Here is a 57,671-nt window from a genome sequence, read left to right as displayed (position 1 = left end):
TATTCTGTTTCTTCAAGCGCGCATTGATAAACCCGTACTCGCGGTCACCATGTGCAGCCTGGTTCAGGTTCATGAAGTCCATATCAATCGTCGACCACGGAATACTTTCGTTATATTGGGTGGCAAGGTGAAGCAGAGGTTTCTGCAGCAGCTTCGTACCGCGAATCCACATTTTGGCCGGCGAGAAGGTATGCATCCAGGTGATCACACCGGCAACCTCATCACGATAGTTGACTTCCTTCATGATGCTTGTAATGGTATCTGCGCTGACGGCCAGATCCTGCAGTACCAGCGGATAAGGCAGTACACCACTCTTATTCAGGGCATCCGTCATTTGCTGTGCATGGGCCTTGACCTCTGCCAGTGCTTCTTCTCCGTACAGGTGCTGTGAACCTACAACAAACCAAAATTCTTTTGTTCCCGCTGCCATCACGATCATCCTCTTTTCTATAATAATGAATAGATTATTGAATCCTTCTCGGGTTATTTCTGTCCGTAATAGGCATTTGTCCCGTGCTTGCGCAAATAGTGCTTATCCAGAATACGCTGTGGCAGTTCTTCGGCAAAGTGATTCAATTCCCGTGCAAACAGGTTCATTTTACATACTTCCTCCAGCACGACACTGTTCATAACTGCAGTCTTGGCATCCTTTCCCCAGGTGAAGGGCGCATGACCATGGAGCAAAACGCCCGGTACAGCCATAATATCCAGCCCGCGCTGCTCGAACGTCTCGATGATGACGCGTCCGGTCTCAGCTTCGTAACCGCGGTCAATTTCCTCCTGGGTCAGGAAGCGGGCACACGGAACCGAGCCGAAAAAGGTATCTGCATGTGTCGTCCCCATGACCGGAACATCCAGTCCTGCCTGCGCCCACACCGTTGCCCAGGTGGAGTGCGTGTGCACGATGCCGCCAATTTCCGGATAATGCTTGTAGAGTACAGCGTGGGTTGCCGTATCTGAAGAAGGTCTGAACTCCCCCTCCACTACATTGCCTTCGAGATCCACTACAACCATATCTCCGGGCTTCATCGTGTCATAGTCGATCCCGCTCGGTTTGATCACGAATAGGCCACTCTCACGGTCCACAGCGCTTACATTTCCCCATGTATATTTCACCAGCCCGTGCTTGGGCAGGTCGAGATTCGCTTGATATACTTGTTCTTTCAGTTGTTCTAACACGTTAATTCCTCCAGTTCTCCACCAGATTCTCTACCGCAGCCTGCTCAATCGCCAGCCCCTTCTGATAACGCTCAATGAATAATTCAAAGCCCTTCACGTCAGCTTCATCAGGTACCATCTCCTGGGCTTCCACGTCTTTGAAGACTTTATGATCCAGGAAATCCTCCAGATGCTCGTCTGCATCCTTGTTCATCATGTAGGAGGCCAGAATAGCCATGCCCCATGCTCCGCCTTCGCCGGCGTTTGCCATAACCGAGACCGGAACATTCAGCGCAGCTGCGACCATCTTCTGTCCTACTACAGGAGTCTTGAACAAACCGCCGTGTGCCAGAATATGATCAATCGCGACCTGCTCGTTTCTGGTCAAAATATCCATGCCGAGCTTCAATGCGCCGAAGGCGGTAAACAGATGGGTACGCATGAAATTCGCCAGATTGAAACGGCTCTCAGGAGAGCGGACAAATAACGGCCGGCCTTTCTCCAATCCTGTAATATTCTCGCCCGAGAAGTAGCCGTAGCTCAGCAGCCCGCCACCATCGGGATCCGCCTGCAGAGCCTGGTTCAGCAGCACGCCGAATATTTGATTCTTATCCACCTGCTGGCCCATGGCCGCGTAGAACTCTTGGAATAATCCCAGCCAGGCATTCAGGTCGCTGGAGCAGTTGTTGGCATGAACCATACCGACCGGGCTGCCATCGGGTGTCGTTACGAGGTCGATCTCCGGATAAACCTTCGTAAGCTCCTTCTCCAATACAATCATGGCAAACACAGAAGTTCCGACAGAGATATTCCCCGTGCGTTTCCGCACGCTGTTCGTCGCCACCATCCCTGTTCCGGCATCCCCTTCCGGCGGGCACAATGGAATGCCTGGCTGCAAGTCTTCAGATGGATCCAGGATTTTGACTCCCGTCTCGGTTAATCTTCCCGCCTGCTCTCCGGCAGCGTAGACTTTGGGCAGGATATCCTGGAGCTTCCAACTGTAACCTTTAGCTGCAACCAGATCATCAAACTGCCGGACCATAGACGCATGATAATCATGGGTCGTCTCATCAATCGGGAACATCCCTGACGCATCACCAATACCAATGGCTTTATTGCCGGTCAATAACCAATGAATGAATCCCGATAAGGTCGTTACATAGTCAATGCGGGATACGTGCTTCTCCTCGTTGAGAATCGCCTGATACAGATGCGCAATGCTCCACCGCTCAGGGATATTGAACTGAAATTGCTCGGTTAACGCTCTGGCTGCAGCTCCGGTTGTCGCATTGCGCCATGTACGGAATGGAACCAGCAGTTCACCTGTATGATCAAAAGCCATATATCCGTGCATCATAGCGGAGAAGCCGATGGATCCTATCGTATGAAGAGGAATGCCGTACTTCTGCTCCACTTCCTGCTTCATACCGCTGTATGCTTCCTGAAGACCTGTGATGATATCAGCAAGGTTGTACGTCCAGTACCCGTCCTGCAGGAGATTCTCCCACTCGTAGCTTCCGGATGCGATCGTTTCACAGTGGCGATCAATCAGTACGGCTTTGATTCGTGTAGATCCGAGCTCAATTCCGAGTGAGGTTTCACCCTTGATAATCGCTTGTTTCATGTCTATTGAATTCATGGCCCTGTCGGTCCCCCTCTGTTAGCGGTTTACATCATATAAAATCAAATTAAAAGAATGCGCTTTCTTTAATAACAGCCTTAGTATATTTTTTGTACGTACATTTGTCAATATATTATATATTTATACTTACAAATAAGATGACAGTCATAGGTATGCTTCTAAGTTTATAATTATTACTAAGCTGTATGAATGCAGGAGTGAATTCTTTTCATTCATGAATGCCAATGCTAGAATATGTACATACAAATTTTAAGAATCCAATGAATGGGTACATGAACAACTTTGGAGAGAAAAGAAATGGATGGATACAATGAAACCCAAATACCAGATCATTATCGACGATATCAAGAGCCATATCCTTTCGGGGGCATACCAAGTGGGAGAGCAGATTCCTACTGAATACGCTCTGCAGGATCAATATAAGGTCAGCCGGCAGACGGTGCGCAAGGCCATTCTGGAATTGTCCAATGAAGGATACTTAAGAAGTGAGAAAGGCTCCGGCACCTATGTCAGCGGCCAATACCGGGCTAAGTCTGGCGGGACCTCCGGTAAAAAAACGATCGGCGTGATCACCACGTACATTTCGGACTATATTTTCCCCTCGATTATCCGGGGGATTGAGAGCCGGCTGAATGAGGATAATTACTCGCTGCTGCTGGCCAGCACGAATAACGATGTTCTGCAGGAGAAGAAAGCGCTGGAAATGATGCTCTCCTTCGGTGTGGACGGTTTGATCATTGAGCCGACCAAGAGCAATCTCTACAACCCCAATATCGCTTATTACCTGTCATTCAAGGAGCAGGATGTTCCCTTCACGATGATCAATGCTTATTATGAGGAGCTGGAGGTGCCCTTCTTCTGCCTGGATGATGTGCAGTCCAGCTACCTTGCAACCCGGGAGCTGATCTCCAAGGGACATACCCAGATCGGGATCATCTCCAAAATGGACGACTTACAGGGAAAATATCGTATGAAGGGGTATATCAAGGCACTTGGAGAGGCCAAGCTTCGTTTTCACCCGGAACAGGTGCTTTCCTTTGATACGGAGACCAAGCAGGACTTGTCCATGAATCTGAAGAAATTCCTGAATACACATAAAGATGCGATAAGTGCGCTGGTCTGTTATAACGACGAGGTCGGATTAGAGGTCGTAAATGTATGCAGACAACTTGGCATCTCGGTTCCGGACAAATTATCAATTATTGGACAGGACAACTCCTATATCGCCAAAAATGCCAATATCAAATTGACTACTTTAACCCACCCGCAGGAGCAAATGGGCCGGGATGCTGCCGACTGGATCATCAAGAAGCTGCAGGGTAAAAGAGACTTGCCGAACACGACCTACTATCAGCCGATGCTGATTGAAGGGGAGACGGTAAAGGAGATTGACTTGTTGTCTTCCTGATTATATTCATGCCAAAAAGACCTTTACCCTTCATATGGAAGGGGTAAAGGCCTTTTCTTATTTCTCCTCCGGCTTGTCGCCGAGCTTCACCTTCACGGTCTCTTTCTTGCCATCCCTATAAATAGTAACCTCCAGCTCCTCGCCGATCTGGGCTTTATCGTACAAATACTTGCGCAAATCAAGCGTAGTCCCGATCGGTTCGCCGTTAAAGGCGACGATGACATCGTTCAATTTAAGCCCTGCATCCTTCGCCGGTCCCTGTGATTCCAGTACAATGGCACCGTCCTTGACTTCATCCGGCAGCTTCAGCTCTTTGCGCTGGTCTTCATCAATGGGCGCATACGGATTGTTCAGATCGACGGTATATACCCCGATATAAGGGCGGGATATTTTACCGTTCTTCACCAGGTCATCAGCGGTCTTAAGCACCTGGTTAGCTGGAATGGCAAAACCTAATCCTTCCACGCCAGTATCTGCAATCTTCATGGTGTTAATGCCAATAACTTTACCGTCGAGGTCTACCAGTGCCCCTCCGCTGTTGCCTTCATTGATCGCTGCATCCGTCTGAATAACCTGCTGCTCCCAGTCATATACACCGTCCTGGTTAATCGAGACCGGGATAATCCGGTTCGTGTAGCTCACAATCCCCGATGTCAGCGTATCCCCAAGACCGAGCGGGTTGCCGATCGCAATGACGGTCTCACCCAGACGCAGCTTGCTGGAATCACCAATCTCAGCGATTGTATCAATTCCTTTATCATCGATCGACAGCACCGCAATATCCGTAACCCGGTCCTTGCCGACAAGCTTTGCTTTGCGGTTCTCTCCGTTGACGTCCATTACTTCCAGATCGTCCGCACCGTCAATGACATGATTGTTCGTCATGATGTAGGCTTTACCGCCTTCTTTGCGGAAAATGACACCAGAACCGAGTGCAGAATCATCATTCTCCGGCTTGCCGTCCCCGTCATCCTTGTAATTCACAATGCTGACCACAGCCGGACGGACCTTCGCAGCGGCCTGCACAATCCGCTCATAAGGGTCTCCGGTTGTCTGCCGAAGGGGATTTATTGATGCGCCTGCGAGGGGTGCCGATGAGGGCATGCCCGTCAGCAGACTGAACAGCAGTACAGCTACCACTGCGCTGACAATGCCGCTGATCAGCCCTACCTGCAGAGCCGACACCCGGCGTCTTGCAGGCTGCCATGAACTCCTTCTGACCCGTTTGACCTGTATTGGTTTGTTGGTTGTCCGTTTGGATACCTTGGTCGAATAAAAATCATCATCAAACAAGCCCATCTTGATCCTCTCCCCCCGTTGTCACGCACCAAGACCTGACCGTCATTGTTTCCGCTGCAAGTACAGCATCTCCTGCCATCAAGTGATCGGGCTTCCGCCTTAATTGCCCTTGTTTACGTATCAACTGCCATCTTTTTATATAACGCCCGCTGTATGGCTTCAAATTCCGTTCAGTCTGCTTCTTCTAGACGCCTCCGGCAGGAAAAAGTTCCCGGTATTTATTAATCACCACAAAAGGGGCATGTTTAAGCGTAAAATTTTCCTAAATGCGAATTTAAAGCCAGAAGTATAGTTCCCTAGTACAGGATACACGTATGTACGAAGCACGCCTACCGCCAATAAAAGGAATATCTCCGGGTTCTCGTGACTATACTATAGACAAGTCTGTTTTCGGAGCCTGGATGATCCTTGAATCCCCCATCCTGCCTGGGCTGGCGGGGTGCAGTGCGTACTCTTGTATTGTAGCATAGGCGGCTTGTCTGCTGCAGAATTATTCCTGCTGATTGTCCGGGCTGTTGGGGAGTCAGCCGTCCAGCACTCATATTTTCTATTTTCTAATAAGGAGGCATCATCATGCAGCGAAATGCTATGGAAGAGGTCGCCATGGTGGCCAAGCTTGCAGATCTCAAGGAAGAACACTACCGGGTTACACTGGCCTTGAGCACCATGATCGAACTGCTGGTAGACAAAGGTATTCTCACCCGTGAGGAAGTCGAACGCAAAGCTGCTGAGCTTGACGTCTTTATGAGTCACTCACCTTATCCCACGGTGTAGGTCTGTCATAATACGTCTCGCATAGACGGAATTCAGTATCTTTGTAGAAACAGCCTCGGTCTTCCATCGCACTGCGTACGGACATTTTGGCCAGCTCCATCATGTTGTGGTCGAGGCTGAGATGCGCCAGGTACGTGCGCTTGGTTGTTCCATTCAGCAGTTCACTCAGTGCGGCCCCTGCCGCTTCATTGGACAAGTGTCCAATATCGCTTAGAATCCGCCGTTTGATATTCCACGGATAACGCCCCATCCGCAGCATCTCCACATCATGATTTGATTCCAGTACCATGACATCGGCATCCTTGATCGCCTCTCGCACTTTATCGCTCATATAGCCGAGGTCTGTCGCTACGCTCAGCTTTTCCTTGCCGTCGATGAAGTTGTAGGCCACAGGCTCTGCCGCATCATGGGAGATCCCGAACGACTCCACACGCAGCGAACCAAATTCTCTGACTTCACCAGTCTGCATAATGATGCGCTTTTCCTCGGCGATCTGACCGATAGACTTCGTTCCGAGCGCTGCCCATGTCTTTTCATTCGCATAGACGGGCAGGTTGTATTTGCGTGCCATTGCACCAAGACCTTTAATATGATCCGAATGCTCATGGGTAATGAGAATGCCATCCAGGTCCTCCCCGGTCAGCTCCCGCTCCTTCAGCAGCTCATCCAGCCTTTTGGCACTGAGACCTGCGTCGATCATCAAGGTGGTGTCTTCGTTTCTGACGACGGTCGCATTGCCTGTCGAACCGCTCGACAGCACGGTAAAAGATATTCCCATTTCGGTCTACTCCTTCGGTTGTTCTTTGGCAGGGCTGACAACATCTCCGTTGCTGCCCAATACATAATAGACTTGTCCGCTTTCCAGCACGAACCGCCATGCCGGGGCCGCCACCTGGGTATCCGAGTTAAATTCCTGCCCGTAATACCCCAGCTGAATATCTTTGACGACAGAGTCCTCCGGCAGTACATTATCGATTAATCGCCCCAGAGCCTTGGCAGCAGGCAGTACCTTCTCTTCTTCCTTGGAAGGCTGCAGCTCTACCTCAGGCTCCTGATAGGCGGTAATTTTCTGATTACTGTAGTACAGCTTCAAATTTACATTAAACAGCGGCCATTTCTTCTCCACCAGCGGATGCAGGTAGAAGGCATTCTCCTGCACACTCACCGCAGATAGATCATCCCCGCTCAGCGGGTCATACTGATAGCTGTTAATATCAGAAATATAACCGCGCAATGCCTGAGTCAGCTCCTCCTTCGCGAAGACCAGCCGGCTGTCCACCGGCTTCTCCAGCTCCGTCCGCGGACTGCGGGCATTCTGCTCGTACTTATACGACAGCTTGGGCAGCGAGAGTGATCCATTCGGAATCGGTGCCAGCACCTGGATCTGCTTCTCGTCCATCACCCGCTGTGTGTTCTCCGTCAAGGAGGTGAAATCCAGGCTGGAGCCAGCCGTTTCCTTCACATCTGCCCACAGCTGATAGCCGAGCACCATGTTGAGCAGCAGAAAAGCATAGATCAATACAGTTTTGGCACGGCCCCAATCCATGAATTATCCCTCCTTTGATGGCTCCCGCTTCTAACGGGCACTACTTTTCCTCCGGTCCAATCGTCACCACACCGCCATTCCCCAGCTGTACCCGCCAGACCGGCGTCAGCTGCAGGCCGTCATCCTTCAATTCAGCATGGTAGTACGGGGCAATGCCTGTGATCTCCTGCTTACCAGCGGCTATATGCAGCCGGTTCACCAGCTTGGCTCCACCCGGCAGTTCCACCGCACTCTTCGTCCCGCTGCCTTCTTTTTTATACAGAAGCGAACGTTCATACAAGGATACTGTCTCCTGCTGTACCTGCATCCGCATCGTGCCATAGCGGAACGTCGCTGTATCCAGAATAGGGTATGCGTTATAATACTGCTGGAATAACACATCGGTCATATGACCAATGCCATCCTGCAGCATCAGGCGGTAGGATCCGTCCCAGCCGCCATGCTGGTTAACAAAATCAACGGCTGCCAGCACATCCTCTGCCGGCGTGCTGTTGCCGGACGTTGGCACAGCCGGATCCGCATAGCTCATCCAGCGCTGCTCCTGCCGAATCTGCAGACTGTGTTTGCTGTCGGTATAGATTTCTGACCCGTCTTTCTCCTGAATGTTGCGTGTAATGCTTGGATCGAAGAACAGGCTGCGCTGCATCTGCTCTGTGGAGAAGACGCCGATAGGAATAAGCGTCTGCACCATACTCATATTCTCCTTGGGCAGATACACCTTCCCATCTGCCGTCGTATACGGTGTCCAGTTCTGCCCGAAATCCACATGCTGCTGTACGTCCTGTGCCGTCAAGTCGGCTTTCGAAGCCTCATATACAACGTCACCGCGTGCACTGAAGAAGAGGGCATGTACCTTTTTCCCATTGTCATCAATATAGATCCAGATCCGGTTAATGCTCTCCCCCTCGAATACCGGGTCAGACGACAGCTTCATGACCCGCTGCAGCAGCGGGACAGGAATCCCCCCGGGGAAGGACAGCTCAAAACCCGCATTCTTCATGCGGATCACGTTCCAATCTGCCGACTGGACGGTACGGCGCTGGAAGTTCTCAAAGCTGCGCCCTTCCAGCCGCGAATAGATCAGATTATAGAATGTCGTCCGGGGATAGAACACCGTGTGCCTGTCCTCGCCGAGGTGAACCACCATCTGGTCCGGGAAGATGAACTGCTCTACAGCCTGCTCCTGACCCATATTCTCCGTCTTCACGTAGTTGGTCTCTGACGTAATTACCGAGTCGCTTCCGGGCAGTTGATAGATCAGGTAATAGCTCTGAACCAGACTGAAGACGATCAGCAATGCCAGCGCCAGCGATTTCAGCTTCTCCTTCACGATCCATCGCCTCCTTCACTCCGGAGCGGAAGGGTAAAGGTCACTCTTGTTCCCTGGCCCAGCTCGGATTGCAGTTCAATATGCCCGCCATGTGCCTTGATAATTTCCTGGGCAATCGAGAGCCCCAGGCCGGTACCGCCCATGTTACGGGAACGGGCCTTATCGACCCGGTAGAATCGTTCGAAGATGCGATCGAGGTCCTTCTTCGGAATTCCGATCCCGTCGTCCTGAACGGATATGGACAACGTGTGCTCATCCTGCAAACGTGCTTCAATATCAATCTTTCCGCCTTCGGGTGTATATTTCAGCGCGTTGGATACGAGGTTGTCCAGCACCTGATCAATCTGGTCGCGGTCAATCGATATATGACTGATGCCATGCTCTACGAACACTTTGCGCCTGATCTTCTTCTGCTTCATCTGGAACGAGAAGCGGTCGGCCACTTCCTCCAACATCTCCATAACGTCACTGCTTCGGATACGCAGCCGGGCTTCCTTGGAATCAAGCCGTGACAGATGCAGCAGATCTGTTACGAGGCGAATCATGCGCTCTGTCTCATTCTGAATGACATCCACGAAGCGGTGAGCCAGCTGCGGCTCCTCCAGCGCTCCATCATTCAGTGCTTCGGTATAGCTCTTGATCGTTGTCAGCGGTGTACGCAGCTCATGCGATACATTCGCCACGAATTCCCGCCGCGACGCTTCCAGCTCCTCCTGCTCCGTCACATCCTGCAGTACGGCGATACTCCCCGCGATGCCGAACTCACGGCGGTGAATCGGGGTGAAGGTGACCCGGATCACGACCGGTTCTTCACTGCCTCCCGGCGGGTCAATCTGCAGAATCGTAGAAGCCGCCGATCCGCTGACGAGCTCATCCATTTCGGCCGGATCCATACCAAGCAGTCCGGAGATATGGCGCCCGCTCATCTGGGCCTCATGGACTCCCAACATGGCACTTGCACGCCGGTTGCCGAGGATCACCCGTCCGCTCTCGTCGGTCGCAATGACGCCGTCACTCATATTGATAAGGATAGAAGCCAGCTTCTCCTTCTCCTCCTCATTCTGGGATAAGGCATCACGCAGACGGCTTGTCATATAGTTGAAGGCTTTGCTCAACTGGCCGATCTCGTCACTGCCGAGCACCGGCATATTCTGATTGAAGTTTCCTTCCGCTACTGCCGTTGCTCTCCGTGTCAGCTCCTTGATAGGCTGGGTAATGGTATGCGCCAGTATGACACCCAGAATCGCAGTCAGCGCAAGCGCAATAAAGATACCCGATATAAAAATATTATTAATACGCTTCATTGTGTCGTACAGCTCTGCCATGGAAGCCGCAATGTAGACGGCGCCGACCACCTTACCCCCGCTGACCACCGGCTTGGCCACGACCTTTTTGCGAATATTATCCTCATCAATCATGTATTCCTCGTTGTCCCGGATCCCCTGCAGTGCCCGGCTGACAACGGTTTGTGTATTCTTCCGTCCGACATAATCGGCATGGGAGCTCAGAGAGGTCAGCAGCACCTTGCCGCTGGCATCCATCACCTGAATTTCCGCTCCGTTAATATTGAACAGATTGCTCACACGCTCCCGCAGGGAAGCCACACTATCCTCTTCGGACTGGCCTTCCCCGCTGCCGCCCAGATCACGTTCCGCCAGAACGGACAGCAGCTCCGCACGGGCCTGGAGATCCTGCGTGAAGTTATCGGTCAGGGAATTCTTCATCGCACTGACAAAATAAACTCCGATCAGCTGCATCGCCACCAGAATGAGCAGCACATAAATAATAATCAGCTTCGCCTGGATCGTGCGAAAAAAAGAAGACCACTTCATCCTCAAGCCCCGCTTTTGGCGCTGTGAATCAGGTAACCCAGACCCCGCCTTGTCATAATCGTCTCCGGTTTGCTCGGGTTCTCTTCAATCTTCTCCCGCAGGCGCCGGATCGTCACATCGACGGTTCGCACATCGCCATAATATTCGAAGCCCCAAACAGCCTGCAGCAGGTGTTCACGTGTCATGACCCTGCCTGCATTTTTGGCCATATAATAGAGCAGTTCATATTCACGGTGAGTCAGGTCAAGTGCTTCACCATTCTTATAAACCTGATACATATCGGTATCAAAAAACAGCTCACCGGCCCGCAGGCCCGGACGCTCCTCCTGTGCCTGGATCGGTGTCATCACCGGGCCGCGCTGACGGCGCATCTGGGCCTTCACCCGTGCCAGCAGCTCCCGTGTACTGAACGGCTTTGTTACATAATCGTCCGCTCCCAGCTCAAGCCCCAGCACCTTATCAATCTCGCCGTCCTTGGCCGTCAGCATGATGATAGGTGTCTGTATCCCCTGCGCACGCACTTCACGGCACACATCCATCCCGTCCTTGCCCGGCAGCATCAGATCCAGCAGAATTAGATCCGGCTGCTCCGCAGATACCAGCTCGACAGCCGTATTGCCGTCAAAAGCACAGATGACGCGATATCCTTCCTTCTCCAGGTTAAACTTCAATATATCCGCGATGGGCTGCTCGTCATCCACCACTAGAATTGTCCCCTGCATGTCGTTCTCACCTCATCGCCTTAACGTCTCTTTAATCTATTCTATAGTGATAACTCCATTTTACCATACGGATAGCCAGCCCACATCTGCCGCACCTCCTGTTTGCATCTATTGGAACAGATATCCAGTAAGCTGTAATGCCTAGTTAGCGGCCGCCAAAAAAAGCATGACCGCCCTGAGGCGGCCACGCTTTTATCATACTTCGTCGTCTGCTGCCTCCACCGGATGGCAGGAAGCCTTTAGCGCAGATAAGTCAGCGGGTTCTGAGTCTGATTGTTTTTATGAATCTCAAAATGCAAATGTGTACCGGTGGAACGCCCCGTTGAACCCATAACGCCAATCTGCTGTCCCTTTTGCACTACCTGACCGGTATGTACACCGATACTCTTCAGATGACCGTACAGCGTCTCATATCCGTTATGGTGATTAATAATGATGACATTGCCGTAGCCGCTCTGCTGTCCGGCAAAAGTAACTGTTCCTTCATCTGCCGCCTTGACGCTGCTGCTGCCTACCATATCAACACCCTTGTGCATTTTGCCCCAGCGCTCGCCATAGCTGCTGCTCATCACTGCGCCGGACACCGGCCAGGCAAAATCTCCTGAACCTTCTCCGCTGATCTTCGTGCCCTTCAGCACAACTTCAGGCAGCGAAGGTTTGAGCACGCTCTGCCCGAGCCACTCTTCCTGTACAACCTGATCGTTCTCCTTCGTGATCCGGTAGTTCATCTGCTTCAGTCCATTCTGGCCCGGACGTACCACCTTCATCTTACCTGCCTTCAGCTGGTCGCTCTTGCGCACGACGACCTGAGGCGCGATGGTCAGCTGCTCGGATGCCTTCTGTACAGTCTTGACGGTAATTGGAGGTTTCGGTACGGTCAGCTTGAGCTGATCGCCAATCTGCAAATATTTTTCCTTCACGGACGGATTATTCTTCTGGATTTCGGACTGCGGAATGCCATACTGCTTGGAGATGGAGGAAAACGTGTCACCCTCCTGCACAGTATAGACAATCGGAGCCTCCTGGCCTGTGGTCAGAGCCTTAACCGCTTCATCGGCAGTCATCACCTTGTTAGGGTCTGCTTTGATGGCCTCATAGTTAATCGGCTCTTTGATGTCCACAGATTGCATCGTTGTTACCGGATTTTTGGAGGTGGCTGCAGTGGGTACGGCTGCCACAGGCTGTACAGGCAGCTGCCTGGCCTTCTCCTTCGGCGCAAACCGATCCTTCACCTGGTTCAGTACCGCTTCTGCTGTCACTTGATCTTTTACAACCGCAACGACCTTGCCGTCAACCTTGACTTCAATTCCCTTGGCGTAGGCGGTAAGCATATTGCCCAGCTTGTCTAACGTAGCTTCACTATCCACTTCAGCTTTATAGGCACGGCCCTGCTCGGTCGAGATGCCATTCGTATTCAGCACCATCGTCACTTCAGGATATTTATCATCATATTGTTGGCGTTTCTCTTCAAAGAGCTCCTTCAGCTCATCTTCGGACTGAATCGTGCCGACGGCTTGATTCTTCATATAAACGGTATAATACGATACCATGTTGGCGTTCACATATTGGCGTCCGCCAGAGACCAGGCCTCCAATAAGGACTGCTGATCCTGCCGTTATGGCAGCCCATCGCTGCCAGGCTGATCTCCGGTTCTGCTCTCCGGTCTGTTGTGACGCCTGCTGATGCCGGCGTTTGTATCCTGCAAACTTCATGATTCTCTCCTTTTCAGCCCATGTACTCATGCCCAAAAGGTGTCAATTTTTTAACCTTTTCAAACACTTGTTAACTGTAACACAGGCTGAATTGGAAATTCAAATCCATATCCCACGAAACCGCTTGGTAATTTTTATTCCTTGAGCATCTGCATCAGCTTGGCATATTCCTCTTTGCTCAAATACCGGGCCAGCACCTGCTGGATATCCTGCAGTTCCTTTTCGGTCAGACCGCCTTCCATCGCTGCAGATATCTTCTGCATCTCTTCCTGCGGCAGCTTGGCCATAAGCAGTGCCAGAATCTGCTGCTTGTCTGTCCCGGGCAGATTATCCTTACGCTCCGTCATCTCGCCCGGAGTCATAACCAGTGCTTCATGGGGATTGACCGTTGATCCGCTTGCTCCATTCTCGCTGCTATCCTCACTGCCTTCCTCAAGGGCCGTTCCCATAACAGGCGCTGCATCCTCCATCTTAGCGGACTTCTCCGTCTGCTGAGATGGAGGATTTGCCTTGCTCTCCTCTTTTCCTGCGCTCGGCAGACTCTCCTTGGCTGAGCTGGAGCTGCCAGTTGTTCGTCCTCCGGTGACCATACTCCATAAGGTCGGTTGATCCTTCAGCTGAATATTGAAGCTCGACAGCAAAGAATGCACATAGGTATTCACGATCCAAGCAGTTGCTGCCAAGGTCAATCCGCTAATCAGCAGAACGGTTGCCATTTTCTTCATGGTCCAGATGGCCCATTTCATCGTATCTCCTCCTACAGTTCATTTCTCATTTACTCCATTCATGATGGCCTATGAACCAGTATTGACGCGGATGGAGAACAACTTACCTCCGGAATCTTTTTTCTATATAAAACAGATACAAAAAACCCACCTCCATGGAGATGGGTTCTTCTCTATTCAACTTATGCTTCGTAAATCGGCAGTACCTGATTCGTCTGCTCCCGGTTGCGTCCTACCGAGAAGATAGCAATCGGGATCCCTGTCAGCTCAGAGACACGGTTCACATAATTGCGCGTATTCTCAGGCAGCTCATCCAGCGTCTTCACGCCCGTGATATCCTCACTCCAGCCTGGCATTTCTTCGTAGACGGCTTCACATTCAGCCAGCATTTTCAGGCTTGCCGGGTAGTGGGTAATAACCTCACCGCGGAATTTGTAGCCGGTGCAGATTTTTACCGTTTCCAGACCTGTCAGAACGTCCAGCGAGTTCAGGGACAGGCCGGTAATGCCGCTGACACGACGAGCGTGACGCACGACAACACTGTCGAACCAGCCGACACGGCGTGCACGGCCGGTTACCGTGCCATACTCATGACCGGCTTCACGGATGTAGTCACCTGTCTCATTGTTCAGTTCCGTCGGGAACGGACCGTCGCCGACACGAGTCGTATAAGCCTTCGCTACACCGATGACTTCCTTGATCTTCGATGGACCTACGCCGGAACCGATGCATACACCGCCTGCTGACGGGTTGGACGAAGTTACGAACGGATAGGTGCCCTGGTCAATGTCGAGCATTACGCCCTGTGCACCTTCGAACAGGACTTTATCGTTACGGTCAATCGCATCATTCAGGACGACCGATGTGTCCGTCACATATTTGCGGATGAATTCAGCATAACCCAGATACTGCTGCAGAATTTCCTCCACATCCAGCGGCTCCGCGCCATACACCTGCTCAATGATCTGGTTCTTCTCTTTCACCAGATGACGGAGACGAAGCTCGAACTCTTCAGCATCCATCAGATCGGAGATACGGATACCGTTGCGTGCGGCTTTGTCCATATAAGCCGGGCCGATCCCTTTGCGGGTTGTGCCGATTTTGTTCGGTCCCTTGCGGTCTTCCTCCAAAGCATCCAGCACCATATGATAGGGCATAATGACATGAGCGCGGTCACTGATGAAAAGATTGTTCGTCGTGAAACCATTATCATGAATGTAATTGATTTCTTCAATAAGTGCGGCCGGATTAATAACCATCCCGTTGCCGATCACGCATGCTTTATCTTCGTAAAACACTCCGGATGGGATCAAGCTCAGCTTGTACTTCTTGTCATCAATGAGAATCGTATGCCCGGCGTTATTGCCACCTTGGTAACGGGCCACCACATCGGCGCTCTCCGCAAGAAAATCCGTGATTTTACCTTTGCCTTCGTCTCCCCATTGCGTTCCGACAACGACTACTGTTGACATGTACATTCCCCCGTGGGTGTCTAACCCCTGAAATTTTTTGTTAAAAGTCAGCACAAATCAGCCTAAAATAACCTTCTGCCATGATGCAGTCCGGTTATCGCAGGTTGGCTATCCTTATATGCGTTTGCTGTTAGGTTGGTCAAAAGCTGACATGACATGTACGTCACTGGACCCATTCACTGCATGAAAGCAGCATTAACAGTGTAACAGTCCCTTCAGCCAAAGTCAAATGAAATACGAACATTGGGTGTTGGTAATACCTGATCGTTCGGATATGTAAAAATACAAATTATAAAACCCACGGACAAGACCACAAAGATCAGCATATGCCTTTTCAATGTGATTTATCCATGGGCTATCCAGCGCCCGGGCACTCACCTGGAGCCTGCGTACGGCTGATCAGCCGGCAAAAGCATCCGAATGGGCCCGTTCGTAATTAGCAAATTTATTAAAGCTTTTGAGGAAAACGAGTTCGACTGTACCTACCGGACCGTTACGCTGCTTGGCGATAATGATCTCGATAATGTTCTTCTTCTCGGTCTCCTGGTTATAGTAGTCATCGCGATACAAGAACGCGACGATGTCGGCATCCTGCTCGATGGAACCGGATTCCCGCAGGTCACTCATCATTGGCCGCTTGTCCTGGCGCTGTTCCACGCCCCGGCTCAGCTGCGACAATGCAATGACGGGCACTTCCAGTTCCCTTGCAATCTGCTTGAGTGTCCGGGAAATCTCGGATACTTCCTGCTGGCGGTTATCACCCTTGCCGCGCCCGTGAATGAGCTGCAGGTAGTCAATCACGATCATGCCTAGCCCTCTTTCTTTCTTCAGCCGGCGGCATTTGGCACGGATATCCGCTACCGTCACGCCCGGCGTATCATCAATGTAGATCTCGGCTTCCGCCAGGGCTGCAATGCCCATCGTCAGCTTGGACCAATCGTCATCGCCCTTGAAATCGCCCGTACGCATGACATTCGCGTCCAGGTTGGCCTCAGCACAGATCATCCGCTGTACCAGCTGTGCAGCAGACATCTCGAGACTGAATATAGCTACGGTCTCTTTGGCGCGAATGGCTACATTCTGAGCGACATTCAGCGCAAAGGCTGTCTTCCCTACCGACGGACGGGCCGCCAGTATAATCAGGTCATTCCGCTGGAATCCGGCTGTCATTTTATCCAGATCCACGAATCCGGAAGGAATGCCTGTGGTGTTGCCCCGGTTCTGATGCAGAACCTCCATCCGGTCGAATACTTCCATCAGCACATCACGGATCGCAATAAATCCGCTGCCGGAACGCCGGTTGGATATTTCCAGAATGCGCCGTTCAGCTTCACTCAACATGCCGGATACGTCCTCGCCGCCGGTGTAGCCTTCGCTTACAATCTGGGTTGCTGTGCGGATCAACCGCCGCAGCATCGCCTTTTCTTCAATAATTTGAGCGTAGTAATCAATGTTCGCCGCTGTGGGTACACCATGTGCCAGCTTTGCCAAATAACTGACGCCGCCAATCTCCTCCAGCTGCCCTTTATCCTGCAGCCGGGAAGTCAGCGTAATGAGGTCGATCGGCTGGTTGCCTTCACCCAGCTCGATCATGGCCTCATAGATCAGTTGGTGCGGCTTGTCATAGAAATCGTCGGGTTGCACCCGTTCCATCGCTGTAATCAGCGCCTCGGCCTGCAGCAGGACCGCGCCTAGGACTGCCTGTTCAGCTTCCAGGTTCTGCGGTGGAATCCGGTCGAAAAATTCGCCGCCCATTTTACTCCTCCGTCACCTGCACCTTCAACGTCGACTTCACTTCAGGATGAAGCTTCACCGTCACTTGAGTGACGCCCAAGGTACGGATAGGCTCGTCCAGCTCGATTTTACGCTTGTCGATCTTCACACCGGCTGCTGCCAGCGCTTCTGCGATCTGCTTGCTGGTAATAGCGCCGAACAGGCGGCCGCCTTCACCGGCTTTGGCCTTGAGCTGCACCGTCATTTCCTCCAGCTTTTTACCGAGAGCCTGCGCTTCTTCCTTCTCCTGCTGCTTGCGCTTCTCTTCAGCTGCATTTTGATTCTCCAGAATCTTTACATTACCGTCTGTAGCCAGGCGCGCCATCCCGCGCGGCAGCAAGAAGTTATTTGCGTAACCTTCAGAAACTTCCTTCACTTGCCCTTTTTTGCCTTGACCTTTAACATCTTTTAGAAAAATGACTTTCATTCGAATAACCCCTCTTCCCCTTCAATTTCGGCCAGCACTTCAGCCAGTCTTCGTTCGGCTTCCTCCAGCGGGCAGTCCAGCTGTACCGCCGCATTGGTCAAATGGCCTCCGCCTCCCAGACGTTCCATTACAACCTGTACATTCATATGTCCAAGCGACCGGGCACTGATACCGATCAGTCCGTCCGGACGCTCACTGATGACGAAGGAAGCCCGTACATCCGTCATATTCAGCAGCGTATCTGCCACCTGGGCAATCAGCAGCTGCGAAATCTTCTGCCCCGGCTCCGTGACAGCCACAGCAATATGTCCATATACCATTTTAGCATGCTTGATAATTTCCGCCTTAGCAATATATTCATTCAGATCTTCTTTCAGGAGGCGCTGGATCATCACGGTATCCGCTCCGCTCCGTCGCAGGAAGCCGGCAGCCTCAAATGTCCGGGAACCTGTATGGTTTGCAAAATGCTTGGTATCCACGGTAATTCCAGACAGCAGCGCCGTGGCCTCCAGCGGCGTTAGAGCCGCTTTGTCATGAATATATTGCAGCAGCTCGGTGACAAGCTCACATGCTGAAGAGGCGTAAGGTTCCAGATAGATCAATACCGCATCATTGATGAATTCCTCGCCCCGGCGGTGGTGATCCACCACGACCACCCGGCCGGCCTGTTGAACCAGCTTCGGCTCTACCGTCATGGAAGCCTTGTGGGTATCTACGACCACGAGCAGACTGTGCTCCGACATCATTTGCAGCGACTGCTCGGGTGTAATGAACGCCTGGGACAGCCGTTCTTCCCTACGCACCTGCTCCATCAAACGTTCAATCGATGGGTTGGATCCATTTAATACGATATGTGCCTCTACATTGTACAACGATGCAGCCTTCCATACCCCGATGGCTGCACCAATAGCATCCATGTCCGGATTGGTATGGCCCATAATAATGACACGGTCGCTCTCCTGCATCAGATCGCGCAGTGCATGGGCAATGACTCTCGCTCTGACGCGGGTCCGTTTCTCCATCGCGTTCGATTTGCCGCCGTAAAAGGACAGACGCTGGCCCGCCTTCACCGCAGCCTGGTCACCGCCGCGTCCGAGCGCCATATCCAGACTGGACTGGGCCAGTTCGCCCAGCTCACTGATACTGTCTGCGCCATAAGCCAAACCAATGCTCAGTGTGAGTGGAACCTTTAGATCGGCCGTCATCTCGCGAACTTCGTCAAGAATGACAAACCGGCTCTGCTCCAGCTCCTTCATCGCTTTATGATTAAGCATCATCAGGTAGCGTTCCGAGGACAATCTTCGCAGGTACACACTGTAGTTCTTGGCCCAGGAGGTAATCTCACTGCTGACCCGGGCAATAAGCGCGGTTCGCTGCTGATCATCCATGCCCTGGGAGGCCTCATCCAGGTTATCGAGCATGACAATACCCAGCGCCAGCTGTTCATCCTCGTACTGCTGCTGCAGTACGACAAGGTCTGTCACCTCGTACATATAGATGAGGCGCTCGTCCGGAATCACAATCAGCCGGTAGTAACCCTGGTCAAGCTTCAGCTCCACCGTAGTCTGGCGGTTGGCCTGCTCGTTTTTTTCACTTTTATCCTTCTTTGCCTGTATGGCAGACTGAAGCTGCGGGAACAGCTCATTCAACGAATCGCCCACCACAGACCGATCGTCAAAAATACTCGTTAAATACCGATTATGCCACTCGACCATCTTGTCTTCACTGTACAGGATAATGCCGAAAGGCAGCATATTAATGGCTTCGCCTTCCACTCTTTTAATACGAAAGGACAACCCACTGATGTACTCCTCAAGCTCCCGCCGGAAGCGGACTTCACTCTTAACCATCGATAAGCCAAGCGCAGCAGCCAGCACCAGACAGATCAAACCCAGCTCCCAGTTGTACAGGAAGACAATGAGCACCATAATCAGCAGCAGCGCAAACGCCCATACGGTATGATAGCCGTGCCAGCGTTTCAGCAGAAATTTAGGCATGACTCTTCACCCTATCTCTTTGATCTCGTAATGGCTTCACGCAGTGGGAATGCCAGGTCGATAATCCCCACAATACGCAATGGATTCTGGAAAATGATGACGACCGCAACCAGCAAAACCGTTAAAGCAGGGTGCCATTTGCGTTCATGTACCAGGAAGAAGCAGAAGCCGATCGCCTGAATCAGGAAACACAGCTGTACCAGATGCATCAGATTAAGCCCGATCACGCCCAGAGTGGAACTGCTGTTGTTGTGTGTAATCAGTTCAAGGATCCATGCCAGCAGGTAGTACCCGATCAGCGAACGCGGCAGGCGCCACAGCCGGGCTGGCGGCAGCTTAGGTGCAGCATGACCCAGGCTCTCCAGATTCGGACGAACAATAATGTGTGTGATAAAAGACATGATCAGCGAAGTCAGAATCAACGTGAACGGGATCAGCTGTACAATGTCATTAGCTACCAGCTCGGTATCTGCATCACTCCAGTTGATTCCGCTTGTCAGGGCACCCGTACGTTCAGCTTCCTGGAGCGGCGTGACGACCAGGCTGACCAAATCACGAATTTCCTGGGACAGATCAAATTGAAAAAACAGGGATCCGATGATCAGCAGCAGCAGGAATTCCGCGAGCAGCGTAATCATTCCCGCCATAATGGTACGGAAGGCCGAGGCCTTTCGTTTGTAGAAATGACCCATCACGATGGAAGGAATTATAAAACTAATCATTCTTATTAAATTTAATGGATCAAGGATCAGCGCAATTAATGCCACCGGTACAATATGCCATATGAACTGCCGCAGCGGCAGAGCTGCATACAATACCGCCCCAGGCACAATGAGCAGAAATAAAGTTATAACGGACAAGGGTGTCCCCAATGACAGCAGAAGGATTAAAAATATAATGCTCCATACCGCTGTAGACCAGCGAAATTTCAATATGTTCACCTCTTACGCATATGTTCTTCTAGCGCGGATATATCCTGGTACCAGTCTTCAAGCTGGTGTCCCTCCTGCCGGTGTTTCCTCAGCTTATCGAGCAGCTGCTCATCCAGATCACGGTAAGGAATACCTAACCTGCGGCCCAGAATATAGCTGCTCATAATAAGGCTGGCCAGACTGTCGCCGATTCTTGATGTACTTCCTTCCCATAAGGCTTTGAACAACCGGGATACCTGATCGAGCACTTCCGTTTTGAGCCATTCAATCACTTTTGCGCGCTTCGCTACATCGAGTTCTTTAGGCATAATCGGATGAGTCACACTCCCTGAAAAAGCTTTATTCTCCATTATAGCACAGAGGCCGACTTTAACGAAGTGACCCTCCGGATTGCAACAATTTTCAACAGGACCAAATAAAAAGCGTACCACACTATAGTTTACAGGGCGGCACGCCTTCATCCGATCTTCCATATACAACAGAACCTAAATAACCGGAATCCTCCTGTCCTGAATCAAGACTGCAGGGATTCCCGGGACACAAACTGCTCACAGTATTCTATGATCTGACTGCGGCGTACCAGACCGATAAAATGCTCCATATCATCGACAACCGGTACAAAGTTCTGCACTTTAGCCAGGTTGATCAGATCTTCCATATTCGATTCAATCAGTACCGGTTTAATATCCAGGCGCAGCGGCACATCCTTCAGGTAAAATTTTGAAGCGTTTTCAAATGTAATCTTTCCATTAGAATTTTTCATATGCCACAACAGATCCCCTTCGGTGACTGTGCCGACATATTTTCCTTTAGCGTCCAGAACCGGTATGGCGGTAAAACGGTGATATTCCATACGCTCCAGCGTCTGACGGAGTGTGGAATCAGAAGTTACAAAGGCCACTTCCAGTTTAGGCAGCAAAAAAAATGCAATATTCATCAAACGATCCTCCCTGCCTTTAGGTACTCATTCATGTTTCACAAGGAACAAAATCAGCAGCCGGTTTGGGCCGCCTGCTGATGTATATGCTTCATGCGGCTGTTTCATCAGCCCACGGCCTGAACAACTTTATTGAATCTTCTGGCGGTCCGGAATTTTCAGCTCGGCAACCTGCGTGTCCGGGTCCATCCAGTTCTCGATCAGCTCTTTGGCATAGTTGAGATCCTTTTCATTAGCTTTATCATAATACAGGCCATCCTTCTTGCTGCGATAGCCCTCGCCCATCACAGTAAAACTGGAAATCTGCGGACTTGTCTGCATCATAACCTGTTTGGCCAGATCCAGAATGAAGCTTGGCTGCATATCCGTTTTGAAGTTTTGGCCCATAATATCGAGAAGATCTGGAATCTTCGTAATCCCATTCAGCGACAAAACTTCATCAGCCACCGCATTCATAAAAATCTGCTGCCTTTTAGTGCGGTTAAAGTCACTGTCCTCGCGGTAGCGAACATAATACAAAGCATCCTGGCCGTCATAGATCGGCTTGCCGCCTTTGATCGTAAACTGAATATGAATCGGATTATCCGCTACAATATCCTTCTCGATCGGCAGCTTCACACCGCCAAGAGCATCCACTGCATCCTTGATGGCCTCGAAGTTAATTGTTGCATAATTATTCACTTTACCGCCAAGAAACTTCTCAACGGTATCAATGGACATATCCACCCCGCCAAAGGCGTAAGCATGCGCCAGCTTGTCATGATCATCTACACCGTCTTTATCCTGATCTCTGCCTACAATCTGAACATAAGTATCACGGGGAACGGATACCAGCAGCACACGGGACTCCTTGGGACGAACAACCGCATAGATAACCGTGTCCGAACGTCCGCGTGTTTTGTCTTCCGGTCTCTCATCTGTACCTAACAGCAGCACTGAGAAAGGTTTATCCTGATAGACAATCGGCTCGGCCTGAGCCTTCTGCTCTCCCCCTCGAGGCTGATAGGAATCCTGCAGTTTGTTCTCAAGCGATTTGGAGAGGAACATGTCAAAAGCCGCGACCGCAAGCTGTTTGCGAAAGATATATCCTCCGGCTGCCAGCAGTACCAGAACGGCAAGTGTGATATAAAGGCCTTTTTTGGATCTCTTCTTCTTTCGTTTGCTGCTTCTTTTTTCCATAGTTAGTTGTCCTTCTCCACGATCATAATATGCCATAGTATATGCCAGGACCACACCTTTAAAGAAGAGAAGGCCCTTAATGTATTAAACCCTTGCTTTTATCCTGACGCGCTTGCGCCTAAGTACGAATTCACGCAAGATACAATCTAGCTTTTTCATAAAAACTTCATTCTTATTGTAATATATTATGAGGTTAAAGGGAAATGACAAATTCGAATAGATTTCCGTAAAAATACATCTCTGGACATCAAAACAGGCTGACCCCGAACACCTCATCCACTGAAATGTTGAACCCAGCCTGTGCTGCTATATATATGCCGAAGCCGGTTGATTTATGCTCCGCTGGTCTTTGTTTCCGGTTCAATATCAAACCACTTCATGAACCGTTCCTTCAGACTTGGTGTATGGGCAAAACCGTAATCAAACAGCTTGCGTGTCTCATTGAAACGTTCATCTCTCGTGCTCGCACCCATAACAACCGCCACCAGACGGGTACCATCCCGTTCGGCTGTTCCGGTAAAGCAGTATCCCGATTCAAAGCTGTAGCCTGTCTTAAGACCGTCCGTACCGGCATAAGAGTAAGGTCCTCCGAGCGTAGGAAGCATCAGATTACCATTGCTTAAGTATAAGCCTCTGCTGCTGAGTTCCAGCTGCGGCTGACTGGACATCTTCAATACTTCCGGGTAGTTGGAGATTAGATAAGAAGCCAGCCGGGCTGTATCTGCTGCAGACAGGCGGGTTACTCCCTGGATTTCGGCAGGACGGTAGGGTCCCAGTTCCCCCGGGCTCAGGCCTGAAGCGTTGGCAAAGTAACTTCCGTCCACCAGCTTCAGCTCTGCTGCTTTTTCATTCATCCTGCGCACAAATTTGGCTTCTGTCCCGGCTGAGTGCTCAGCCAGTGCCACGGCTGCATCATTAGCTGAATAGACCGCCACACTTTCGAACAAGTCCCTCACGCTCAGCACGTCGCCCTCATGCAGGGACAGATTCATACCGCCCACGGAGCTGGCATATCTGCTTATCGTTACCGGATCCCCCCACGTCGTACGCGATTCACGGACATCTTCCAGAATCAGCAGCTCCGTCATCAGCTTGGCCATACTAGAGGTTGGCATTAGGGACTGTCCGTTTATATTGACCATTACCTTGCCTGTATTCATATCCAGCAGCACAGCTGAAGAGGCATGCAGATTCGGCTTACTTGCCCATACCTGCGGTTTATAAATGCTGAATATCAGTATAATCAGAACTGCACCGGCAGCAGCTTTTATCCATTTTTTCGTCATCGTCCATACCCCCATATTATATAGACGCAGGAAGTGACCATTTTGTCTGCAATTTTTTAAAATTTTGTCATCTTTTTTTTACCAGCTCCATTTTGAAGCAGATACATACCCAAGAAAATGCAAAAAGCCTGTACCCCTCATTCGGGATACAGGCTTCTTCTATACGTTAGACGGTCTCGATTTTGGCATGGTTATGCGCATCTTCCAGATGAACCTCATCCTGCAGTCCAATTGGGAAATGGCAGGCCACCTGACGGCCTGGCAGCACTTCCTCAAGCAGCGGCTCCTGAGATCTGCATTTATCCTGAGCCATTGGACAGCGGGTATGGAACCTGCAGCCTGACGGCGGGTTGGCCGGGGAAGGTACATCCCCTTGCAGTACGATCCGTTTGCGCTTCGTGCCCGGATTCGGTTTAGGAATAGAAGATAGCAGAGCAGCTGTATAAGGATGCAGTGGTTTTGCATAAAGCTCCTCAGTTTCAGCCACCTCGACCAGCTTGCCTAAATACATAACCCCTACACGGTCCGAGATATGCCGTACGACATTCAGACCATGTGCGATGAAGAGGAAGGTCAGGCCCATTTCCTTCTGCAGCTTCATCAACAGATTGATTACCTGGGATTGAACGGATACGTCCAGTGCAGATACCGCCTCATCAGCTACGATAAATTGAGGGTTCAGAGCTATTGCCCGGGCAATACCAATCCGTTGACGCTGACCGCCGGAGAATTCATGCGGATAGCGATTCCGGCGGCTGGCATCAAGGCCTACAAGCTCCATAAGCTCAACAACCCGCTTATCGATGTCTTTGGCGCTCATATTACGATGAACCTTGAGAGGTTCTCCGATAATATCTTTGACCAGAAAGCGAGGATTCAGAGAACCGAACGGATCCTGGAAAATGATCTGCATTTCCTCACGCATTTTGCGAAGCTCGTTATTGCTCATTTTGTGAATATCTTTGCCCTCGAACTTGACCTCACCCTCTGTTGCGCCCTGAAGGCGCAGGATGACACGGCCCAAGGTGGACTTGCCGCAGCCGGACTCGCCAACAAGACCTAGCGTTTCCCCTTTTCGAATCGTCAGAGAGACGTCATCAACCGCTTTTACATGTCCTACAACCTTATTTAAAAGACCTTTTTTGATCGGAAAATACTTCTTCAGGTGCTCAACCTCAATCAGATTCTCTGGATCTTGATTTGCCTTCACCGTGCTCATACGTTCTTCACCCCGTTCTCTCCAGTGTGAGCTTCACGAATGTTCTTCTCATGCAGCCAGCAGACGGCATGATGATCGCTGCCCACGCTGAAGTTAGGCGGCTCCTGCTGACGGCAGATATCCATGGCGTGCGGACAGCGCGGATTAAAGCGGCATCCGCCAGGCAGCTGGCCCAGACCCGGAATGCTTCCCTTGATCGTATACAGCTCCTCACCGCGTGAGCCTTCAAACCCGGGGATGGACTGCAGCAGGCCTACGGTATAAGGATGGCTCGGATTGGCAAAAATCTCCTCTACCGTTCCTTCCTCCACAATCGCACCTGCGTACATAACGGCGACACGATCGGCCATCTCGGCTGCAACGCCCATATCATGTGTGATCAAAAGGATCGACATGCCGATATCCTCCTGCAGCTCGCGCAGCAGATCAAGAATCTGTGCCTGAACCGTTACGTCCAAAGCCGTCGTTGGCTCGTCCGCAATCAGCAGCTCCGGATTACAGGCCAGCGCAATGGCAATAACGACACGCTGACACATACCGCCGGACAGCTCATGGGGATACTGCTTGGCCCGGATTTCCGGTGCCGGGATACCGACCTTGCGCAGCAGTTCTACTGCTGCATTCCATGCTTCTTCATTGCTTTTGTTCTGATGCAGGCGCAGACTCTCCGCAATCTGTTCACCCACCGAGAACACCGGATTCAGGGCAGACATCGGGTCCTGGAAGATCATCGCGATCTGATTCCCGCGAATGCTGCGCATCTGCTCCTGACTTTTCTTCGTCAGGTCTTCACCTTTAAAGTTAACGTTCCCTTCAAGCAGCAGGCCGCCGGCATAATCGATCAGCCGCATAATCGCCAGGGAGGTTACGCTTTTACCACTGCCGGACTCGCCGACGAGACATAGGGTCTGCCCCTTGTTCAAAGTAATCGAAATCCGGTCTGTCGCTTTCACAATCCCTTTTTCCGATATAAAGCCGGTTGTCAGATCTCTTACTTCGAGTAATTTTTCCGCCATTTGTCCAACCTCCTCGGAGTAATCATCTTTTTCTGTCTAGGATCCAGTGCATCACGAATGCCGTCACCGATAAAGTTAACAGCCAGTACGACGATCAGGATACAAAGACCAGGATATACAGCTTGCATTGGATCCGTAAGCATGAACTCCTGCGAGTTGCTCAGCATCAAGCCCCAGCTTGTAGCTGGTGCCTGAACGCCCAGGCCAAGGTAGGACAGCGCAGACTCACTCAGAATCGCACCACCGACCATCAGTGTTGCGTTAACAATGATAGGGAAGCTGGCATTACGGAGCAAATGTCTGAAAATAATGCCCCAACTCGACACACCAATCGCTTTAGCAGCTTCGACATACTGCATCTCCCGCAGCTGCAGGAATGTTCCGCGGACGAGACGGGCCACACCCATCCAGCTCGTAAAGGCCAAAATCATAATCATATAACTGATCTTGGAGCCGAAGATGGCCAGGATCAGGATGTTCAGGAACAGCAGAGGCACAGAATTGATAACGTCAACCAGACGCATGAAGATGGTATCGATCCAGCCCCCGAAATAACCGGAGATCGCTCCTACAAGAGAACCGATAACGACAGAAACAAAGGCTACAGCAAAACCTACTCCAAGGGAGATCTGGCTGCTGTAGAGCAGGCGGGACAAAATGTCACGTCCAAGCTCATCGGTACCCAGCAGGTGCCCTTCTGAGCCTACAGCCAAATTGGCAAACATCAAGTCAATTTTGGCAGGGTCATAAGGTGCTATCATCCGTGCGAATAAAGCCAAGAATACAAAAATGAGCAGTACAACTAGACCAACCATGGCGAACGGATTATGCGAGAATTTCTTCCACACCACCGCCCATGGTCCCGGCGGCTTTTTGCCTGGCTCCAATGGAGCAGCCTGTCCGGTTGGCTGTGGGGAAATCTGCGGGTGATCCGGCAGACGTTCCGCAGAGTTATCCGGCGTGTTCTTTTGTAGATTGATATTACTCATGCAGATCTCCCCCCTTTTCCGCCCAGTTGGACACGAGGATCGACAACTGCGTACAGAATATCAGCAATCAGGTTGCCAATAACAACCACGACTGCAGTAATAATTGTAATCGCCATCAGCACGGAATATTCCCGCGCATTAGCCATCTCAACGAACAGACGGCCCATACCCGGCCAGTTAAATACCGTCTCCGTCAAGGTAGCACCGCCGACCAGGATCGGCAGATCCAAGCCCAGAATGGTAATGATCGGAATTAGGGCGTTACGCAGCGCATGACGGAATACCACTTTACGTTCCGGTACCCCTTTTGCACGTGCAGTCCGAATGTAATCCTGCTCTAGTACCTCGAGCATGCTGGCACGTGAATATTTTACGTAAGAAGCCAGGAAACCCAGCGTCAATACACTGATTGGAAGGATCATATGCATGAACAGGTCGCCGATATTGCCTTCGTTCCCCATAGCGTACATATCCGAGAGCGGCAGCCAATCCAGCTTGAGGGAGAAGTACTCCTGCAGCAGAATACCAAACCAGAAGGTAGGCATGGCAAAACCGATATAAGAAATAAAGGATGATGTCTGGTCAGAAAAGCCATATTCACGTGTACTGTTGTAGATCCCCCAAGGAATCGCAATAATCATTGAGAAAATCCAGGCCACACTCATCAAGATCAGGGTATTGCCGACCGTCGGCCATAGCACCTGACCTACCGGAAGATGGTTCTTAAATGTGAAACCGAGGTCTCCTTTCAGCAGCCCCCCTACCCAGTTGAGATATTGGACAGGCAGCGGCTTGTCAAGACCCAGGTTATGTGCCTGCATATCCAGTGCTTCCTGGGAAAGACCCGGCGATAGCATCATTTTCGTTGGACCACCCGGTGCAGCATGAATCAGTCCGAAAGTCACCAGCGTGATCAAGAAAATAACCAGCAGGGACTGAAGTACCCGGCGGATAAGATATTCTGTCATTCCTGTTCCTCCTACATGTATTCAGGTGTTTTCATGAAATTCGTATCCAGTAACAAAAAAAGGAAGGGAGAAAAGTTTTCCCCTTCCCCTTCGTGTCCATTGACTGTTTATCCTTTTTAAGTTACTTCGTTGTCCACCAGTTGATAATGTGGAAGAAATATCCGTAAGCCAGGGATGGTTCAGGTTTGTCTGCATCCGTGAACTTCACTTTAGGACCTACACCTTGTGGTGTACCGTATTGATACAGGAATACATATGGCAGGTTTGTAGAGATTTGTTTTGCTACTTGGTTGTAAATTTCTTTACGTTTGTCTTGGTCAACGGTGGAATAACCTTCTACCCACAATTTATCAAGCGTCGGGTTGTTGTAGAAACCTTGGTTCTGGCCAGCTGGCGGGTAGTACTTCGAAGAGAAGATGCTTTCGCCGTCTGGATCAGGTGTATTCAGGGACCATGCCAGCAGAATCGCTTGATATTTACCTGGGTTCAGGTTCTGGTCAACCCATGCAGAGAAATCAATCGCTCTTGTTTTCACTTCGATACCGATGTCTTTCAGGTTGGACTGGATAATGGAAGATACTTGCTCACGACGGCTGTTGCCGGAGTTGTATTGCAGTTCGAACGAGAATTTGTGTCCGTCCTTCTCAACGATACCATCACCATCAGAGTCAGCCCATCCGTCTTCTTTCAGCAGTTCTTTTGCTTTTTCTACGTTAAAATCATAGCTTGTAGCGTTCTCGCCCGGGTCAGCCCAAGTTCCTGGCAGGAATGGAGCATTCAGTGGAGCGCCGGTGCCTTTCAGAACGTTGTTTACGATACCTTCACGGTTAATTGCGTAAGCAATCGCTTGTCTTGTTTTCTCACCTTCGAACAGCGAGTAGTTACCAGGGAAGTTTTCTTTCTTGAAGTTAAAACCAAGGTACTCGTATTGTGGACCTGGTTTTTGGCTCACGGTGATACCGTCTTTCTTCTTAACAGCCTCAACCTGTGTAACAGGGATCGCTTGAACAGAGTCTACGTCCCCTTTAAGGAGAGCTTGAACCTCTGTGTTCTGGTCTGCATAAATTTTGTAGACCACTTTTGCGATATGTGGCTTGGTAGCACCCCAGTAGCTGCTGTCAGCTTCAAAGGTCAGGTACTGCTTTTGTTTCCACTCTGTCCATTTCCAAGGACCGTTAGTTACGGTTTTGGCAGGATCTGTACCGTATGCATTCGCCTGCAGATCTTTAGGAGCAATGTCCTTCAGAACGTGAGCCGGAACAACGGACGAAGCCAGCGTGTATTGGAATGGCGCGTATACTTGACTAAGTGTGATTTTCACAGTGTGATCATCCACTTTTGCTACGTCTTTTACTTTGTCATAGCTGCTGATACCAGGCGCGCCTGTTTCAGGATTTTTGATTGTGTTAATGGTATAGACAACGTCATCTGCAGTGACAGGCTGACCGTCGCTCCATTTAGGAGTATCTTTCAACTTGATCGTGTAGGTTTTGCCGTCTTCCGAAATTTGTGGAAGCTCAGCTGCCAGAGACCATGGCTCAACAGCTACATTACCTTCACGGTCCAGATCGTACAGGTTTGCATACAAGAAGTAAGATGCATCACCGGAAGCCGTATCCGATACGAACAAAGGGTTTACCGTAACGATATCGGAAGAGCTGCTGAACGTGAACGTTCCGCCGTCAACCGGTTGATCAGTTGCAGTTGCTGTTTCTTTTGGTTCGGAGGTCGTTGATCCCCCTGCACTGCTGTTGTTGTTGGAATTAGAGCTGCTGCATCCTGCAAACAATGCTCCAACCAAAGTTAGTGCCACAAGCATGGTGCCCCACTTTTTCCCTTTTGCCATGAATGTTCCTCCCTAGTCTGTTGTAAAGTGACTTTCTCTGAGTGACTGGCGTCCTGACATGTTGACCTTGGTTCGCGATAATCAAGAGGAGTTATCAGTGAGCAATCCCTGACTGTTACAAAGCAAGTTGTTATTAGCAACTTTTTTGTTATGTCCATCCTGGTACAGCGTCATAGTGATAATCCGTTAAAGCATTACCGTTGTAATAAACCATTGGTCAATTTAAAAGTCTGCTTCCCCTTTTGTAAATGAATGACCGCCTTCTCTCTCACCTTGTACTGCTAAATTAATGTAAATCTTACATGTTAATATATCTTACGTCAATAGTTTTTTTAAATTAAAATGGTTGACGTAAAATCCTAAAAAATTCAATTATTTAGCGCATTTCAATAGCATCACCCAATGAAACGCACAAATAATACGTCATATAATATGACATTAAGTCGTTTTGTATCAAAGCCAAATATTCTTATTACATTTATTTGTCAAAATGACAACTGGAATGTTAAAAACATATTACAATGGCTACATAATTATGTAAATACAAATTTTCCAATTAGCTCTATAGTTATTTCCTATAAGTGGTTATAGCTATTTAGTTAGCTATGCCGAACAACAAAAAAAGGACAGCCCTAAGGCTGTCCTTTTCTTCTGCTCATCTTACTCAGTTGTGTAAGGAAGCAGTGCTACTTGACGGGAGCGTTTGATCGCTGTAGTCAGCATGCGTTGGTATTTCGCGCTTGTTCCAGTTACACGACGTGGCAAGATTTTACCGCGTTCGCTGATGAACTTTCTAAGCAAGTCAGTATCTTTATAGTCAATGTGAGTGATTTTGTTCACAGTGAAGAAACATACTTTACGACGTTTGTTACGTCCGCCGCGGCGAGCCGGTCTTTTGTTATCGTCTCCGCCTTCTCTTTGTTTGAAACCCATTCATTATCAGTCCTTTCCAAATTAAAATGGCAAATCGTCATCCGAAATATCGATCGGTTTTCCGTCATCGGAAAAAGGATCCTGATTGTTGTTATTCCGCTGGAAATTGTTATTTCCGCGTCCGCCGCCTCCGTAGGAAGGCTCCTCACGCGTACTGCTACCGCTGCCGCTGTTCCCTCCGTTATTATCACGGTTGGATTCCAGGAAACGAACATTATCAGCAATAACTTCAGTCACGTATACACGTTTACCTTCGTTATTCTCATAGTTCCGTACTTGGATACGGCCTTCAACAGCCGTCAGACGGCCCTTGCGCAGGTAGTTGGCACAGGTTTCCGCCAGCTGTCGCCAGGTCACAACCGGAATAAAATCCGCTTCGCGTTCCCCGCCCTGAGCTGTAAACGGACGATCTACTGCCAATGTAAATTGCGTTACAGCAACCCCTGAAGGTGTATATCGCAACTCCGGATCTTTAGTAAGCCGGCCGATCAGAATTACACGGTTCAACAATTGAATCCCCTCCTTTGAACGTAGTGGTTACAGCTTCACATCATGTGATTAAGCAACGTCATTCGTAATGAGATAACGAATTACTTCGTCGGAAATTTTCATGATACGCTCAAGCTCAGTAACAACTGCAGGCTCTGCAGTAAAGTTAACCAGAACATAGAAGCCATCACGGAATTTCTTGATCTCATATGCAAGACGGCGCTTACCCATCACGTCGTGATTTGTAATCTCACCACCGCCGTTGGAGATGATGCCTTGGAATTTTTCGACAGCAGCCTGAACAGCTTCCTGCTCGATGTCTGGACGAATAATGTACATCACTTCATACTTACGCATATTTACACCTCCTTATGGACTTAAGGCCCTCAATCTTGGTTGAGAGCAAGGAACGAGCCTAAAACTCGCACCAAATAAATATAACAAATTTCCTACATCAATGCAAGTTAATTTCAAGCTATATTTTAATGATTGTCATATTCTTCTTATTCCTGTCCTCCCTCGTACTGCCAGCATGTCCGAGGCTCATAAAGCGCAAGCTATTTGAGCATTCATTTTTCATCAGCAGAAGGAGGACAACAGTATGGGTGAAAAAACAGAATTCGAACCAGGCGATAAGGCACCAAATAATGGCGTATATATGGAGGTGGGCGAAGCCAGTTTCCATACGGAAATTCAAAATCCTCAGCAGGTGACCCTGAAAAGGGGCGATACGTTTCCGGAGACGACCAACGATGACCGCAAGTGGAAAAAGAAAACTAAGGCGCGTGTACACTAACCCTTTTTCCAGACCATTCTTCAGTTTAGTTCAATCACATGTATAAGAAACAGGATTCAAGGCCATAGTATTATCAGGCGGTGCAAGGAGAGAGGTGTGGTTCCGTTGGATGACGCAGCCGTTACATCAATCAGGATGATCAGCACCGGACATTAGAAGCGCAGGATGTGAAGAAGGCTTGTCCTTCCGAACTTGTATTGCTTGCAGTACACCGAGTTTCACAATGTGTTGGAGATGTGGTTCCTAAACATTGCACCGCCGACCAGAAGGAGGGCCGAGAGGCCCTTCTTTTTTATGCTGTAATCATGTTGGATATGTAAGAAATAAGCAACAAAAAAGCCTTCTGCATCTCTTCGGATACAAAAGGCTTGTTCATATATAAGATAAGTGGCGGAAAGAGTGGGATTCGAACCCACGCACGCCTTGCGACGCCTAACTGATTTCGAGTCAGCCCCCTTGGACCTCTTGGGTACCTTTCCGCAGCAAGACCTATTATACCATACAAGCAACCATAAGACAAGATGTCTTTTGCTGCTCATTAATAATCAGGGATTTTCGTCGTTGGTATTGGCATGGCGAAGCACTTTCTTCATGTTTTTCTCGAATTTGGCTCTTGGAATCAGCACACTATGCTGGCAGCCGACACACTTGATCCTAATATCCATGCCCATGCGAATAATCTCCATTTCATTACTGCCGCAAGGATGCGGCTTCTTCATCTGGACGATATCCCCCAGTTCAAAGGTTTTACGCTCCATTTTCTTAGTTCCCTCCGTCCTGTTCTTCGCGAGCCGCAGCATATTCTGCAGCCGCCTGCTTGGCCGCTTCATCCTGCTCCAGCGCCTTCTTCACCTCGGTCTGAATGTTACGCTCCACTTCAGCACGTGTATTCGGCAAGCACTCTACAACAATACGAACTACAAATTCAGCTGTTGTCATGGACTGTACGCCAAGCACCTCCGGATCTTCCTGTACATAATTATTCTGGACTTTCAGATCTGCCAATGCATGCTTCACAAGCTGTACAGCTTCATCCACATTGCGTTCGGCCTTCAAGGGAACATCCACGACAGCCAATGAGTTCGACATGGAGAAATTAGTCACCTGTGCAATCGTGCCATTCGGCAGAATGTGGACTTCCCCTTTCCAGCTCACCAGCCGGGTTGTTCGCAGGCCGATCAGTTGTACCGTTCCTTTGTAGGTCCCGGTCTGAATCACATCACCAACTGCAAACTGATCCTCAAAAATGATAAAGAACCCTGTAATAATATCCTTGACCAGACTTTGCGCGCCAAAACCGATAGCCAGCCCGATCACGCCCGCCCCTGCAATCAATGGCCCCAGCTGAATACCCAATTGGGACAGCACCAGCAGAATGAGAATGAAATTACAGACTACGGTGGTAACATTCTTTAGCAATTCAGCAATTGTGTTCATGCGCCGTGTATTCCCGCCTAGCCGGTGATGGACTTTATTTTCCAGTGAACGGTCAATAACCTTATAGACAATTTTGATGAAAATACGGGTTATAATCAGTACCACAGCAATCTTGATACAGATAAATAGAAAGTTCATCCACATCTCGCCATTCGTTAACCAGTCCCACATCTTGTCGGTAAATTTCTTAGCTTCATTAAATGTTTGTTTGGCTGAATCCCCGGCATCACTTGTCAAATATCCCCTGAACATAATCCTCCCCCTTGTCTATTCTAAGTTGTCACGATATACCTTTCGTTCATTACCACTTCGTGTGATTTCCAATCAAACCTGTTTAATTCAACGAAGTTTCTATTTCTATTAACCCGGAAGCCAAAATCTCAACATATAGATTCCCGCTCTGCCTGCGTATAAAAAGGGGCTGTCTTCCATATACTAGTTACTACTATCCCCTGCCTGAAAGGAAGATTCGATATGACTCATTCATCTCACTCTTCACCCTTGGAAGATCCGCCAAGTCTTAAAATACCATATACCGATCCGGGTATCCATTCGGCCATCATTCATCGTCTGCTGTTCCACCTTCATCAGGCCCGCAGTCTGCGGCATGTTGTTATCGTATGTATTGGCACTGACCGCTCAACAGGTGACTGTCTGGGACCACTCGTAGGAACGGCTCTGGCTAAGTATAACAGCCCGCTTTTCCATTTATACGGCACGCTCGATCAGCCTGTCCATGCCATGAATCTGCAGGACACACTGAATGAGATCCATGCCAAGTATCAGGACCCCTATGTCATTGGTATTGATGCTTGTCTGGGCCAGTCTGCAAGTGTAGGCTGTATTCAAGTTGCCGGTGGGCCTTTAAAGCCTGGAGCAGGTGTACATAAAGAACTACCGACGGTCGGTGATATCCATTTGACTGGAATCGTGAACGTCGGCGGTTTTATGGAATATTTTGTTCTACAGAACACACGTTTAAGTCTGGTTATGAGGTTATCGGATATTATTGCCAACAGCCTGTATTCTGCCATTAAGGAATGGCACTATCGTTCTATTTTGCCTGCAGCGCAAGAGTGATAGCTTCCTTCTCTTCATCTGACAGTGAATAGGGTGAACTGCCTGCTTCGAGCGGCTTGGCATACACATAGGAGCCGTCCCGATTGTAAATCCCGGTCAGGACAATTCCATCCTGTCCTTCATTCAGAATGGCAAGCGAGAAACTGAGTTCACCGCCCCTTTCGCCAAATGCATTGAATCGCTTGATACCGACCTTGCCTTTCGTATCCGAAAGCTTCTGGTTAACTGTCCTAAGCAGGGTCTGCTGTATACCTTGTTCATCTTCAATCTGGTCCAGCTGCATCTTCAGGTCAATCAATAACGTTTCCAAATTATCTACTCCACTACCTGCCATCATGACTTCGTACTTTCGCCGCATTTTTCGCAGCACTGATCCCTGGACCATCACGATCACCAGCAGTACAGCAACCAGCAATGCCAGTATACCTACTATAGCTGCCAGCTGCTCCGAGATCAGTTCATTCATTTCAGCCATAACCTGAATCTACTCCTCTTTCCGATAAATAGCGTATCCATGATGTTATTTTTAAATGCGTTCGCTTTCCATCAGCTTGCGTGACAACCTCTTTTCCTGTTCCAGCACGCATGGGTTACCTGATATCCTATTCCAGCGTTAAGCATTTATAGCTCGTCTAACTCTCTACGTAGTATTCAATTAATTCAGAGGAATGGATTCGCCAGCTAACTATTGAAGCAGCTCCAGGAGTCGTTCCAGATCCTGCTGACTGTAGTAATTCAGCTCGATCTTCCCCTTATCTTTATTATGTTTGATTTTCACTGTTGTTTTAAATCGTTCGCGCAGTGATTCTTCCATATGATCAATATAAGGATCACGCTTTTTAACTTTAGCTTTAGCCTTGTTCTCGCCTGTTCCGCGGTCCAGACTTTGAACCGCCTCCTCCAGCTCACGCACACTCCACTGCTGCTGAATGCACTGCTTGGCCAGCTGTTTCACTACATCTGCATCCTTCACACCAACAATAGCTCGGGCATGTCCCATTGAGAGTGTTCCACGTGAAACATGGTCCTTCACTTCATCAGGCAGCGACAGCAATCGGAGAAAGTTCGCGATATGAGAACGTGACTTTCCGACCTTCATCGACAGCTCTTCCTGGGTAAGTGAAAATTGCTCCATCAGGCCCTGATAAGCTACAGCCACTTCCATTGCATTCAAATTCTCACGCTGCAAATTCTCAATAAGTGCAATCTCGGACACCTGTTGATCTGTAAAGTTACGTACAACAGCAGGTATAGTTGTTTTGCCACAATATTGAGAAGCACGGAATCGGCGTTCACCTGCAATAATCTCATAACCTCGCAGGACACTGCGGACAATAATCGGCTGAATTACCCCATGCTGACGAATCGATTCAGCAAGCTCTCGAATGGATTCTTCATCGAACGTCTTGCGCGGTTGATACGGATTGGCACGCAGTTGTGCTAGAGGAACCTCTACAACCTTGTCATCATCCTGAATGGTTAGCGACGGAATCAGCGCATCAAGTCCTTTGCCGAGCCGCTTACTCATAAGAGATCACTTCCTTTGCCAAATCAATATAAACTTCTGCTCCCCGTGAACGCGGATCATACGTAATGATCGACTGCCCATGGGAAGGAGCCTCGCTTAGACGCACATTTCTTGGAATAATGGTCCGGTACACTTTACTCTGGAAGTACTTTTTCACCTCTTCGATGACCTGAATCCCAAGATTGGTCCGGGCATCGAACATCGTTAGAAGTACGCCTTCAATCTGAAGATGGGTATTTAAATGCTTCTGGACTAGCCGGACTGTATTGAGCAGCTGGCTTAATCCTTCCAAAGCGTAATACTCACATTGAATCGGGATGATGACGGAGTCCGAAGCGGTCAAGGAGTTCAACGTCAGAATGCCCAGAGACGGCGGACAATCGATCAAAATATAATCATATTTATGTTTCACCAGCTGCAGGGATTTTTTTAATCGCAGCTCTCTCGATATGGTAGGTACCAGCTCGATTTCTGCCCCTGCGAGCTGAATCGTTGCCGGTATGATGTCCAGTCCCTGTACCTGTGTACTTACGATTGCTTCATTTGGATCAACCTCGTTAATGAGCACATCATAGATACAGTTGGCTACATCTCCTTTACTGACACCTACACCACTGGTCGTATTCCCCTGGGGATCGATATCCACCAGCAGTACTTTCTTGCCGAGAGAGGCAAGCCCAGCGCCCAGATTGACGGAAGTCGTCGTTTTACCTACACCGCCTTTTTGATTCGCTACGGCAATAATTTTTGACACTTCGTTCACCTCATAATTAGTAGGAAGTCTCTTCTCGTAGGCCAGCTATTGCAGCATGGTTGAATCCTTAACCATAAGCTAACTCTGATTCTCAAGATTCAACATCAACATCAGCGGAGTCAAAATAACGAAAAAGCGGCAAGCTGCCGCCTTCCCGGAGTAAATCCTCATTTACGTTTAGGGATATGAATCACGATCTCATAATGATCTTCATGGTCAGCTTCCTTGGTTTTGATCTCCATACCAGAGCCGGTTACCATGTCAATCGATTGGCGGATTGTATTTAAGGCGAGACGTACATCTTTCGTGAAGGAAACCCGTTTTGTTTTTTTGATTTTGGCAGCTTCTTTATAAAAGGCAACCCGAGCTTCAGTTTGTTTGACATTGAGCTCTTTCGTTATGATTTCGTTCATGATCTTCAGCTGCAGCTCTTCGGAATCGAGCGATAACAGTGCGCGGGCATGCCGTTCAGACAGCTTGCGTTCCATCAAGGCAGATTTGATACTGTCAGGAAGCTGAAGCAGCCGGATTTTATTCGCGATGGTTGACTGACTTTTACCCAGTCGCTGAGCAAGACTCTCCTGCGTGAGCTGGTGCAAGTCAATCAGCTTTTGGTAAGCAACTGCTTCTTCAATAGATGTCAGACCTTCGCGCTGCAGATTCTCAATTAGAGCAATAGATGCAGCCTGGGAATCGTTAAAATCGCGGACAATGGCTGGAATCGTCTCCATGCCCAGCTTCTTAACCGCTCTCCATCGCCGCTCGCCGGCGATAATCTCATACTGGTTATTTCGATATCTTACAACGATGGGTTGAATAACCCCGTGGGTGCGGATCGTCTGGCACAACTCATCAATTTTGTCATCATCAAAGATAGTGCGGGGTTGATAGGGACTGCTTACAATCTCATTAATCGGAATTTGCTTGACTTCATCCCCGTTACTGCGCTCCGTTAGACCAAACAACTTTGAAAATTGTTCTTTCATTCCGTAGAATACCACCTAATTTCATAATAGCACCATAACATACAGTGCCTCATCGATAACACTCTGATATACAGGACAACCGTAGATTCGCAGCCCACTTCGATATCAAACGCTGTGTAATCTCTTTTATTCTCTTATTCTATTCTATCACTTTTTCTCTAATAATCCTATTGTAACCAGCACAAGAAAAGCTATATTCATGACCTGCAAAACCCAGCTCTCTCCACAGCCTGGAAGCATTATGTATTCGATTGAGCGGTCAGTATTTCCTGCCAAGGACAGCCACTGCTGAATAAAAAAAGGAGGATGTTTCACGTGAAACATCCTCCTCCAAACATCAACTTTTGACCAATGGCAGCTTCAATGGCGTCCCCGGCTTGCGCGGGTACTTTTTGGGGGTCGCCGCAGTTTTATCGATCAGAATAATATGCCGTGCCGATTCTTCAACAGGCAGCTGGAAGGCTTCTACCTTCCTCACCTTACCTTTAAGTTCCCGTAAACTAAATGCAGCTTCCTTCAGTTCCTCACCTGGGTCAATACCTTTCATAGCAGCGAAAATACCGCCTTCCTTTACAAAGGGAAGACAAAATTCATTCAGCACTGCCATTCGGGCAACCGCCCTGGCTGTTACGAGATCATAGCTGTCCCGGTGATCGGGCTGACGTCCAATTTCCTCGGCCCTGCCATGAATTAAGGATACTTCCTCCAAGCCAAGCGTATCTACGACATGCTGCAGGAAATGAATCCGTTTATTCAGGGAATCTACGATGGTCAGCTTGATATGCGGGAAGCAAATCTTCAAAGGAATTCCGGGAAATCCAGCTCCTGAGCCGATATCAGCCAGCCTGTCAATTTTGCTCATATCCTGGTAGAAGGCAAGAGATACCGAGTCATAAAAATGCTTGGTATATACCTGATCTCTTTCGGTAATCCCGGTAAGATTCATCTTCTCATTCCATGACACCAGCTCGCGAAAATATAATTCAAACTGATTCAGTTGAACCTCGTCCAGTTCAATATGGTGCTGCTGAAGCCGCTGAACGAATGCTGTTTGAATATCGTCCATATTACCCCCTTGCCGCCGTTACCCGGTTGTAATGCTCCAGGTAAACCAGCAGGATGGAAATGTCTGCAGGGGTAACACCTGAAATCCGGGAAGCCTGGCCGATAGAGATGGGACGGATCGCCGTCAGCTTTTGTTTCGCTTCTATCGCCAGTCCCTGAATTTCCTCATATATGATATCTTCAGGAAGCTTTTTCTTCTCCATTTTCTGCAATCGTTCTACATGGAGGAGCTGTTTCTCGATATAGCCGGCATATTTAATCTGTATTTCAACCTGCTCCTTCATATCTTCTGTCAGCTCAACGGGTGCCGGTGCAATACTTTCAACCTGGGCATAAGTAATCTCGGGACGACGCAGCATATTCAGCAGATTGCTTCCATCCTGGATCGGAGCGGACCCTGCTGCTTCAAGCATGGCATTCACTTCCGAAGGTTTTACTTTATAGGCACCTAGACGCTCAATCTCCTGCTCGACTTTGGCCTTTTTATCCAGGAATTTGTTGTAACGGTCATCTGAAATCAGACCAATCTCATGACCGATCGGAGTCAGACGCAGGTCTGCATTGTCGTGACGCAGGAGCAGGCGGTATTCCGCACGCGAAGTCAGCAGACGATAAGGTTCCAGTGTTCCTTTAGTTACCAGATCATCAATCAGGACGCCGATATAACCCTGGGATCGATCCAGCACAACCGGCTCTTTACCCTGTGCCTTGCGTGCAGCATTGATACCGGCCATAATTCCCTGCCCGGCAGCTTCTTCATATCCGGAGGTTCCGTTAATCTGACCCGCTGTGAACAGACCCGGCAGACGTTTGGTTTCAAGGGATGGCCATAATTGCGTTGGCACCATGGCATCGTATTCGATCGCATAGCCGTTGCGCATCATCTCGACATTCTCCATACCTGGGATGGAACGAAGAACAGCAAGCTGAACGTCTTCCGGAAGACTTGTCGACAGCCCCTGAACGTAATACTCTGCCGTATTCTTCCCTTCTGGCTCCAGGAAAATCTGATGCTTCGGTTTGTCACTGAAGCGTACAATTTTATCCTCAATCGATGGGCAGTAACGCGGTCCGGTTCCTTCAATGATTCCCGAAAACATCGGTGCACGGTGCAGATTGTCATTGATAATCTGGTGCGTTACTTCGGACGTATAGGTCAGCCAGCAAGGCAGCTGTTCATTGTCCGAGGATTCCGTCTCATAAGAGAAAAACTTCGGCTGCTCATCTCCAGGTTGAATTTCGGTCTTGGAGAAATTAATCGTATCCTTGTGAACACGCGGCGGTGTACCCGTCTTGAAGCGAACGAGCTCAAAACCAAGCTCACGCAGATTCTCCGATAATTTAATGGAAGGCTGCTGATTGTTCGGGCCGCTCTCATACATGAGCTCGCCCATAATAATTTTACCGCGCAGGTACGTGCCCGTTGTGATAACGACAGACTTGGCACGGTATTCGGTTCCAGTCTTCGTAATCACGCCTACACATTTACCGTCTTCGACGATCAGCTCTTCCACCATTCCCTGACGCATCGTCAGGTTAGGTTCCTTCTCCATGGTTTCCTTCATCGTCTGCTGATAAGAGAACTTATCCGCCTGTGCACGCAAAGCGTGAACGGCCGGTCCTTTGCCCGTGTTCAGCATACGCATTTGAATAAAGGTTTTATCAATGTTGCGTCCCATCTCACCGCCAAGCGCATCAATCTCACGGACGACATGTCCTTTGGCTGGTCCGCCAATAGACGGGTTGCAGGGCATGAACGCCACCATATCCAGGTTAATTGTAATCATCAACGTGCTGCACCCCATACGGGCTGCTGCCAGTGCAGATTCGACTCCGGCATGCCCTGCACCCACGACGATGACATCAAAGCTGCCGCCATTGTATCCCATTCTTAACTACCTCCTGTTGTTATCCATAATTCATTTATATCAACGATCGTAAAATCAAACTCGGTTGTGCTCTTATTTGCCAAGGCAAAATTGTGAGAAGATCTGGTCAATCAGGGCGTCATGTGCCGTATCTCCTACGATCTCACCCAGTTGCTCCCATGCGAGGCGTACATCGATCTGAATCATATCGATAGGCACCAGCATATCAGCAGCTTCATATGCATCCTGCAGAGACTGCTTCGCTTTCTTGAGCAGTGCAATATGCCGAACATTGCTGACATACGTTAGATCCCCCGACTCCAGCTTCCCGCTGAAAAATAACTTCGAGATGGCATTCTCCAGATCATTAACGCCTTGATCATCCTTTACTGACATTGGAACGATAAGGTCATCTGCAACATAACGGGATAATACCTCCCGGTCTACCTGCGAAGGTAAGTCCATTTTATTCATAATGACAATCAATTGTCTACCGCGGATTTGCTCCAGCAGTTCGATTTCATCCGGGTGAAGCGGCTCACTGGCATTCACAACGAGCAGGATCAGATCCGCTTCCGTAACTGCGTTGCGCGAACGCTCAACTCCGATTCGCTCTACGACATCCATCGTCTCACGAATTCCTGCTGTATCCAGCAGTTTAAGCGGGATATGATTCAGAGTAATATATTCTTCGATCACATCACGGGTTGTGCCTGGAATATCAGTAACAATAGCTTTATTGTCATGGGCCAGACTGTTCAGCAATGAAGACTTCCCTACGTTCGGACGGCCGACAATCGCTGTCGTAATCCCTTCACGCAGAATTTTCCCTTGCTCTGCAGTCCTCAGCAGAGAATCAATTTCGCTCATGACCAGACCTGTCTTATCCTTAATAAATTCGGCCGTCAGGGATTCAACATCATGCTCAGGGTAATCAATATTCACCTCGATATGAGCAAGTGCCTCCAGCAGCGTCTGACGCAGCAGACGGATTTTGCCGGACAGTGACCCCTCCACCTGCTTTAGAGCAATGGAGAAAGCCTTATTCGATTTGGAGCGAATCAAGTCAATGACAGCCTCCGCCTGACTGAGGTCAATACGCCCGTTGAGAAAAGCACGTTTGGTGAATTCCCCCGGCTCAGCCAGACGAATCTTCTGCTGGAGCAGTAAGTCCATGACCCGCTGTACAGAGACTACGCCGCCATGGGTGCTGATCTCAACCACATCCTCGGTTGTAAAGGAACGCGGGGCACGCATCAGCGTAACCAGGACCTCCTCCGCTTTCTCACCGCTGGCAGGATCTATAATGAAACCATAATGAACCGTATGTGTCGCTGCCTCGGTCAGTGGTGTTTTGCTTCTGAATAATTGTGCTACTTCGCTGATAGCTTCCGGGCCGCTCACCCGAATAACGGCGATACCGCCTTCACCAACAGCCGTAGATATCGCTGCGATTGTCTCGCTTAGCATGGGGATCCCCCTCTCTTAAACTGCTGCTCTATTTACGAAAAAAAGCAATGGCTCCTGCTGCATGAGCAAGAAGGCCATTGCGTTGCTTCATTTGCGGCTGATGACCACCCGTCTGTTGGGGTCCTCGCCTTTACTGTACGTTTTAATCTGTTTGTGATGCTGCAGCCTGGCATGAATGATCTTCCGCTCGGCGGCTGGCATCGGTTCAAGTATGCTCTCTTTGCCTGTTCGCAGAACTTGTCCGGCCAGCCGCTCGGCGAGATCCTCCAGTGTCTTTTGTCGCCGTGCACGGAAATTCTCTGCGTCCAGAATGATGCGGATGAACCCCGTAGAATATCGGTTAGCAACAATGTTCACCAAGTACTGCAGTGAATCCAGCGTCTGTCCTCTTCGTCCGATTAGCATGCCCAGTTCCGAGCCGATAATGTCGAACGTGCTGCCATCTTTGCCATGATGAATATTCACCTTAATGGTAAGGCCCATCTCCCGGGCAACATCGATCAGAAACTGAACAGCTTCCTCATAAGGATCTGGCCCCGTTTGCTGCTCCGCCATAGCAGGAATATCATCCGGATCGACGGATACAGGTTCAACGTGCTGCTCCTTTATCGAGGGAGCTGAGGCCACAGGAGCTGAAGCCGAAATTTGTTCCGAAGCCGTTATCATTTCTTCCTGACCTTGAAGCGGGAGCAGAGTTAACTCTACCTTGGCTTCCCTGGTCCGGAATAGCCCCAGGAATCCTTTTGAAGGTTGCTCCAACACGCTCACAGTCACGCGATCACGGCTTACTCCCAACTGGGATAGCCCTTGTTCCACAGCAATTTCAACGGTTTTTCCTGAAGCGACGACTTTGGTCATTTCGACTTTTTAGCCCCCTTTTTACCGGACTGATTGTTTCTTGCACCGGCGTTTTTCTTACCTTTGGATTCTACGGCAACCTGCTTAACGTTAGCGGCAGCAGCTTCACCTGTATTACGGTACAGAAGGAAGTTCTGTATGATTGTATAGATGTTACTGTAGAACCAGTACAGCGGAAGTGCTGATGGGAACTGGTATGACATGATGAAGATCAATACTGGATATATCAGCAGCATGAACTGCATCGGGCCCTGCTGCTGGGTCGGGTTCATCTTCATCATCATACGCGTCTGCAGGAATGTTGTAATTGCTGCAAGCGCAGGCAGGATGAACAAGTGATCCGGCTTGCCCAGCTGAAGCCATAAAAAATCATGCGCGCGAAGCGCCGAGTTATAGCTAATGGCGTTATAAAGTGCGATAAAAATCGGCATCTGAATGATCAGCGGAAGACAGCCCGCCATCGGATTAACCTTATTTTCCTGGAACAGCTTCATTGTTTCCTGCTGAACCTTTTCTGGTGTATCCTTATACTTCTTCTGAATCTCCTTCAGCTGCGGCTGAATGGCCTGCATGGCCTTAGAACTCTTCACCTGCTTCAGTGTTAATGGCAGAATAATGGTTCTGACGATAATCACCAACAGCAGGACGGCCAGTCCATATTCGCCGCCAAACCATTTTGCGAACTGATCGAGCGCACTGGCAAACCAATACACGACATTACGCTGCCAGAACGTTCCGTTTGCCAAGTCAGCCGTTGTATACGAGTTGTGCGCCGTTGGCGTACATCCCGACAGTAGGGCAACCAGTCCAATGACAGCTATTAGGAGAATCCATTTCCCCCGGCTAGTCTTCAATCGCGACACTTCATAACCCCTCTCTTAAACCTATCCTATGCACTGTAAATGATACCATATCCGGGAGGACAAAAGAAACTTGAGTTATCCCTTCGAAGACTTCAACAACGAAGCTTTGCGCAATACATGCAGCAGACTTTTCTCAAGCTCTTGATAGGACATGGACAGGGCACCTTTACGAACGATAAAAATCAGATCGATATGCTCAATAATTTCCGATTCATGATGGCGAACGATCTCCTTGACGAGGCGCCGCATCCGGTTGCGCACCACAGCGTTGCCCACCTTCTTGCTCACGGACACGCCCACACGGAACTGTTCTACTTCCCTGCGGCGAAACCAATACACCACGAATTGATAGTTGGCAAACGATTTCCCATGACGGTATACGCGGCTGAAGTCGACGCGGTTTCGTAAACGCAATCTTTTTTGCACGACGCTTCTCCTCGCTCGTATCCTTCCGGGCTGCTGCCGGAAGCATTACTTCTTTAGTAATTTAGTATAGTCAATGGCAACAGCCGCTAAACGAAAAAAATCTACATCTATATATGATGCTTTTTAGACTTCATTATGCTCTAAGAAATGCAGGGTTTTCCCCCTGCTATGAAAAAAAGACCACCGTAGTGGTCTTCGTGAACGCATTACGCACTCAATACTTTTCTGCCTTTCAAGCGACGAGCAGCCAGAACTTTGCGGCCGTTTTTCGTGCTCATTCTTTTGCGGAAACCATGAACCTTCTTACGCTTACTAACATTCGGTTTAAATGTCGGTCTCAATGTATTGCACCCCCTTACAGGAACTACATCCGTATAGAATAACCATTTCCATCTTCACAGAAAATGCCTTTGTACATTTAACCATAAACGATATGGAAAGTCAACTCCCGCTATCTACTCATCTTCTCCCTCTTTTTCGCAATTCAAACACCGCTGGATATAAACCGATCCTCATTCTGCAGCCGTCAGCTGATCTGTGGATACCATTTTATCCATAAGAGTTAGAAAGGAGCATCTGTGAGTTTTCCACAGGCTGCTCTAATCTTCACAGTGAATTTCATTCTTCTGCCACTTATACACAGCCCGTCATTTTGTGAATATTTATCCCCTGATCCGTCATAACCTGTGAATAACTGATTTCAGCCAAAAATAGAACTTGTCGAAAACTGAACATGTTATAAACAATATCTAGTATTGTGAATAGAAATTATACACAACAAGTTGAATTTGTGGATAAAAACCGCAGATACATTGAAATCAAGGGTTTCTTTTGCTATGATTATATTACTTTTGGTTGTGAATATGTGTTTATACCCTATATATTATCAACAGCCTGTGGATAAAGTTGTGAACAATTTTAGCTTATCCATTTTTTTATTTTTCGGGTTCTTTGGGATTTTGGGGATAAATTCTACACCGTTCACTTTCATTCGACATAATTACGATAAAAAAGAGCCGTCTTTCGACGGCCTTTCTGAAGCAGCCTGGCTGCATTTTTTGTTGTCGCTTTTTTCATTTCAGAAGAACAGCGAGATCTATATGGCTTCTGCCACATTTGTTAGATTTAAAGGAGTGACAGTCTGTGGATAGCCATACTTCCGAACTATGGCAGCAAATTCTATCCATCATACAAACCAAGCTGAGCAAACCAAGCTTTGATACCTGGTTTAAGGCCACCAAGGCTACGAAGCTGAATGATCACTCCATTGTGATTTCCGCACCAACCACGTTTGCGGTGGAATGGCTCGAGAGCCGCTACACCAAGCTGGTAGGATCAACCGTGTATGAATTGCTTGGCAAGCAGGTAGAAGTGAAGTTTGTGATTGAGGAGAACAAGCCGGCTGAGCCGGATATGCAGCAGCCGGCTGAACCGCGGCCGGTTGTTCAGGAGGAAGCTTTCTCTCATATGCTCAATCCGAAATATACGTTTGATACGTTTGTTATCGGACCGGGCAACCGTTTTGCCCATGCTGCTTCGCTGGCCGTCGCCGAAGCGCCGGCCAAGGCATACAATCCCCTGTTTTTATACGGCGGCGTTGGTCTGGGCAAAACTCATCTGATGCATGCGATCGGCCATTATGTACTGGAACACGATCCAAGCAGCAAGGTGGTTTATTTGTCGTCTGAGAAATTTACGAATGAATTCATCAACTCCATCCGTGATAACCGGGGCGAGAGCTTCCGGAACAAATATCGGAACGTTGATATTTTGCTGATCGATGATATTCAGTTTCTCGCCGGCAAGGAGTCAACGCAGGAAGAGTTTTTCCATACGTTTAACGCCCTGCATGAAGAGCGCAAGCAGATCATCATATCCAGTGACCGTCCTCCCAAAGAGATTCCGACACTGGAAGAGCGTCTGCGTTCCCGCTTCGAATGGGGCCTTATTACGGATATCCAGCCGCCGGATCTTGAGACACGGATTGCGATTCTGCGCAAAAAGGCACGGGCAGAGAACCTGGATATCCCAAATGAAGCAATGATGTATATTGCGAATCAGATTGACACCAATATTCGTGAGCTGGAAGGTGCCCTGATCCGGGTCGTAGCTTATTCGTCCCTAACCAATCAGGACGTCAACAGCCATCTTGCAGCCGAAGCACTCAAAGATATTATTCCTTCAAGCCGGCCTAAAATGATCACTATTCAGGATATCCAGCAGCGCGTCGGTGAATATTACAATTTGAGGCTGGAAGATTTCAAAGCACGCAAACGAACCAAGGCAGTGGCCTATCCGCGCCAGATTGCCATGTACCTGTCCCGGGAACTAACGGATTACTCCCTGCCTAAGATCGGTGAAGCATTCGGCGGACGAGACCATACCACGGTCATCCATGCGCATGAGAAGATCAGTCAGTCTCTCAAGGTGGACCAGGAACTGTTCAAAGTTATCAACACCCTGACAGAGAAAATCAAAAACCCAACCTGAACAAGTACAGAGCCTATACACAATCTATACACATGTGGATAGGCTTGATTTGTTGCCTGTTTCACCCACTTATCCACATATTCACGCTGCCTATTACTATTACTACTATTTTTTAAATAAATAATCACCTAAATAAACGGGCATACGCCCTATTTGAAAAAGGCCAATTCCCTGTAGGAGTGAAACTATGAAGATCAGCATTTTGAAGAGCTATTTGAACGAATCCATTCAGCATGTATCCAAAGCGATTTCCAGCCGGACAACGATTCCGATCCTGACAGGGATCAAGCTGGACGTAAATCATCAAGGTGTGACACTTACTGCAAGCGACACGGATATTTCGATTCAATCCTTTATTCCTATGGAAGATGACAATCACACCGTTGTAACCATCCACGAACCAGGCAGTGTTGTACTGCCAGCAAAGTTTTTTGTCGAGATTATCAAAAAGCTGCCTTCTCAGGAGATCCAGATGGAGGTCAAGGAAAATTTCCAGACCTTTATTGCGGCCGGTGCTACTGAAATTCAGATGGTCGGTCTTGATCCGGAGGAATTCCCGGTACTGCCGAACATTGAAGAGAACCAGACCATGTCCGTTCCGGGCGACTTGCTGAAGAATATGATCAAACAGACGGTATTCTCCATTTCTACTCATGAAACGACACCGATCCTGACAGGGGTTCTCTGGAACCTGAATGAAGAAGGCTTCAAATTTGTAGCAACGGACCGCCACCGCCTGGCAACACGAAGCGCTCAACTTGAGAATGAGGGTGATGTTCGTTTCAGCAATGTTGTCATTGCCGGTAAAACGCTCAATGAACTCAGCAAAATCATTCCGGACCAGAATACCCTTGTGGATATCGTCGTTGCCGACAATCAGGTTCTCTTCAAAATTGACCGTGTTCTGTTTTATACCCGTATTTTGGATGGCACCTATCCTGATACTTCTAGAATTATTCCGACAACCTACAAAACAGAACTGATCGTGGACACTAAAAAATTGAGCGAGTCGATCGACCGTGCCTATCTGCTCTCCCGTGAGGAGAAAACGAATATTGTTCGTCTTCAGACCATGGAGAACGGAGGGATTGAAATCTCCTCGAGTTCCTCTGAGCTTGGTAAAGTCCGTGAGGAGCTGGAAGTGTCTGATTTTAAGGGAGAGCCGCTCAAAATTTCGTTTAACTCAAAATATATGCTGGATGTTCTGAAGGTGCTCGACAGCGAGCAGTTGATGATTGCTTTTACCGGCATTATGAGCCCGATCATTCTGAAGCCGCTGGATGACAGCGATGCGCTGTACATCATCCTGCCTTACCGTACAACCAATTAATTAACAGCTAACTCGGAAAGGGAAGATGAGCCTTGAAGATCATCACCATCAACAGTGAATACATCAAGCTGGACCAGTTCCTTAAGCTGGCAGACTGTGTGCCGACAGGCGGCATGGCCAAAGCGCTGCTGCAGGAGGGCCAGGTTAAGGTGAACGGAGAAGAGGAAGACCGCCGGGGACGCAAGCTTTATCCCGGCTACAAAATCGAGGTGGAAGGCTGCGGTACCTTTGAGGTGGCTGCCAAGGCGTAGAGCAATTATGCTTTACGTCTTCTTTTTTACAGAGCAGGGAGGTCCAAGCACGTGTTTGTCAACCAAATTACTTTGCAGAATTACCGCAACTACGAGCAGCTGAAGCTGGGTTCCTTCGGACCGGTCAACCTGCTCATCGGACAAAATGCCCAAGGCAAGACTAACCTCGTTGAGGCTCTTTATGTATTGGCATTGACCAAAAGTCACCGTACAGCCCGGGACAAGGAACTAATTGCGTTTTCCGAGACCAGCGCTTATATCGGTGCTGAAGTGAGCCGCAAGTATGGGGACGTAAAGCTGGAGCTTATGTTATCCACACAGGGGAAAAAGGCAAAAATCAATGGCTTGGAACAGCGAAAGCTGAGTGATTTTGTCGGAACTTTGAACGTCGTCATGTTTGCTCCCGAGGATCTGGAAATTGTTAAGGGCACCCCGGGGATTCGCCGCCGTTTCCTCGATATGGAGATCGGACAGGTGGCGCCAGGCTACCTGTATCATCTGCAGCAGTATCAGAAGGTTCTTGTACAGCGCAACAACCTGCTAAAGCAGGCCTGGGGCAAAGAGGCATCTATTCAGGTTATGCTGGAGGTATGGAACGAGCAGCTGGCCGAGCATGGTGTTAAAATCGTTAAAAAACGGAAACAATTTATAAAAAAGCTGCAAAAATGGGCCTTGGAAATTCACCAAGGAATTACAGGCGGCAAGGAAGCCCTCCAATTGACCTATGTCCCCTCCTTCGGTGAAGCGGATGAAGAAGATGAAGCTGTCTTATTAGACCGATTTATGTTAAAGTTATCACAAGTACGTGAACAGGAAATTCGCCGTGGAATGACGCTTGCAGGCCCGCATCGGGATGATTTGGCCTTCAGTATTAACGGCAGGGAAGTTCAGACTTACGGCTCACAGGGTCAGCAGCGAACGACTGCATTGTCCCTGAAGCTGGCTGAGATTGAGCTGATTCACGAAGAAATTGGCGAGTACCCGGTACTGCTGCTGGATGATGTTCTCTCTGAATTGGATCCGTACAGGCAGACCCAACTGATCGAGACATTCCAGGACAAAGTCCAGACTTTTATAACTGCTACAGGTGTTGAGAGCCTGAATACCGGCCGGCTGAAGGAAGCCGGCATTTATCACGTCCACGCCGGTCAGGTGGAACCGTAAGGGAGTGAAGTCACCGCGATGTATATACATTTGGGAGGAGAGAAGGTCATTCGCTCTTCCGAACTGGTTGCTATATTTGATATCTCCATCGAAAAATCCTCCAAAATCTCCAAGCAGTATGTGACTCACGCCGAACAGCAGAAAAATGTCGAAATGATCGGTGAGGAAGAGGCTAAGTCGATCGTTGTAACGAAAAGCACCGTCTATTACTCACCCATTTCCTCCTCTACGCTCAAAAAGCGTGCCAACGTCTTTTTTGAATAATTAGGTTTATAATAAATTTGTTCAAGAGCATTCAAAATGCTTATATACATTCTTTGCTAAATAAATAATGACTCATCATTACCATAACGCAAAATCGTGGTTCTGAATCTTATAGAAGTAGGTGAAAGGCATGTCTATGAATCAACCAGCATATGATGCAAGCGAGATTCAGGTCCTTGAGGGCCTCGAAGCTGTGCGCAAACGCCCGGGGATGTATATTGGTTCTACCAGTGTGAAGGGTCTCCATCATTTGGTGTGGGAAGTAGTGGACAACAGTATTGACGAAGCCCTTGCGGGATATTGCGATCATATTGAGGTTTTTGTCCATGAGGATAACAGCATTACGGTTATCGATAACGGACGCGGCATTCCGGTCAGTGAACATGCCAAGATGAAGAAGTCGGCGCTTGAAGTTGTTATGACTGTTCTGCATGCCGGCGGTAAATTCGGCGGCGGCGGATACAAGGTATCCGGCGGTCTGCACGGTGTAGGTGTATCTGTCGTCAATGCCCTGTCGAAAAAGGTCGTGGTGACCGTCTCCCGTGACGGGCATGTCTATCAACAGGAATATCACCGAGGGGCACCACAATACGATGTGAAAATTATCGGAGATACCGAGCAGACAGGAACAAAGACTACCTTCTACCCGGATCCAGAGATTTTTACAGAGACTACGGTATTTGATTATGAGACGCTCCTGACCCGGATTCGCGAGTTGGCGTTCCTGAACAAGAGTATTGCCATCAGCCTGACCGATGAACGTACGGGTGACAGTGCTTCTTTTAAATACGAGGGTGGTATCAAAGAATATGTCCAATTCCTTAATCAGAAGAGGGAAGTTATTCATGAGAATCCGATCTACGTAGAGGGTGCTAAGGAAGCCATCCAGGTCGAGGTAGCTCTGCAGTATAACGAGAGTTATTCGGAGAATATTTATTCTTTTGCCAATAATATTAATACACATGAAGGCGGTACTCACGAATCTGGATTCAAGAGTGCGCTGACACGGATTATTAATGACTATGCCCGCAAGACAGGCATGATCAAAGATAACAACTCTAACCTGTCCGGAGATGATGTACGTGAAGGATTGACGGCGATCATCTCGGTCAAAATTCCTGAGCCTCAGTTTGAAGGACAGACGAAAACCAAGCTGGGTAACAGTGAGGTTCGCGGCGTGGTCGAATCGCTCTTTGCCGAGAAGCTGCAGGAATTCCTGGAAGAGAACCCATCTGTTGCGAAGAAGATCCTTGAGAAAGGTCTCCAGGCAGCCCGGGCAAGGGAAGCAGCCCGCAAAGCGCGGGAACTGACACGCCGTAAGAGTGCGCTTGAGATCAGCTCCCTGCCAGGCAAGCTGGCGGACTGTTCTTCCAAAGATGCTTCCATCAGTGAACTGTATATTGTCGAAGGAGACTCAGCAGGCGGATCGGCCAAACAGGGCCGTGATCGTCACTTCCAGGCTATCCTGCCAATTCGGGGGAAAATTCTGAACGTAGAGAAAGCACGTCTGGACCGTATCCTCTCCAGTGATGAAATTCGTGCTATGGTCACCGCGCTGGGTACAGGGATTGGCGACGATTTCGATATCAGTAAGGCTCGTTACCACAAGGTTATCATCATGACGGATGCTGACGTTGACGGTGCGCATATCCGCACCCTGCTCTTGACCTTCTTCTACCGCTACATGCGTCAGATCATCGATGCAGGTTACGTATATATCGCACAGCCGCCGCTCTTCAAAATCGAGCGCAATAAGGTAGTACGGTATGCGAATTCCGAACAGGAGCGGGATGAGATAATTAGCGAATTCGGTGAGAATGCCAAATATAATGTTCAGCGCTATAAAGGTCTCGGCGAGATGAATGCCGGACAGCTGTGGGAAACAACGATGGATCCGGAGAGCCGTACCATGCTGCAGGTATCTATTGGGGATGCCATGCTGGCCGACAACCTGTTTGCGACACTGATGGGAGACGATGTCGAGCCTCGTCGCGATTTTATTCAGGAACATGCCAAGTACGTCAAAAATCTGGATTTCTAAGCCGGAACCTTCGGTACAAAGAGGCTGCCTCAATCAATTTTGATGGGGCGCCTTTTTTTATTGCAGCCTTAACGTTAGCGCTTGGCTTTGGAAAAGCGTCCGTAGGCAGCCGCATAGCGCTGGATACGCTGATAAATGCGCTTATCCGGCAGCCAGTTAAAGCCGAAGATTCCCGGCAGCGTGTTGACCTCCAGGATCCAGGTCTGATAGTGCTCGTCAATAGCGATATCCAGGCCAATTTCCTTCAGCCGTGGATAAGCCTTTTGCAGCTGACGGGCCGTATCCCTGCCCAGTTCATTAAGCCACAGCTCCATACGCCCGTTTTCCCAGTCAGTCATGTAGGATTTAAGCAGAGTACGCAGTGTCTGGACCTGTCCGCCGCCATGATAGTTAGTTATGATTTTGCCTGCAGCAGCTACCCGGCCAATGATGCCGGTCGTTTCCCAGTGCCTTTGGGGACTGAATTGAGTTAATACCCGAAGATCAAAGGGACGGCCTTGATATTGGAGCATGGAGATTCCCTGCTGGGCGATAAATGTCCTGTTTTTGATCTTGGACGTAATGGCCGTATGGACTTCATCCAGACTGCTACATGACTTGGAAGTGAGTCCGTGTCTAAGGATGTAGATCCCTGTCGTATCCGGAGTATCACCGTCTCGGCTGACATTCATGACGCCATTGCCGTACGTACCGCGGTCTGGCTTAATATATACTGTTTTGTGCAGCAGCAGCAGTTCTTCCAAAGCCTGCCTCGAATAGAGTTGGGTTGCCGGAATGAACATGGACAGCCGCTTGTTGGCCATCATAACCTGGGTCTTGGCCCATTTACTCGATACCCGCTGGATCGGCAAAATCATCATCCTTTCTGGTAAGGTATGAGGCGATGAAAACTGTAGGACAAGCGTGAAAAACAATGGTATAATAGAGGAATATGGGGTTTTCCCGGATTTTTGTTTTTCAGACTGAAATCCGACCTTACACTTTTTATTGTATGTGGGGGAGAACCTATGAGGCAGGGGCATTTCCCCATTTTTGCTGAACGAGGACCAGCAGGCCGGACATTAACGTTTAATTGTGCTCCATTTGTGAAAGTAATATAATTAAAATAACGTTTTTGAACGGTTTATTGCTTGTTATCCTTTTCACATATCGCAAGCAGGGAACGTTTTTGTAAGGACGAGCATTGTGCATGGATTCGGATGAAGAATGCAGAGTGCCGAGGACAAGAAGGAGGTCCAGCATGGCGGAACAAAATAACTCGCAAATTATAAATCGGGATATAGGAACGGAGATGCGTGAGTCCTTCATGGATTACGCAATGAGCATTATCGTCAGCCGTGCGCTGCCAGATGTGCGTGACGGATTGAAGCCCGTACACCGCCGTATCCTGTACGCGATGTCAGAGCTTGGTATGGCTCCGGACAAGCCGTACAAGAAGTCAGCGAGGATTGTCGGCGAAGTAATCGGTAAGTATCACCCGCACGGCGATTCTGCGGTATATGAGACAATGGTACGGATGGCACAGGATTTCTCCATGCGTTATATGCTCGTAGACGGACACGGGAACTTTGGTTCCATTGATGGTGACATGGCGGCAGCTATGCGTTATACCGAGGCGCGCCTCTCGAAGATCTCTATGGAAATGCTTCGTGATATTAATAAAGAGACAGTTGACTTCATGCCGAACTATGACGGCGAAGAGCATGAGCCTGTCGTGCTGCCTGCCCGATTCCCGAATCTGCTGGTTAATGGCGTAGGCGGGATTGCAGTCGGTATGGCTACCAATATTCCCCCACATAACCTTACAGAGGTTATCAATGGGGTTCAGGCACTGATCGAGAACCCGGAGATTACTTCCCTGGAACTCATGGATTATATCAGCGGGCCTGACTTCCCTACGGCAGGTTATATTTTGGGTCGGTCCGGCATTCGCCAAGCGTATCAGACAGGCCGTGGATCCGTGACGATGCGTGCCAAAACAACCATTGAAGAGAACAACAACAAGGCAAGGATCATTGTGCATGAGCTTCCTTATCAGGTTAACAAGGCACGCCTGGTAGAGAAGATTGCAGAACTTGTACGTGATAAGCGGATCGAGGGAATTACAGACCTGCGCGACGAATCAGACCGTAACGGTATGCGGATCGTCATTGAACTACGCCGTGATGTAAATCCAAATGTCGTACAGAACAACCTGTTTAAGCACACAGCTATGCAATCTACATTTGGCATCAACATGCTGGCTATTGTAAATAACGAACCGAAGATTCTGAATCTGCGTGATGTGCTGTATCATTATTTGCAGCATCAGATCGTCGTTATTCGTCGCCGTACGGAGTATGACCTCAAAAAGGCAGAAGCCAGAGCCCATATTCTCGAAGGTCTGCGGATTGCGCTTGATCATTTGGATGAAGTGATTGCACTTATTCGTGCTTCCGCGACAACCGAGATTGCCCGCGACGGACTGATCCAGCGCTTTGAGCTCAGCTATGAACAGGCGCAGGCTATCCTAGACATGCGTCTCCAGCGTCTGACCGGTTTGGAGCGGGAGAAGATTGAGAACGAGTATAACGAACTGATGCAGAAGATTGCAGAGTACAAAGAGATTCTGGCCAACGAGCATCTAGTACTAAACATCATCAGCGAAGAGCTGAATGATATCAAAGCCCGTTATGGAGACGAACGCCGTACGGAAATTACGGTAGGGGAAGAGAGCATTCTTGACGAAGACCTGATTCCACGTGAGGAAGTAATTATTACTGTTACTCATACGGGGTATATCAAGCGTCTGCCTGTAACCACCTACCGCAGCCAGAAGCGAGGCGGACGCGGGGTTGTCGGAATGGATACGAAGGATGAAGATTTTGTCGAGCATCTCTTCGTTACCAACTCTCACAATCATCTCCTGTTCTTTACGGACAAGGGGAAGGTATACCGGATTAAAGCTTACGAAATTCCTGACCTCAGCCGTACGGCAAGAGGGACACCTGTAATCAACCTGATTCAGATTGAGCAGGGAGAATCGGTGAATGCCGTTATTTCTGTTGAGGAGTTCAAGGATGACCAGTTCCTGTTCTTCGCTACCCGTCAGGGCATTGTGAAGAAGACACCTCTGGGTGATTATATGAACATCCGTAAGGGTGGACTGATTGCCATTAATCTGCGTGAGGACGATGCCCTGATTGAAGCCAAGCTCACGGACGGACAGCAGGAGATGATTCTGGGTACCGCGAATGGAATGTCGATCCGTTTCCCTGAGGGTGACGTTCGTTCTATGGGACGCAGTGCAACAGGTGTAAAAGGCATAACTCTGGACGACAGTGATGTAGTCATTGGTATGGATATCGTGGATAAGGAACTGGACGTCTTGATCGTAACCGCGAAGGGATACGGCAAGCGTACGCCTACAAGCGATTATCGTGTACAGAGCCGTGGTGGTAAAGGGATCAAGACGATTAATGTCACAGACAAGAATGGACCGGTTGCCGGGCTGAAGGTCGTTAAGGATGAAGAGGACCTTATGATCATTACGGCAAGCGGAACACTGATCCGTACCAGCATGGAAGGCATTTCGACTATGGGCCGGAATACGCAGGGTGTAAGATTAATTAATATCCGCGAAGATGATTCGGTAGCGACCGTAGCACGTGCAGATAAGACGGAAGATCAGGAAGATCTCATTGAAGAGATGATCGAAGGCGAAGTTGACGTTGCTGGTGATTCTGGCGACATCGTACTGCAAAGTCCGAGCGACGAAGTGTTCGAGGTGGAGCAGGAAGACCCAACCGGAGATAGCGGTTCCGAAGAATAAGCATAGATGATCAGGAGACCTTCTTCAGAAGGTCTCTTTTTTTATTCGATTTTTCGATTTAAGGTGGAAAAAGATGTACAGTCAGTGTAGGCTCACCTTATAATAAAATTTGAATACTTATTTTGTGTAGTGATGGAGAGATCTGAGGATGGATAACATTTCGATACTGCAGTTGAAACCCGGCTATAAGCTGGCAAAAGATGTACATACAGAGTTAGGCGGTTTGGTTCTGGCGAAAGGTACGGTGCTGCTTCCGAGGGATCTGGAAGTACTGCGCGCTTTTCTGATTCAGCATGTTGAGATTGAGAGTGAAGCGGGAGAAGGAAAAGGAACTGTGAAGAAAGAGACGGTGACTAATTCTGCAGCCGCTGCTTCTTCCTTTGAACAGGATTACGACAAAATGATCGCCCTGACAAAGGCAGCCTTTCAATCATCTGTTGCTGCAGGTGTTCCAATTCTGGAGCTGCGTACCCAACTGGAGACACTTTTTAAGCACTTGAACAAATACAACATTTTAACTTTTCAGCCTTATGGGATGAAAGAGGACGATTACAGATATCATAATGCGGTAACGGTATCCCTTACTTCTTATTTGCTGGCCCAATGGTCAGGCCTCCCACAGAAGGACTGGATGCAGGTGGCTCTGGCAGGACTTCTTCATGATATCGGTAACGTTAAGGTGGATCCTCTTCTGCTTCATAAACCTGCACCGTTAACTCAGGAGGAACAGGAAGAGATTAGGCAGCATACGACCTACGGTTATCAGCTATTGAAGAATGCAAAGGCTATAAATGAGGGTGTACGCTTAACAGCACTGCAGCATCATGAGAAGGTCGATGGTTCAGGGTATCCGCTAGGCCTGGATGGTACACAGATTCATACTTATGCCAAAGTCGTATCTGTAGCTGATATTTTCCATGCTATGACTCTGGAGAAGGCTTACCGCAGGGCACAATCTCCTTACATTGTATTAGAGCAGCTGCACACCGAGGCTTTCGGTAAACTGGATCCAACGACTGTGCAAATTTTTATCAACAAAGTAACCCAGCTTAGTAACGGGACAAAAGTACGTTTAAGTAATGAAGAAATCGGTGAGATTGTGTTTGTGGATCGTGATCACCCTACGAGACCGTGGATTAACGTTAAAGGGCAGATTGTAAATCTGACACAGCAGCGAAATCTGCACATTAAAGAGATTATTACTTCATCGTAATTAAAGGGTTGCAATCTATAACAGATATATGGTATATTCTTATAAGTCACTTTTCATGAATATATTATTTTATCGAAGTGATAAAATGATTCTTGAAAAAAAGACTTGCAAGTATGAAAGAGATATGTTATATTATAAAAGTTGCTGATGCGAGATGCTGAAGCGGCGAACGAAATGCTTGATCTTTGAAAACTGAACAACGAGTGAGTATCGCTGTTACGAAAGTAACGGCAAACAATGAGATTTATATCTCGTCAGATTCAAAATGAGCTTATCGCTCTTTTCAATACTTTATTGGAGAGTTTGATCCTGGCTCAGGACGAACGCTGGCGGCGTGCCTAATACATGCAAGTCGAGCGGGGTTT

Annotated in this window: 55 protein-coding genes, 1 tRNA gene and 1 rRNA gene (1 of these 57 running past the window's edge); 13 read left to right on the top strand and 44 right to left on the bottom strand. The window is 48.9% G+C overall.

Features of this window, described 5'->3' with window-relative positions; translation table 11 throughout:
• The 3 genes in view from araA to Q5741_RS07205 are tightly spaced (at most 53 nt apart) and all read right to left on the bottom strand, a layout consistent with a single transcriptional unit that may run on beyond the window.
• Positions 1-430, bottom strand: partial view of an L-arabinose isomerase gene (gene araA / locus Q5741_RS07215; RefSeq protein WP_305023407.1) — the start only. Its footprint begins 992 nt before the window's first position; 430 of the gene's 1,422 nt are visible here — the first part of the coding sequence; the start codon lies at positions 428-430; its stop codon lies off the left edge, out of view.
• A gap of 53 nt (positions 431-483) precedes the next feature.
• Positions 484-1,179 carry an L-ribulose-5-phosphate 4-epimerase gene (locus tag Q5741_RS07210; RefSeq protein ID WP_305023406.1) on the bottom strand — a complete coding sequence of 232 codons (696 nt, stop codon included), beginning with the start codon at positions 1,177-1,179 and terminating at the stop codon, positions 484-486.
• A 1-nt stretch (position 1,180) separates the two neighbouring features.
• Complete coding sequence (locus Q5741_RS07205; RefSeq protein ID WP_305023405.1) at positions 1,181-2,797, bottom strand: xylulokinase; 1,617 nt, start codon at positions 2,795-2,797, stop codon at positions 1,181-1,183.
• A 313-nt stretch (positions 2,798-3,110) separates the two neighbouring features.
• On the opposite strand from Q5741_RS07205, the gene Q5741_RS07200 reads away from it, so the two are divergent.
• Positions 3,111-4,208 (top strand): GntR family transcriptional regulator, encoded by a 1,098-nt coding sequence (locus tag Q5741_RS07200; RefSeq protein WP_305023809.1) that lies wholly within the window; start codon positions 3,111-3,113, stop codon positions 4,206-4,208.
• Between the two features lie 57 nt (positions 4,209-4,265).
• Here the strand turns inward: Q5741_RS07200 and Q5741_RS07195 are convergent, their stop codons facing one another.
• Positions 4,266-5,507: a S1C family serine protease gene (locus Q5741_RS07195; protein ID WP_305023404.1), complete on the bottom strand. Its 1,242-nt coding sequence runs from the start codon at positions 5,505-5,507 to the stop codon at positions 4,266-4,268.
• 573 nt (positions 5,508-6,080) lie between these two features.
• On the opposite strand from Q5741_RS07195, the gene Q5741_RS07190 reads away from it, so the two are divergent.
• Positions 6,081-6,281: a hypothetical protein gene (locus tag Q5741_RS07190; RefSeq protein ID WP_407074327.1), complete on the top strand. Its 201-nt coding sequence runs from the start codon at positions 6,081-6,083 to the stop codon at positions 6,279-6,281.
• Here Q5741_RS07190 and Q5741_RS07185 read toward each other — a convergent pair.
• The 24 genes from Q5741_RS07185 to rpsF all read right to left on the bottom strand — a co-directional run bounded on the left by Q5741_RS07185 (position 6,250) and on the right by rpsF (position 31,968).
• Positions 6,250-7,059 (bottom strand): MBL fold metallo-hydrolase, encoded by an 810-nt coding sequence (locus tag Q5741_RS07185; RefSeq protein WP_305023403.1) that lies wholly within the window; start codon positions 7,057-7,059, stop codon positions 6,250-6,252. The two genes, Q5741_RS07190 and Q5741_RS07185, sit on opposite strands and share 32 nt — an antisense overlap.
• Before the next feature lie 6 nt (positions 7,060-7,065).
• A complete protein-coding gene (gene yycI, locus Q5741_RS07180; protein ID WP_305023402.1) occupies positions 7,066-7,827 on the bottom strand; it encodes a two-component system regulatory protein YycI in 762 nt (253 codons plus the stop codon).
• Positions 7,828-7,867: 40 nt separating this feature from the next.
• A complete protein-coding gene (locus Q5741_RS07175; protein WP_305023401.1) occupies positions 7,868-9,157 on the bottom strand; it encodes a YycH family regulatory protein in 1,290 nt (429 codons plus the stop codon).
• Complete coding sequence (walK, locus tag Q5741_RS07170) at positions 9,154-10,989, bottom strand: cell wall metabolism sensor histidine kinase WalK (RefSeq protein WP_305023400.1); 1,836 nt, start codon at positions 10,987-10,989, stop codon at positions 9,154-9,156. Before walK ends, Q5741_RS07175 begins: the two co-directional genes overlap by 4 nt.
• A gap of 2 nt (positions 10,990-10,991) precedes the next feature.
• Positions 10,992-11,711, bottom strand: a complete 720-nt coding sequence (gene yycF / locus Q5741_RS07165) for a response regulator YycF (RefSeq protein ID WP_305023399.1) — start codon at positions 11,709-11,711, stop codon at positions 10,992-10,994.
• Positions 11,712-11,950: 239 nt separating this feature from the next.
• A complete protein-coding gene (locus tag Q5741_RS07160) occupies positions 11,951-13,423 on the bottom strand; it encodes a M23 family metallopeptidase (protein WP_305023398.1) in 1,473 nt (490 codons plus the stop codon).
• 134 nt (positions 13,424-13,557) lie between these two features.
• Positions 13,558-14,169, bottom strand: a complete 612-nt coding sequence (locus Q5741_RS07155; protein ID WP_305023397.1) for a hypothetical protein — start codon at positions 14,167-14,169, stop codon at positions 13,558-13,560.
• Positions 14,170-14,330: 161 nt separating this feature from the next.
• Positions 14,331-15,620 (bottom strand): adenylosuccinate synthase, encoded by a 1,290-nt coding sequence (locus Q5741_RS07150; protein WP_305023396.1) that lies wholly within the window; start codon positions 15,618-15,620, stop codon positions 14,331-14,333.
• A gap of 399 nt (positions 15,621-16,019) precedes the next feature.
• A complete protein-coding gene (dnaB, locus tag Q5741_RS07145) occupies positions 16,020-17,375 on the bottom strand; it encodes a replicative DNA helicase (RefSeq protein WP_305023395.1) in 1,356 nt (451 codons plus the stop codon).
• 1 nt (position 17,376) lies between these two features.
• Positions 17,377-17,820, bottom strand: coding sequence for a 50S ribosomal protein L9 (rplI, locus tag Q5741_RS07140; RefSeq protein ID WP_305023394.1), 444 nt, complete (start codon positions 17,818-17,820; stop codon positions 17,377-17,379).
• Positions 17,817-19,817, bottom strand: a complete 2,001-nt coding sequence (locus Q5741_RS07135; protein WP_305023393.1) for a DHH family phosphoesterase — start codon at positions 19,815-19,817, stop codon at positions 17,817-17,819. The genes rplI and Q5741_RS07135 overlap by 4 nt, the downstream gene beginning before the upstream one ends.
• Positions 19,818-19,828: 11 nt before the next feature.
• A complete protein-coding gene (locus tag Q5741_RS07130) occupies positions 19,829-20,758 on the bottom strand; it encodes a DUF2232 domain-containing protein (protein WP_305023392.1) in 930 nt (309 codons plus the stop codon).
• The gene (locus Q5741_RS07125) at positions 20,755-21,057 is read right to left on the bottom strand and encodes a MazG-like family protein (protein WP_305023807.1); all 303 of its coding nucleotides are present in this window, start codon (positions 21,055-21,057) and stop codon (positions 20,755-20,757) included. Before Q5741_RS07125 ends, Q5741_RS07130 begins: the two co-directional genes overlap by 4 nt.
• 206 nt (positions 21,058-21,263) lie before the next feature.
• Complete coding sequence (locus Q5741_RS07120) at positions 21,264-21,686, bottom strand: CBS domain-containing protein (protein ID WP_305023391.1); 423 nt, start codon at positions 21,684-21,686, stop codon at positions 21,264-21,266.
• A gap of 129 nt (positions 21,687-21,815) precedes the next feature.
• Entirely contained in the window at positions 21,816-22,865 is a 1,050-nt protein-coding gene (locus tag Q5741_RS07115) for an LCP family protein (RefSeq protein ID WP_305023390.1), read from the bottom strand.
• A gap of 332 nt (positions 22,866-23,197) precedes the next feature.
• Entirely contained in the window at positions 23,198-24,151 is a 954-nt protein-coding gene (locus tag Q5741_RS07110; RefSeq protein ID WP_305023389.1) for a D-alanyl-D-alanine carboxypeptidase family protein, read from the bottom strand.
• Between the two features lie 166 nt (positions 24,152-24,317).
• Positions 24,318-25,370, bottom strand: a complete 1,053-nt coding sequence (locus Q5741_RS07105) for an ABC transporter ATP-binding protein (RefSeq protein WP_305023388.1) — start codon at positions 25,368-25,370, stop codon at positions 24,318-24,320.
• The gene (locus Q5741_RS07100) at positions 25,367-26,386 is read right to left on the bottom strand and encodes an ABC transporter ATP-binding protein (RefSeq protein WP_305023387.1); all 1,020 of its coding nucleotides are present in this window, start codon (positions 26,384-26,386) and stop codon (positions 25,367-25,369) included. The genes Q5741_RS07105 and Q5741_RS07100 overlap by 4 nt, the downstream gene beginning before the upstream one ends.
• Entirely contained in the window at positions 26,362-27,375 is a 1,014-nt protein-coding gene (locus tag Q5741_RS07095; RefSeq protein WP_305023386.1) for an ABC transporter permease, read from the bottom strand. Before Q5741_RS07095 ends, Q5741_RS07100 begins: the two co-directional genes overlap by 25 nt.
• Positions 27,372-28,343, bottom strand: a complete 972-nt coding sequence (locus tag Q5741_RS07090) for an ABC transporter permease (protein ID WP_305023385.1) — start codon at positions 28,341-28,343, stop codon at positions 27,372-27,374. The genes Q5741_RS07095 and Q5741_RS07090 overlap by 4 nt, the downstream gene beginning before the upstream one ends.
• Positions 28,344-28,464: 121 nt before the next feature.
• Positions 28,465-30,189: an ABC transporter substrate-binding protein gene (locus Q5741_RS07085; protein ID WP_305023384.1), complete on the bottom strand. Its 1,725-nt coding sequence runs from the start codon at positions 30,187-30,189 to the stop codon at positions 28,465-28,467.
• A 660-nt stretch (positions 30,190-30,849) separates the two neighbouring features.
• Positions 30,850-31,122 carry a 30S ribosomal protein S18 gene (gene rpsR / locus Q5741_RS07080; RefSeq protein WP_305023383.1) on the bottom strand — a complete coding sequence of 91 codons (273 nt, stop codon included), beginning with the start codon at positions 31,120-31,122 and terminating at the stop codon, positions 30,850-30,852.
• A 21-nt stretch (positions 31,123-31,143) separates the two neighbouring features.
• Entirely contained in the window at positions 31,144-31,632 is a 489-nt protein-coding gene (ssb, locus tag Q5741_RS07075; RefSeq protein WP_305023382.1) for a single-stranded DNA-binding protein, read from the bottom strand.
• A gap of 48 nt (positions 31,633-31,680) precedes the next feature.
• Positions 31,681-31,968 carry a 30S ribosomal protein S6 gene (rpsF, locus tag Q5741_RS07070; protein ID WP_305023381.1) on the bottom strand — a complete coding sequence of 96 codons (288 nt, stop codon included), beginning with the start codon at positions 31,966-31,968 and terminating at the stop codon, positions 31,681-31,683.
• Positions 31,969-32,212: 244 nt separating this feature from the next.
• On the opposite strand from rpsF, the gene Q5741_RS07065 reads away from it, so the two are divergent.
• On the top strand, positions 32,213-32,407 hold the full coding sequence (locus Q5741_RS07065) for a YjzC family protein (RefSeq protein ID WP_305023380.1): 195 nt from the start codon (positions 32,213-32,215) through the stop codon (positions 32,405-32,407).
• A gap of 388 nt (positions 32,408-32,795) precedes the next feature.
• Here Q5741_RS07065 and Q5741_RS07060 read toward each other — a convergent pair.
• The 3 genes from Q5741_RS07060 to Q5741_RS07050 all read right to left on the bottom strand — a co-directional run bounded on the left by Q5741_RS07060 (position 32,796) and on the right by Q5741_RS07050 (position 34,096).
• Positions 32,796-32,886: transfer RNA gene (locus Q5741_RS07060), tRNA-Ser, on the bottom strand.
• Positions 32,887-32,952: 66 nt separating this feature from the next.
• Complete coding sequence (locus tag Q5741_RS07055) at positions 32,953-33,165, bottom strand: DUF951 domain-containing protein (RefSeq protein WP_305023379.1); 213 nt, start codon at positions 33,163-33,165, stop codon at positions 32,953-32,955.
• Positions 33,166-33,169: 4 nt separating this feature from the next.
• Positions 33,170-34,096 (bottom strand): mechanosensitive ion channel family protein, encoded by a 927-nt coding sequence (locus tag Q5741_RS07050; RefSeq protein ID WP_305023378.1) that lies wholly within the window; start codon positions 34,094-34,096, stop codon positions 33,170-33,172.
• Between the two features lie 222 nt (positions 34,097-34,318).
• Between Q5741_RS07050 and yyaC the strand changes: the two genes are divergently transcribed.
• Entirely contained in the window at positions 34,319-34,924 is a 606-nt protein-coding gene (gene yyaC, locus Q5741_RS07045) for a spore protease YyaC (RefSeq protein WP_305023377.1), read from the top strand.
• On the opposite strand, the gene Q5741_RS07040 is transcribed toward yyaC, so the two are convergent.
• The 12 genes from Q5741_RS07040 to rpmH all read right to left on the bottom strand — a co-directional run bounded on the left by Q5741_RS07040 (position 34,899) and on the right by rpmH (position 45,083).
• The gene (locus Q5741_RS07040) at positions 34,899-35,399 is read right to left on the bottom strand and encodes a DUF4446 family protein (RefSeq protein WP_305023376.1); all 501 of its coding nucleotides are present in this window, start codon (positions 35,397-35,399) and stop codon (positions 34,899-34,901) included. The two genes, yyaC and Q5741_RS07040, sit on opposite strands and share 26 nt — an antisense overlap.
• Before the next feature lie 210 nt (positions 35,400-35,609).
• Positions 35,610-36,452 carry a ParB/RepB/Spo0J family partition protein gene (locus tag Q5741_RS07035; protein ID WP_305023375.1) on the bottom strand — a complete coding sequence of 281 codons (843 nt, stop codon included), beginning with the start codon at positions 36,450-36,452 and terminating at the stop codon, positions 35,610-35,612.
• On the bottom strand, positions 36,445-37,206 hold the full coding sequence (locus Q5741_RS07030; RefSeq protein ID WP_305023374.1) for a ParA family protein: 762 nt from the start codon (positions 37,204-37,206) through the stop codon (positions 36,445-36,447). The genes Q5741_RS07035 and Q5741_RS07030 overlap by 8 nt, the downstream gene beginning before the upstream one ends.
• 167 nt (positions 37,207-37,373) lie before the next feature.
• Entirely contained in the window at positions 37,374-38,192 is an 819-nt protein-coding gene (gene noc, locus Q5741_RS07025) for a nucleoid occlusion protein (protein ID WP_305023373.1), read from the bottom strand.
• Positions 38,193-38,339: 147 nt separating this feature from the next.
• Positions 38,340-38,507: a hypothetical protein gene (locus Q5741_RS07020; RefSeq protein WP_305023372.1), complete on the bottom strand. Its 168-nt coding sequence runs from the start codon at positions 38,505-38,507 to the stop codon at positions 38,340-38,342.
• Between the two features lie 22 nt (positions 38,508-38,529).
• Positions 38,530-39,258, bottom strand: a complete 729-nt coding sequence (gene rsmG / locus Q5741_RS07015; RefSeq protein WP_305023371.1) for a 16S rRNA (guanine(527)-N(7))-methyltransferase RsmG — start codon at positions 39,256-39,258, stop codon at positions 38,530-38,532.
• A gap of 1 nt (position 39,259) precedes the next feature.
• Positions 39,260-41,146 (bottom strand): tRNA uridine-5-carboxymethylaminomethyl(34) synthesis enzyme MnmG, encoded by a 1,887-nt coding sequence (gene mnmG / locus Q5741_RS07010; RefSeq protein WP_305023370.1) that lies wholly within the window; start codon positions 41,144-41,146, stop codon positions 39,260-39,262.
• A gap of 72 nt (positions 41,147-41,218) precedes the next feature.
• Positions 41,219-42,595 carry a tRNA uridine-5-carboxymethylaminomethyl(34) synthesis GTPase MnmE gene (gene mnmE, locus Q5741_RS07005; protein WP_305023369.1) on the bottom strand — a complete coding sequence of 459 codons (1,377 nt, stop codon included), beginning with the start codon at positions 42,593-42,595 and terminating at the stop codon, positions 41,219-41,221.
• A gap of 87 nt (positions 42,596-42,682) precedes the next feature.
• The gene (gene jag / locus Q5741_RS07000) at positions 42,683-43,453 is read right to left on the bottom strand and encodes an RNA-binding cell elongation regulator Jag/EloR (RefSeq protein WP_305023368.1); all 771 of its coding nucleotides are present in this window, start codon (positions 43,451-43,453) and stop codon (positions 42,683-42,685) included.
• A complete protein-coding gene (locus Q5741_RS06995; protein WP_305023367.1) occupies positions 43,450-44,316 on the bottom strand; it encodes a YidC/Oxa1 family membrane protein insertase in 867 nt (288 codons plus the stop codon). The genes jag and Q5741_RS06995 overlap by 4 nt, the downstream gene beginning before the upstream one ends.
• 75 nt (positions 44,317-44,391) lie before the next feature.
• Complete coding sequence (gene rnpA / locus Q5741_RS06990) at positions 44,392-44,742, bottom strand: ribonuclease P protein component (RefSeq protein WP_305023366.1); 351 nt, start codon at positions 44,740-44,742, stop codon at positions 44,392-44,394.
• A 206-nt stretch (positions 44,743-44,948) separates the two neighbouring features.
• The gene (gene rpmH, locus Q5741_RS06985; protein ID WP_019914530.1) at positions 44,949-45,083 is read right to left on the bottom strand and encodes a 50S ribosomal protein L34; all 135 of its coding nucleotides are present in this window, start codon (positions 45,081-45,083) and stop codon (positions 44,949-44,951) included.
• A gap of 802 nt (positions 45,084-45,885) precedes the next feature.
• Here rpmH and dnaA point away from each other — a divergent pair.
• The 6 genes from dnaA to gyrB all read left to right on the top strand — a co-directional run bounded on the left by dnaA (position 45,886) and on the right by gyrB (position 52,282).
• Positions 45,886-47,232 carry a chromosomal replication initiator protein DnaA gene (gene dnaA, locus Q5741_RS06980; RefSeq protein ID WP_305023365.1) on the top strand — a complete coding sequence of 449 codons (1,347 nt, stop codon included), beginning with the start codon at positions 45,886-45,888 and terminating at the stop codon, positions 47,230-47,232.
• 187 nt (positions 47,233-47,419) lie between these two features.
• Positions 47,420-48,562 (top strand): DNA polymerase III subunit beta, encoded by a 1,143-nt coding sequence (dnaN, locus tag Q5741_RS06975; RefSeq protein ID WP_305023364.1) that lies wholly within the window; start codon positions 47,420-47,422, stop codon positions 48,560-48,562.
• Positions 48,563-48,594: 32 nt separating this feature from the next.
• The gene (gene yaaA / locus Q5741_RS06970) at positions 48,595-48,813 is read left to right on the top strand and encodes a S4 domain-containing protein YaaA (RefSeq protein ID WP_305023363.1); all 219 of its coding nucleotides are present in this window, start codon (positions 48,595-48,597) and stop codon (positions 48,811-48,813) included.
• A 51-nt stretch (positions 48,814-48,864) separates the two neighbouring features.
• Positions 48,865-49,977, top strand: a complete 1,113-nt coding sequence (gene recF, locus Q5741_RS06965; RefSeq protein ID WP_305023362.1) for a DNA replication/repair protein RecF — start codon at positions 48,865-48,867, stop codon at positions 49,975-49,977.
• Positions 49,978-49,995: 18 nt separating this feature from the next.
• Positions 49,996-50,241: an extracellular matrix regulator RemB gene (remB, locus tag Q5741_RS06960; RefSeq protein WP_305023361.1), complete on the top strand. Its 246-nt coding sequence runs from the start codon at positions 49,996-49,998 to the stop codon at positions 50,239-50,241.
• Between the two features lie 130 nt (positions 50,242-50,371).
• A complete protein-coding gene (gyrB, locus tag Q5741_RS06955) occupies positions 50,372-52,282 on the top strand; it encodes a DNA topoisomerase (ATP-hydrolyzing) subunit B (protein ID WP_305023360.1) in 1,911 nt (636 codons plus the stop codon).
• 74 nt (positions 52,283-52,356) lie between these two features.
• Here gyrB and Q5741_RS06950 read toward each other — a convergent pair whose 3' ends face one another.
• Entirely contained in the window at positions 52,357-53,139 is a 783-nt protein-coding gene (locus Q5741_RS06950) for a YheC/YheD family protein (protein WP_305023359.1), read from the bottom strand.
• Positions 53,140-53,522: 383 nt separating this feature from the next.
• Between Q5741_RS06950 and gyrA the strand changes: the two genes are divergently transcribed.
• The 3 genes from gyrA to Q5741_RS06935 form a co-directional block, all read left to right on the top strand.
• Positions 53,523-56,093, top strand: coding sequence for a DNA gyrase subunit A (gyrA, locus tag Q5741_RS06945; RefSeq protein ID WP_305023358.1), 2,571 nt, complete (start codon positions 53,523-53,525; stop codon positions 56,091-56,093).
• Positions 56,094-56,241: 148 nt separating this feature from the next.
• Positions 56,242-57,306, top strand: coding sequence for an HD-GYP domain-containing protein (locus Q5741_RS06940; RefSeq protein ID WP_305023357.1), 1,065 nt, complete (start codon positions 56,242-56,244; stop codon positions 57,304-57,306).
• A 291-nt stretch (positions 57,307-57,597) separates the two neighbouring features.
• A 16S ribosomal RNA gene (locus tag Q5741_RS06935) occupies positions 57,598-57,671 on the top strand; the annotation flags it as partial.

Source organism: Paenibacillus lacisoli, assembly GCF_030580655.1.
Lineage (GTDB): Bacteria > Bacillota > Bacilli > Paenibacillales > Paenibacillaceae > Paenibacillus > Paenibacillus lacisoli.
Note: the sequence above shows the minus strand (reverse complement) of the source record. Positions and strands in the feature narration are given on the sequence as shown.

Coding starts and splice junctions, on each gene's coding strand:
- Q5741_RS07205 (WP_305023405.1), bottom strand. CDS start 2,797: ATGAATTCAATAGACATGAAACAAGCGATTATCAAGGGTGAAACCTCA.
- Q5741_RS07200 (WP_305023809.1), top strand. CDS start 3,111: ATGAAACCCAAATACCAGATCATTATCGACGATATCAAGAGCCATATC.
- Q5741_RS07195 (WP_305023404.1), bottom strand. CDS start 5,507: ATGGGCTTGTTTGATGATGATTTTTATTCGACCAAGGTATCCAAACGG.
- Q5741_RS07190 (WP_407074327.1), top strand. CDS start 6,081: ATGCAGCGAAATGCTATGGAAGAGGTCGCCATGGTGGCCAAGCTTGCA.
- Q5741_RS07185 (WP_305023403.1), bottom strand. CDS start 7,059: ATGGGAATATCTTTTACCGTGCTGTCGAGCGGTTCGACAGGCAATGCG.
- yycI (WP_305023402.1), bottom strand. CDS start 7,827: ATGGATTGGGGCCGTGCCAAAACTGTATTGATCTATGCTTTTCTGCTG.
- walK (WP_305023400.1), bottom strand. CDS start 10,989: ATGAAGTGGTCTTCTTTTTTTCGCACGATCCAGGCGAAGCTGATTATT.
- yycF (WP_305023399.1), bottom strand. CDS start 11,711: ATGCAGGGGACAATTCTAGTGGTGGATGACGAGCAGCCCATCGCGGAT.
- Q5741_RS07160 (WP_305023398.1), bottom strand. CDS start 13,423: ATGAAGTTTGCAGGATACAAACGCCGGCATCAGCAGGCGTCACAACAG.
- Q5741_RS07155 (WP_305023397.1), bottom strand. CDS start 14,169: ATGAAATGGGCCATCTGGACCATGAAGAAAATGGCAACCGTTCTGCTG.
- Q5741_RS07150 (WP_305023396.1), bottom strand. CDS start 15,620: ATGTCAACAGTAGTCGTTGTCGGAACGCAATGGGGAGACGAAGGCAAA.
- dnaB (WP_305023395.1), bottom strand. CDS start 17,375: ATGGGCGGCGAATTTTTCGACCGGATTCCACCGCAGAACCTGGAAGCT.
- rplI (WP_305023394.1), bottom strand. CDS start 17,820: ATGAAAGTCATTTTTCTAAAAGATGTTAAAGGTCAAGGCAAAAAAGGG.
- Q5741_RS07135 (WP_305023393.1), bottom strand. CDS start 19,817: ATGCCTAAATTTCTGCTGAAACGCTGGCACGGCTATCATACCGTATGG.
- Q5741_RS07125 (WP_305023807.1), bottom strand. CDS start 21,057: ATGCCTAAAGAACTCGATGTAGCGAAGCGCGCAAAAGTGATTGAATGG.
- Q5741_RS07120 (WP_305023391.1), bottom strand. CDS start 21,686: ATGAATATTGCATTTTTTTTGCTGCCTAAACTGGAAGTGGCCTTTGTA.
- Q5741_RS07115 (WP_305023390.1), bottom strand. CDS start 22,865: ATGGAAAAAAGAAGCAGCAAACGAAAGAAGAAGAGATCCAAAAAAGGC.
- Q5741_RS07110 (WP_305023389.1), bottom strand. CDS start 24,151: ATGACGAAAAAATGGATAAAAGCTGCTGCCGGTGCAGTTCTGATTATA.
- Q5741_RS07105 (WP_305023388.1), bottom strand. CDS start 25,370: ATGAGCACGGTGAAGGCAAATCAAGATCCAGAGAATCTGATTGAGGTT.
- Q5741_RS07100 (WP_305023387.1), bottom strand. CDS start 26,386: ATGGCGGAAAAATTACTCGAAGTAAGAGATCTGACAACCGGCTTTATA.
- Q5741_RS07095 (WP_305023386.1), bottom strand. CDS start 27,375: ATGAGTAATATCAATCTACAAAAGAACACGCCGGATAACTCTGCGGAA.
- Q5741_RS07090 (WP_305023385.1), bottom strand. CDS start 28,343: ATGACAGAATATCTTATCCGCCGGGTACTTCAGTCCCTGCTGGTTATT.
- Q5741_RS07085 (WP_305023384.1), bottom strand. CDS start 30,189: ATGGCAAAAGGGAAAAAGTGGGGCACCATGCTTGTGGCACTAACTTTG.
- rpsR (WP_305023383.1), bottom strand. CDS start 31,122: ATGGGTTTCAAACAAAGAGAAGGCGGAGACGATAACAAAAGACCGGCT.
- rpsF (WP_305023381.1), bottom strand. CDS start 31,968: ATGCGTAAGTATGAAGTGATGTACATTATTCGTCCAGACATCGAGCAG.
- Q5741_RS07065 (WP_305023380.1), top strand. CDS start 32,213: ATGGGTGAAAAAACAGAATTCGAACCAGGCGATAAGGCACCAAATAAT.
- Q5741_RS07055 (WP_305023379.1), bottom strand. CDS start 33,165: ATGGAGCGTAAAACCTTTGAACTGGGGGATATCGTCCAGATGAAGAAG.
- Q5741_RS07050 (WP_305023378.1), bottom strand. CDS start 34,096: ATGTTCAGGGGATATTTGACAAGTGATGCCGGGGATTCAGCCAAACAA.
- yyaC (WP_305023377.1), top strand. CDS start 34,319: ATGACTCATTCATCTCACTCTTCACCCTTGGAAGATCCGCCAAGTCTT.
- Q5741_RS07040 (WP_305023376.1), bottom strand. CDS start 35,399: ATGGCTGAAATGAATGAACTGATCTCGGAGCAGCTGGCAGCTATAGTA.
- Q5741_RS07035 (WP_305023375.1), bottom strand. CDS start 36,452: ATGAGTAAGCGGCTCGGCAAAGGACTTGATGCGCTGATTCCGTCGCTA.
- noc (WP_305023373.1), bottom strand. CDS start 38,192: ATGAAAGAACAATTTTCAAAGTTGTTTGGTCTAACGGAGCGCAGTAAC.
- rsmG (WP_305023371.1), bottom strand. CDS start 39,258: ATGGACGATATTCAAACAGCATTCGTTCAGCGGCTTCAGCAGCACCAT.
- mnmG (WP_305023370.1), bottom strand. CDS start 41,146: ATGGGATACAATGGCGGCAGCTTTGATGTCATCGTCGTGGGTGCAGGG.
- mnmE (WP_305023369.1), bottom strand. CDS start 42,595: ATGCTAAGCGAGACAATCGCAGCGATATCTACGGCTGTTGGTGAAGGC.
- jag (WP_305023368.1), bottom strand. CDS start 43,453: ATGACCAAAGTCGTCGCTTCAGGAAAAACCGTTGAAATTGCTGTGGAA.
- dnaN (WP_305023364.1), top strand. CDS start 47,420: ATGAAGATCAGCATTTTGAAGAGCTATTTGAACGAATCCATTCAGCAT.
- remB (WP_305023361.1), top strand. CDS start 49,996: ATGTATATACATTTGGGAGGAGAGAAGGTCATTCGCTCTTCCGAACTG.
- gyrB (WP_305023360.1), top strand. CDS start 50,372: ATGTCTATGAATCAACCAGCATATGATGCAAGCGAGATTCAGGTCCTT.
- Q5741_RS06950 (WP_305023359.1), bottom strand. CDS start 53,139: ATGATTTTGCCGATCCAGCGGGTATCGAGTAAATGGGCCAAGACCCAG.
- gyrA (WP_305023358.1), top strand. CDS start 53,523: ATGGCGGAACAAAATAACTCGCAAATTATAAATCGGGATATAGGAACG.
- Q5741_RS06940 (WP_305023357.1), top strand. CDS start 56,242: ATGGATAACATTTCGATACTGCAGTTGAAACCCGGCTATAAGCTGGCA.